The sequence below is a fragment of the Ensifer sp. MJa1 genome (assembly GCF_037026475.1).
GTDB lineage: Bacteria > Pseudomonadota > Alphaproteobacteria > Rhizobiales > Rhizobiaceae > Ensifer.
In genome coordinates this window covers 222136-276408 of record NZ_JAKUMO010000001.1, presented here as the reverse complement: position 1 = coordinate 276408, position 54273 = coordinate 222136, and the positions used below count along the sequence as shown (strand labels likewise).

The window sequence follows — 54273 nt, the reverse complement described above, 5'->3', positions numbered from 1 at the left end:
CACCTTCGATGCGGTCGAATATGTCAAGCGGCCCTCGGTGCTCGAGGGCGTCAAGGGCGCCTACGGCATCTATCTCACCGGCAGCTCGATGATCCCGGCCTATGAGCCCGGCGACATGGCACTCGTGCATCCGCACCTGCCGCCGGCGCGCGACAAGGATGTGGTGCTCTACCACGTGCCGCCCGCCAACGACGCCGAGGCGATCATCAAGCGCCTCGTCTCCTTCAACGACCGCGAATGGACGCTCAGGCAATACAACCCCTTCCTGGAGTTCACCGAAAGCCGGGTCGAGTGGTCCTTCTGCCACCGGGTCGTCGGCAAATACAGCGCGCGCTAGGGTGCTTGCTGGGGGAGCCGGAGCTCCGGTCGATTGGTCAGGATGTCACCGGCCCGGGGGCACCGGCGAGAGCGCGGGCAGCAAGAGAGCGCGGGCAGTAAAAAGACGCCGAAGCCAGCCCAACGGTAAACTGCTGTTTGCCGGCACTGGCAACGAATGGACATCGATGGCGCCTTGACGCACGCGCCAGGTTCGACAAGAGCTGTGGCGTGCAACCATGCCCCAGGAGGTGCGCCATGATAGAAGTGCGACCTGCCCGACCAGACGACCTTCAAGAACTCTCCAACATTGGCCTTGCGTCCTGGAGGAAGGGCATCTTGCCGCTCGTCAATGCTGACGTTGCCGCTCGCATCGAGGCGAGCAACCCCTTCATTCCTTTCCTGAGAGAGCAAGGCGCAAACATACTTGTCGCTGAAGCGAATGGCGCGTTGGCCGGGCTCGGTGCTTCTGAACATGGCGATAACCACATCAGCGACATCTGGGTTGCCCCAGAGCATGAGGGAAAGGGCGTCGGCTCGGCGCTCGTTGGCGCGCTGGAGCAGCAGTTTCGAGCACGCGGCTTTAGAGAAGCGACGATTCGCGTATCAGCCGACAACGCGCGAGCGCTCGGCCTGTATCTGCGCCTGGGCTATCACGAAAGATGGCGAGGCTTCGACCATGACCCGATCCTCGGCGTGACCCTTGAAAAGATCGAGCTCGCCAAGTCGCTGGAAATGAGCGTGAACGACGCCTGACTTCGAGGCGCCCGCGGCACCGCCGCAGGTCTGATCGGACGCGCAAAGGTCGCTGTAGCGCATTGAGTTACGCACTGGCGCACTTCGATCCAGCCGAGCATAGCATATGGAGTGATTTCAGCGGCTTGCTGCCGCAATCACTTGTGGCCGCTGCGCCGGCCCTTTAGTCGGAGCATCGCTCCACGAACGCCTGGAATGCGGCGTCGAGGGCCGCCCTCGGGCTGTTTGCGGCGACCCAAATCGGATCGGTCACAGCAAGCACCCTGCCGCCTGGCTCACCACTATCCGCCTCTGGAACCGCCTCGAAAACGACGCAAGCGCGCTTGCATTTTCGACTGAAAGCAATCTCGAACGCAGCCTCGGGCGGCCCGACACGATCGGCAAATACCTGCACGACATAGGCCCGAAAGCTGTGACTGTCCTCGCAATCGTTGATTTGTCGCCAGAGCGAAGGGCTCAACTCGGTCGGGTTGACCGCGATGGGCGGAGACCAGAATGGCCCGGCGGGAAGCTCGCTGGTTGGATCAATGTCGACAGGCACCACTGCACATCTCCCCTTCCAACCCTGGAGGACGACATTACCATGGCGAACCCGGCCAGTAACCCGTGAAGTTTGAGTGGCGCGGATGGGGCAGCCGCCGTATCCGAACGCATTGGCTTCATGTGCACATCACGCCGCCAACTCCTCCTGCATGTCCGTCGGCAGCTCGCCCGACAGGAACAGCACCGTTGCATCCTCGAACTCGCCGGTTGAAAGATCGCCCGTCCGGCTGAAGGCGATGACCCCCACCTTGCTCGTTGCCAGCCTTTCGGCCAGCCGCAGGGCATGCTCGGCCCCGGTCGCCTCCACCGGATCATCGGCGAGGAACGCACCACGGCTCCCCAGCGTGAAGCTTTGAACGACGAAATAGGTGATCATCCCATGCTCCTTTCCGCCACCTGGAATGGCGGCCCCAAGGTGGCGCAATCGCTAGAACAAAACAAGAACAAATAGCAGGTCATCGACAGTTTCACCCAAATTCCTGTCGGCAGTAATTTTCCTATTGATTGAAGATAGGAATTTTCCTATATTCAGCCGCCTATGAACAGCCCCGGAGACCACCGCTCGACCGACAGGGCCGTGCGAACGCAACCCCGGAAAGGATCGAGGTGATGGAATGCCCGATGCAAGGATCCGCGACGCGATGCGGACCGTGACGGCCGCGCCGTTTCTCCAGCCGCGTGAAGTCGTTCTCGTCGTGATGTCGCTCGGCGCCGGCCCTTTTTGCGAGGAGACCGACACCTTCGGCACCGTCTACAGGACCGCAGCCGACTGGCTGAAGGTGCACGACGGCGAACACGTCGTCCGGCTGATCCGCTTCGATCTCGACGCGCTTCACGGCGAAGACATCACCGAAACCGTTGCCGACGCCTGGCTCGACCGTTTCGACCAGACGCCGCAGCAGGCCCATGCCCTGCCCGCCTTCGTGCGCACCTCCGATGCCTGGGACCGCTGGTGCGCCGATTTCGACGCTGATCGGGGCGGCTTCAGCCAGGCGGACCACGGCACGCTCAACCATCGCCAACAGTTCGGGACACAGCCTTGATGACCGTCACGCTCGACAAATCCGCCCTCTTCTCGGCAATCGAAGCCTTCTTTGAGACCGAAGGCGGCAACGACCGCGGCATCGAGGCGGCGATCTCGGCCTATCTTGACCGGCTGGGACTGGCCACTTTCAACGACATGGCCACGCGCAAGCGCGCCGCCCTGGCCGCCGCCATCGCCCGGCCGCAAAGGCCGGCACCTTCAGCGGCATCGACGTCAGGGCCGGCGCCGCAGCAGATGCCCAATTTTGGCAATCACCAATAACTTTCGGAAATGCTAATAAAATGAGCGACAGGCATGAATAGGAGAGAATCAATGCCGCGCCTTGCTCATCTCTATTTCAAGACCGCAATCATTTTCCTGATCATCGGCCTCTGTATCGGCCTGCATATGGCGATCAGCCAGGACCACGCCGCAACGCCGGCCCATGCCCACGCCAACCTTCTCGGCTGGGTGACGATGGCGATCTTCGGTACCTACTACGCGCTCAATCCCGCCAAGGCCGAGCGCCGGCTCGCGCTGATCCAGTATTATGTCTACACCTCGAGCATCGCCGTTCTGGTGCCGTCGCTCTACCTGATGGTCACCGGCAGGCCTGAGATCGAGCCGATCGTCGCCGCCGCCTCGATCGTCGCCTTCATCGGCGTCATCCTGTTTGCCGTGTTGATCTTCACCAGCAGCGAGACGACCCGCGAACCGGCAGCGCTGCGATCAAGGTAGCGCGGGCCAAGGCGCCGCACAGAAGCCGCCCGTTCTTGCCTTCGCGCCGGCGCCCACGTGGCGTCCGGGCCTTGCACCCGCACGGCCACGGCTCGCTTCGCCGTCGACGTCAGGACGCGGTGCGTCGCATTGTCGAGCGCAAGCCCGGCCTCGGGTCCTTATGAATCCCGCGCGCCGTGTTGCCGCAGGCTGCAAGCGCAGGCGATGGCAGCCACAGGACGGTGAGCGTTGTTTTTGACATTCGCGCCTCCGCTCGCTTCCCTCATTCGGGAAGCGCGCTGCTGCAAAGGCCATCGGCATCGCCGCCCGTGGCAATGGCGGGAAACAGGCGCCCGGCAGGCGCCGCCTCCCCGCCCGCCCTTAGAATTATTTTAGCAACCGTACCGGAATCGCCGATTCTGGCCTTCCCCAGCCGGCCGGGCCCGCGTTAGCTTCCGTACCGCGCAGTACGTTCTTTTTTGGACTGCGCTTCCCCGCACCCCGAGCCATTTTTGGGTGCCTGCTTGCCCCGCCCTCGCGCGGGGCTCTTTCTTTTCTGGGCTGAATTCTCGCGGCCTATTCGACCTTGAACACCGCATCGCCGGCAAAGACGATGACATATTGCCCGCCGTCAGCCGCGTGCGCCCAGCGCTTGAATGTCTCGGCATAGGGCGCCTGCCTCCAGCTGTCGGGGAAGTCCGGATCGACGAGCACGGTCACCTGCGGCCCCTGCCGGTAGATCATCATATGCGAGCGCGCCGGATCGAAGGCATCATCGAGGGTCTCGTCGGTGCGCCACAGACAGAGAAAATCCCGGCAGAGCTGCGGCCGCTCGGCATAGATCTGGCAGCCGCGCCCCTCGGTGCAATGGCGACACCAGGCATTGGCCGGCTTGTCGAGCGCGTCGATGTCCGGCAGCCGGCAACAGAGCGTGCACGTGCCGCAGGCGCGCTTCTCAAGTGGCGTCGATGGCAGCGTGGCGGGCGCTGCGGAAATGGGAGGGGCCGGAATGGTCATGCGCCGATCCCTATCACCTTCGTCGGGCGCGCCATAGGGCATCCTGCCCTCGAGCAGGCCGCCACCTGAGCGTTCCGCCGCTGCTTTTCAGGTGAAGCCGAACAGATTGCCTTGCCAGCGCTTTTCATTTAGTGCGAAGGCAACCCTAGTCACGAGAAGTTCCGGAACAGGTATGACCGAAACCGCCTATCCTTTCAGGGATCGATCCGCCGCCGAGATGGTCGCTGACCGGACACTCTACGATCGCCTCGTCACCTGGTACACCTCGGCAAAGGTCCAACGTCGCGAGCGCCGCAAACACTTCGCGACCGAACTGCGCTGCATCAGCGCCAATGGCCAGACAGCGCTTCGTCCCGACGATCTTCCGCTGCTGTTTCTGACGCACAACGATGCCAAGCTGGTACCCAGCCTTCTGGCGCATTACCGGAAGCTCGGGGTGACGCGCTTCATCTGCGTCGACGATGTGTCCACCGATGGCACGCGCGAATATCTTCTGGCCGAACCCGACGTCGACCTTTGGGCCTCATCCATCCGCTTCAAGGATGCGCGCCGTGGCAGGGCCTGGCGCGAGGCGCTGTTCGGCCTTTATGGCTACGGCCGCTGGTATGTGAACATCGATTCCGACGAGTTCCTGGTCTATGACGACTACGAGAACCGGCCGCTGCGCTCGCTCATTGACGCGCTCGAGGAAAACAACATCCGGCGGCTGCCGGCGCCGATGCTGGATATGTATCCGGTCGATATCGATGCTGCCGACGTCGACCAGTTGAAGACCCGCGCGCCCCATGAGATCGCCGATCATTTCGACGCCAGCGGCTACACGCTTTCAACGACGAAACGGGCGATCAGCGTCAAGGGCGGGCCCCGGCAGCGCGAATTCAGCTACGACCTCGAAATGATCAAGTACCCGCTGATCTTCTGGGACAAGACCTGCCGCTTCGGCGCGAGCATTCATCAGCCGCTGCCCTACCAGCGGAATTTCCCGCCCGTGCTCGGCGTGCTCCTCCACTTCAAGTTCTTCGCCGACTACGAGAAGGTCTTCCAGGACGCCGTCGCCGACGGCCAGTATTTCGACGGTTCGGCCGCCTATGCCAAGATGAACGACGTCTTGGCCGAGACCGGCGCGCTCAAGCTCTTTTCCTCATCGTCGGTGAAGTTCGAAGGCTCCCGGCAATTGCTCGAGCTGGGCTTCATCACCCCCGTGCCGGCCGCCAGCCGCGGCTAGGCCGCCTGCGTCTACCGGGACGCAACGGGCAAGCCAATACGCCCGGACACCATCGGGCCTGCGACAACCCCGCTTGCAAACCCAGGGACCGGACCGATGGCAGCAAGCCCTCGTTCGGTCGCGGTCTCCGGTCCCGGAAGAAGCGACCCGCAAGCCTTCGTGCCCATACCCCGTCACGCCGACCATCCGTCACAGCCACGATCGCGATGGCATTCGCCCGTGCCGGCGGCAGCGCGGGTGGTGCCGCTCGATTTTCAACCGCGTGGCGAGCACGGCCGTTGATTATTCGAGCGACCGCTCCATTTACAGTCGAGAGGCACCTAACCTTAAGGAGAAGCCTGCATGAATCGAAACACAGTCATCGGTATCTTGGTTGTGATCGTGCTCATCATCCTGGGGGTCATGTATCTGAAACCGGCGGCCAACGAGCAGGCGACCGGTACCGCACCGGCAACGACCGAAACCGCGCCGGCCACCACCACGACGACGACGACGCAGCCAGCAACCACCGAACAACCCGCGACGACCCAGCAGCCGGCAACGACTGACCAGTCGACCACACCGTCGACCACTCAGCCGGCCACGACGCAGCCGTCGACCAGCCAGTAACGGCCAGAACGCGACCACCCCCTGCCGGCATCGCCGGGCAGAGGGTGGTCGCATTGCCAACGCGGGACATTCGCATGTTTCCTTCAAGCGCAAGCGGTTGAAGGACAAGGCCATGCGGCATTTCAGAGTGTTCCAGCGACCGTGGCGCGCCTTTAGGGACGCATGCCGCAGGCCGTTTCACGCGGAAAAGAGGCGTCGAATACGTAGCAAAAGGGGCTAACGCGCAGGCTCGAGCGATGCCGGGTCCGGAATGGTGATCACCGGTCCGCCACCGGACAGGGATGCGGCAATCCTGCGGTGCTTGTCGGCCAGCAGCATCTGGCCCATGGCCATGGACGCAAACATCATGCCGACATGGGCGTCGCGATGGTCCTTGTTGATTTCGAGCGCCTTGAGGAAATAGGTCACCGCGCGCTCGTTCTCTCCCCGCTGCTGCAGAACCCGGCCATGATCGGACAGCAGCGAGGGATCGTCTGGCTTCAGCCGCTCTGCCATTGCAAATAAGCGTTCGACTGTCGGAAGCGGCGCAGCCTTTTGCGCCATGGCGACGGCAAAGCCCCAATAGGCGTCGGGACATTTCGGGTCGATGAGCCACGCCTGGTTGAAGCGCTTCAGCGCCGTGTTGGGATCGTTCAAGGCGATGTAGTGCCAGCCCAGTTGAATGGCGCGCCTGACGCCAAGCTCCATGTTGCCGCCGGTGGCGCTGCGAACGTCATCGATGAACTTCTTGTCCGCATCGAGCTGGATGGCGGTCTTAATCACCCCTTCCCACATCGGGACATTGATATCGTCAGCCCGCCCATCGCCCGCCGGCAACGACAGCCCGAATGCCAGGGCAGCCGTTGCGGCCAGACCTCTCACCCCGGCCAAGCTGCGCGCGGATCCCCCTCTGCCTGCGGATGACTTGCCCTTTCCCATGACGTGCACTCCCTACTCGCTACCGCCACTGCATCCTTGACGTGCAGTATGATCCCGCTTGCGAGAACGACAATTAGTCCAATTGGAGGGTCGCACAGGCCCGCATGGGCGTCGGCATTTGGTAAGCTAGCCCTTTCGAATGACGCCGTGATTGACAAGGCAGAGGCGGACGGAGACCCAGCAACCCCTCATCCGTCTGCTTTTCATGGGCATCCAGCCGCGCGCAAGACCTTCGGAAAGGCGGGCACCCGCATTGCGGCGCCGCGTCTCCCGCCGCCCGACGCCGGCTGCTGCACCCCTCCGACAAGCATGGAGTCGAGCGTGGAGCGGTTGCGCGCTTCGTGAAGGGTCCCCGTGGACATCGGGTCATCCACATTCCCGCCCGCAGCGGAGACCTGGCGGAGTGGAATAGCTGCCCCGCCAGCAAGCCGTTGCATGTTTCCTTTAACGTCGCCGATCAAAGAAAACATGCAGCCATTCGAAGGACATCTGCCCATGCGCGTCCGATGAGACCAGCCGCTCCAGGCTATGTCAGCGGCCTGAGGCCCGCAGAGCGGGCCTCAGTTCTTTCGGCAGACCGGGTAGCCGACCGGCATCGCCCACAGCGAGATATCGGCCGTTGCCGGTCGCGTCACGCCTTCCTCCGCGCCGATATCGCGCAGCAGGTGGTCGGAGAGATGGGTGAGCTGGTTCAGCGTCCGGTGACGCCGCCAGGCGGCCGGGACGACGGCCTTGAGCGTACGCCAGAAGCCGAAGGTCCGAAACAGTTCGTCCATGATCGCCGGCAGGCTACCGGCGGCAGTCAGTTGCAATTCGCGCATGATTAATCCCCGCCGCTCCAGGCGGACGGGTCCTCTAGATTATGGACGTGCGCGGGCACGGAAACGCGTTCCGGCAAACCGGTCACATCAAGTCAAAATGGAAAATACGAAAAGGCGGAACTCGGACGACGCTTATGCGCCGAAGTAACCGATAGAATTGCAGCCTCGACGTCGAGACGAGCAAGCCACTCCACCAGAGGTGCACATCTGCACGAATGTATGATTCATCGTACGCCTCCTCTAGTTTGAGCTCCGATGCGGCGAAAGTTACACGAGTTTACTGTCACGGCAAGACGTAATCTTGCACCATCACGATCAAGCAGGCCGCTGTTGCAGACAAGCAACAGCTGGAGGTTGCGGCCGCTTGGTCGCCGTCAGTCGATCGGATCGAGGATGTCGGGACTGTCGTTCTTCGGCGAACCGACCCTGGTGCCGATCTTCCACATCGCCATCAATTCTGCCGGAAACGGCTTCATCAGGTCGGCCGCGTCCGGCTCCGGCGACAGCCAGCGCGCGTAGTCTTCGGGGTGAAGGATCACCGGCATCCGGTCGTGAATGTCGGCCACCATCTCGTTGGGCTCGCAGGTGACGATCGCAAAGGTGCGGATGTCCTCGTCGGTTGCCGGATCGCGCCAGGTCTCCCAGATACCCGCCAGGCAGAAGGGCTCGCCCGATGCCATGGCGATCGCATAGGGCTGCTTGTCCTTGCCGGTGCCGTGAATGTCCTTCCATTCGAAGAAGCCGTCGATCGGCACCAGGCATCGCCGGCGCTGATAGCTGGAGCGGAATTTTGTGGCGATGGTGTCGGAACGCACATTGACGAGCGGCCGCGGCTTCGGATCCCTCGCCCAGCTCGGGATCAGCCCCCAGCGCGCCGACACGAACACCGGCCCGAAGAGATCGGGGTCGCGGATCACGTCGCGGATGATGAGCGGATAGATCAGCGTCGGCGCGCCGTTGTAGCGCGGAAACTGGTTGGCGAGCCCCTCGACCTGGCCGCGCTCCGCAAAGCCGAAGGCGCGCAGCAGCCCCTCGAGATTGGTCTTCAGATAGACACGTCCGCACATGAGCGATCCTCTCCGGAAAGAGTAGGTATCGCGGCGAAGCGCGCCGTCAATCCGTGACGCACCAATGCGTCTTGCTGCGCCGGGTTGCGCCCTGCCCGCCTGTCGCCGCTGTTGCCACCGCGCACCGCAGCAACCGGCTGGAGCAACCCGAAAGAAAGGCGTAGCCCAAGAGAACCGCCCGTTAAGTTGATTTGCCGGCATTGCTCGCGCTTAATGCTCGGGCGTCGGCGTCGGCCGGTTCGATTCTGGCTGGAGCAACAGTTGAAGACCCTTATTCTCGCAGCAGCGCTTGTCTTCTCGTCCATGAACGGCGCTCGCGCCGTGCCGATGAATTCCATCTACGACGACTACCCGGTGCAATGCGGAGCCACCTATTTTCTGTACTGGAAAGGCTTCGAGCTGAAAAAAGCGACCGAGCAGGCCGAGGCCTACCGCAAGAAGTTCGAAAGTCTCTACGCGATCGCCGTGCCGCGCCTTGAAAAAAGAGGCCTCGATCAGAAGGCGGCCGACGCCTATATCCAGGACCACGTCAACATGATGGTGAGGCTTGCCGAGGATGACGACTATGTCAGGGCATTGGCCGGCTTCAGAACGCTCTGCGACCGGAAGTTCCCAGAACTCCAGTAGCGAGCGCAGGGCGACTACCGTGCAAGCTCCAATCAACTGGCGAAGGCACCACATGCAATTGAGTTCAGTCCCGCACACGTTCAGCACCGATGCCGCCGGATGCCGGTCCGGTTTTTCAACAGCCAGGTCCAGTGGAAGCCGCAGCAAGGCGGATAGACGATTAGCAATACTGATCGTCGCGAGCCTGATCACACCGGCAACCGCGCATGCGGGAGCTGAAACCTGCCCACCCGAGAAGGCCACCTATGCTTTTGACTGGACGGACTATGGCTGGGAGGACGAGCCGACAACCCGGACAATCTACCGAACCCTTTTCGACCCGCCAGTTGGACCCGGGGAACTTACTCCGCGCGGCACCCCTGTCCGCTTTGAAACCTGGCGGAACGGCGAGCTGGTCTGGTCGGTCAATGGCAGGGTTCATTGCCACCTCATTCCGGATTGCTTTCTGAAGCTCGACGAGGCTGAGCTTCAAGACAGTGCCGAAGAGCGTGAGCAATGCGCCTCAATTCCCGTCACAGCACAAGGCATCCTCGAGAAGGACCAAGTCCGCTACATGGCGTTCGGCATGTTGACGTCCTATTCCTGGGCCTGCTCCAAGCACGTCGCCATTCGCGTTGCGGATAAGAGCGCCCTCAGCGACAGGGAACGAACCGAAAAGACCTTCCCGCTTCCGCCCTATGTGCGGTTCGAATCCTGTTCTCGGTAAGGTGCAAGCGGTGACGGAAGCATGGATAGCGTCACTTATAGTTGCGTCGCTCCACTATCTTCCAATGCTGATTGCAACAGCCTGGTGGTCGACCCGAACAGTCCGGCTAAACTGGCTCAGCATTACAGCCGACGCCCTAACGCTCCCCTGCTTGATCATTGTTGTCATTACATCTCTTTCGCTGTTTTACTGGCCCGCCGATCGGGGGGCTTCCAATAACGGCCTATTGTTCCTGCTCGCCAGCGTCTTCTCGTTTGGCGTCATTCCACTTGTGACGATAACGTCGCATGTCCTGACCGGACGCTTTCTGGGGCGCGCCGGACGAAAAGGCTGGCACTGGTTGAAGCGAAAATCGTGAGCTGTTCGGCGCCGGCCAGGTCAAAGCCGGATTTGTTGTCGGAATGAGCATGCTCGGCGCGCGGACGCAATCCGCCGACACCTTGCAAGTACAACTTTATCAACGCTTTAGGAGAAGTTTTGGTGGGTGATCACGGGCTCGAACCGTGGACCCGCTGATTAAGAGTCAGCTGCTCTACCAACTGAGCTAATCACCCATCCGTGCGCTCGCTTTAGCGCACGGCCTTGTCGCACTCAAGAGGAAATCGTACCGGATTCTTCAAAAATCACAGCGCACTTCGATCTCGCGCACCGGGACGAGGTGCACTTTTCTCTCTCTCGGGTTGCAGGGCAGCAAAGCGTCTTCCGTCGTCGGCGGTTTCGACGTGGCGACGGCAGGAGATGTGCGGCTCAGGTGGTGAATGCATCGCTTTTGACGGCGAGCTCTTTGTCCACAGGGGCCAGGTTAGCCCCCGGGGACTTTTTCAAAAAAAATTCACAAAGCCGCTGGACAACCCAATCGAACGCCTTTATACGCCCCCTCACGACAGCAGCGGGACACACCGCAGCGGTCGCGGATGGGTGATTAGCTCAGTTGGTAGAGCAGCTGACTCTTAATCAGCGGGTCCACGGTTCGAGCCCGTGATCACCCACCAAATTTCTCCTAAAGCACTGATTGAATGGGTCTTTTGGGCGTTTGCCTTAAACCCTCACGCGCGCCCCTCACACAAACAACGTTCCCTCGGCGATCTTCACCGCATGGCCGCCGATGCGGGCATTGCTGATCTCCCCGCCTGAAATATCCAGATGCAGGTGGATGAAGGAGGGTCTTCCCATTTCCACCCCCTGCTCCACCAGGACGGGATGGTGGCCGTCGATGAACTGGTCGAAATGGTGGATGGCGCCCGAGAGCGCCGCGACGGCCGCGCCGGTTGCCGGATCCTCCAGATGCCCGGCGCCCGGGCCGAATTTGCGGGCGTGGAAGCGCGCCGTATGGTTCACGCCGCCACGGCAATAGACATAGGCCGAAGCGAGCCGCCCCTCGGCCATCGGCGTCAGCTGCTCCCAGCGCAGCACGTCGAACTCGATCGCCGACACCGCCGCGACGTCGTGCACCGGCACGAGCACGAAGGGTGCGCCGGCACTCCAGAACGAGGGTACATGGTTCTCGAAGCCGATCTGCGACAGTTTCAGGCTCATGGCATCGGCAATCGCCTGCCGGTCGAAGCGGGCGTCGAGCCGCACGGATTTGCGCGGCAGGTCGAACTCGGCGAAGCTCGCCGCCCCGGGCCTCAACCTCACGGCACAGCGCACCGGCCCCACCTTTTCCTCCAGCACCTGCACCAGGTCGAAGCCTTCCCTCGTCTCGCCATGGGCGGTCTCGGCGATCGCCACCGCGGCACCCACGGTCGGATGCCCGGCGAAAGGCAGCTCGTGGCTAGGCGTGAAGATCCTGAGCTTGGCGGTATGGGCAGCGCCGCCGGGCCTGCGGATGAACACCGTCTCCGACAGGTTGAACTCCAGCGCGATCGCCTGCATCGCCTCGTCGTCCAGCCAGTCCGCACCAAAGACCACGGCGAGCGGATTGCCCTGAAGCGGCCTGTCGGTGAAGACGTCATAGATCGCGTAGCGCAACGCCATTCATGTCCCCTTGCGAATATAACCCCCCGTGACCTTGCAATGTCGGGACGCAGGCGGCAAGGGCAAAAGCACCTCTGTCCAAGGTCGACTGCGGTCACGATTGCGTGGTCTTGGCGGCCGGGTCACATGGCGCGCAACGTCCAATAAACACCCTCCGGCGGCCCTCGCCCCTGCCCGCAAAGTGGACGGAACCTCGCCACGGCGATAGACTGGCCGCCACCCCTCGGTTGATCTGCCCGTCGCTGGTGTCGCCATGGAGCGTCGACTTGCCGCCGTCCTGATCGCAGACGTCGTCGGCTATGGCCAGAGAAGCCAGCTCGACGAAGAAGGCACCCGCGCGCTGTTCCAGACCGATATGACGCAGCTCTTCGAGCCGCGGGTCAAGGCGCATCGCGGACGCCTGATCAAGACCATGGGCGATGGCGTGCTGGTGGAGTTTCCAAGCGTGGTGGAAGCGCTGCAATGCGCGATCGAGATCCAGGACGACAAGGCCTCCTCAAACGCGGGCGGCACAGAGACCACCGGCAAGCCGCCGCTTCAGTTCCGCATCGGCGTCAATGTCGGCGACGTCATCGTCGAGGGCGACGACATTCATGGCGACGGGGTCAACATTGCCGACCGGGTGCAGGGGCTGGCGCTTCCAGGCGGCATCGCGCTCTCGGGTGCCGCCTATGACCAGGTCAAGGGCAAGCTGCCCGTAAACTTCGTCTCGCTCGGGGAGCAGCGGGTGAAAAGCCTGTCGGAACCGGTGCGCGTCTATCGCGTCTCCGCCGGAACGCCAGCCTCCGGCAAGGCCGGCGCAAGCATTGGAAAGCGGCTGGGATGGCGGATCCCGGCGATCGTGGCTGCCGTCCTTTTGCTGCTGTCCGCCCTCGTTCTTTCGGTATTCTGGCAGCCCCTGGCGACGATCGAGACGGCATCGCTGAAGGCGAAGCCCGCCGACGATCTCCGCCCCTCGCTGGTCGTCCTTCCCTTTGACAATCTGAGCGCCGACAAGGATCAGGAATACGTTGCCAACGGCCTGACCGAGGATCTGACGACGGCACTTGCGCGCGTGCCCGGCCTTTTCGTCATCTCCCGCAACACCGCCTTTGCCTACAAGGGCAAGAGTGCCACGCCGGCCGAGATCACCACCGAGCTCGGGGTGCGCTACCTGCTCGAAGGCTCGATCCGCCGCGTCGGCGGCGACATGCGCATCAATGCGCAGCTGATCGACGGCGCCACATCGGGACATGTCTGGGCGGAACGTTTCGATGGCCGCTGGGAGGACGTGTTTGCGCTGCAGGACAAGGTCGTCGGCAGCATCGCCGGCGCCCTGCAGTTGCGCCTGGTGGCCGATATCGTGCCGCGCGCCGGCGGCACCAGCAACCCCGCCGCCTATGACGCCTATCTCAAGGCGATGGACATTTATTCGCGCGAAAACACGCCGGAGGAATTTGCCGAGGCCGTGAAACTGCTGCAGCAGGCCGTCGCGCTCGATCCGAATTTCGGCGCGGCCCGTGCCCAGCTGGCCTGGGCCTATTGGGATGCCGATACCACCCGCGCCGTGTTCATGGGGCTTTCGATCGACGAGGCCTATGCCAAGGTCGGCGAGACGCTGGCGATCGCGGCGCGCAATCCGTCATCCGCCTATTACCAGCTCGTCGCCGAACTGAAGGTGCGCGAGCACGCTTCCGACGAGGCCGTCAACGTGCTGTTGAAAGCGGTGGCGCTCGACCCAAGCGACAGCTGGAACCAGCTGTCGCTGGCCCACGCGCTGAATTTCAACGGCAAGCCCCAGGAGGCTCTCGGCTATCTCGATGCGGCAGCGCGCGTCGACCCGAATTCCTGGGTGGATTTTCGCCGCTACCAGGCCGCGCTCGCGCAGTTCACCCAGGGCAACTTCGAAGCGGCGATCGACTTGATCGAGAAGATGAACTTCAACTCGCCCGATCCCTGGGCGAAGTTCTACGCCCTGCAGGTGCTCGTCTCGGCCTACGCCCACCTGGGGCGCACCGAAGGCGTCGCTTCCGCGCTTGCAAGGCTGAGGAAGGCGCTGGCTGACCGCTACATGGGCGAACAACCCAACCAGCTCATCACCCAGGATTACATGGTTTTCAAGAACGCCGAAGACATCGAGCGCCTGCTGGCTGGCCTCAGCAAGGCGGGCGTGCCCGAACTGCCGGCGCTCGGAAGCGGCGGGTTGGTTGCCCGTGACCGGCTGACCGGAAACGACATGAAGCGCCTCCTCTTCGGCAGCCGGATCCGCGGACGCACGGCGCTGCCGAAGATCTTGCCGATCGAACAGGCCATCACCGCCAACGGCGAACTGACCGAGACCGTCGACACACAAACCCGCAAGGGCACGGCCTGGGTCCAGGGCAACTTCTTGTGCAAGGCCTTTCCGGGAGAACTGTCGAGCTGCGGGGCAATCTATCGCAATGCCTTTCGAACACCAGGCCGCGAGGACGAGTACCGGGCCGTGCACCGCTGGCAGCAATACGAGTTCTCTGTCGTCAAATGACCCGCGTCCCGGCCGACGCCCCGCGGGATCAGCCGCCTGTCCGCAAGCGGTGTCATGCCATCGCCACGATGCGCGCCTAAGCGCGACCTTGTGAGATGCGTGGGAGCGTGGACAAGACAGGAAACTCGCCCGGACCTGGCTTGATTGCCTCATGATCAAAGAAACGAATTGATCAGCAGAAACAATCTCTTGTCGCGCGCTTCCGACTCAAGCTCTGAACGGCAGATGCTTACCGGAACAGCCATTTCAGGATCGGCGGGATGAAGGGCGGGTAGTTGTTCGCGGCCGGATCCGGCCCGAAAACGGCAATCGCCTCGTCGATCTCCGGCTCCGGGTCGTTGGCGATATGCGCCGCCACCCGCGCCACCAGCGCCTCGGCCGTTTCCGGATAGCGGTAGACGCGGATCACCGTGACCGCCCGCTCCATATGCAACAGGTGATAGCCGGGCTCGGCGGTGGCGAGCGCAAGGTCGATGCCGGTTTCTTCCAGCGCCTCACGGCGAATGTTACCGTCGATATCGCAGCGACCGTCGACGATGTCTTCCGGCTCGAGCGAGCCGGAGGGGCTGTAGACGCGGGCCGGATTGGCGGTGTGCCCGCCCATGCGCACCAGGATCAAAGCCCCGTCGGAAGAAAGGATCGCCGGCATGGCAAAGAGGTGGAAGGCGCCTTCCGCGCGGGTCTTGCGCCACCACAGAAAGGTCGAATAGGGCACCACATGCCCCTCGCCCCGCACCCGCCCGTCCTCGATCCTCAGCGCCCGCTGCAGCACCATGCGGCCGTCGAAGAGGTGCGGATTGGCGGCGATCTCCCAGGCCCAGTTCTCCTGCGCGCGACCGACTTCCTCCAGGTGAAACGGATGCACCGCGCCATTGACGCGGATATCGACGTCGGCAATCGGAATGATCACGCCTTCGGCCGGCCACTGGCGGGTATTGCTTTCGAGCGTGCTCATCATCAGACGTCCAGGGTCATGGCCACGGGGCAATGGTCGGACGCCTTCGGGCGGTCCCAACCGGTGCGCGGATAGCGCTCCACCTCCAGCCCCGGCGGAAAGATGGTGCGAAACGGCTGGCCGCCGCGAATGACCTCGGGCACCTGGTGGGCATTGCGCTTGGCCAGCGCCGGCGACAGCCAGATGTAATCGAGCTGGCACAGATGCCGCTCCTCGGGCCCGCGGCTGTGAAACAGCGTCCAGCGATCAAGCACCGGCCGGCGCTGCATCGGGTTTACGACGAAGTCGTCAAGGGTGAAGACGTCGAGCGCGCTTTCCGCTTCCTCATAGGGCACGAACTCATAGCCGTTACGCCGGTCGCCGAGGATGTTCACCTTCTCCTGGTAGTCGTTCATGTCGCCACAGATCGCAAACATCTTGTCGGCGGTCTTTCCGCGGCCGAAGCGGCTTTCGATGATGTGGCGCACCGCCTTTGCCTCCGCCTGCCTGATCGGCATCGTCGCCTGCCGTCCGTCGAGCCCCTCGCGCGCCGGCCCCATGGATTTGAAGTGCACCACGTAAAGCGTCAGCGGCCGCCCGCCGATCCGCAAGTCGAGCTCCAGGCAATCGCGCTTGAAGATCCGGTCGGCCGGCCGGCTGGTGAGCGCTATTTTGTCGTTGAAGAGATCGAGATCCTCATAGGTCAGCCCCGCATGGCTCTTCACGTCCAGGCACTCGATCGGCTGGCCGTCGCGCGTCTCCTCGCGCATCAGCACCGCGACATCGATGCCGCGCGAATCATTGCCCTCGATCAGGTACTTCTGCCGGTAGCCATTGCCGACCATGCGGAAGAGATAGTTGTATTCGAACGCCTGCAGCGAGGCCATGTTGTCGGCTTCCTGCAGGCAGAGGATATCCGCATCGCAATCGGCGATCGCCAGCGCCGACATCTGCCTTGTGTCGTCCGTATGCGCGATGGTGCGCGCCTCCTCCAGCCGCTGGTATTCGGCCTCGCTCTTCACGTCAAAGAGCCGGAGCACCCGGTCCTGCTTCAGCTGGTTGCGAAAGCCGGAAAAATCGAAGCGGCTCAAAAGGTTTTCGATATTGAAGGTGGCAAGGCGAAGCGACATTTATCAATTCCGTGGCATGAAATGTCGGGAGCTTAAGCAATTCCAGGAAAAGTGTGAAACGGTTTTCCGTCCTGAATTGCGACAATACAATGAGCAAATCCAGCAAAAGTGCGAAGCGGTTTTGCGTTCGGGTTTGCGACGAGAAAACAGCAATTCCAGGAAAGGTGTGAAACGGTTTTCCGCCCGGAATTGCGACAATACAAAGTGCAATTCTGCGAAAAGTGTAGCGCCTCCCGCAAGGTGCGACGTCCCTTGCTTCCCTCTGCCCCTTGTCGCACTCAAAAACCGCCACCTCAACTTTGATCCATGTCATCGAGAACACGAACCAATGTGCTCATATGGCGTTATCGCCTTGTCTGCGCTCATGGAGGATGGGTTGAATACGGAAATCGAAATCAAGCTGGAACTCTCCCCGGAAAACCTCGATCGCTTCCTGGCCTCCGGCCTGCTTGGCGAGCCGGCCAGGGTCGAGGAGCAGCAATCCGTCTATTTCGACACGCGCGGTCGCGATCTCTTTCAAGCGGGCTTCACGCTCAGGATCCGCACCGTCGGCGCTGCACGCAAGCAAACGATCAAGGCGACCGGCCCGGGCGCTTCGCTCTTTGCCCGCCCGGAATGGGAGATGCCGCTGTCGGAAGACCGGCCGGTCGTCGATCACAGCACGCCGCTTGCCGGCGAGTTCGGGCTGGAGGCGGATGATCTGGAGCCGCAATTTTCCGTCGACGTCGAGCGCACCATCTGGGACGTCGACCAGGACGGCACGAAGATCGAGGTCGCGCTCGATCGCGGCACGGTCAAATCCGGCAGCCGCCGGACCGCCGTCGGCGAAATCGAACTCGAGCTTAAGGATGGTGACCCGAAGGCGCTCTTTACCCTTGCCCGCCGGATCGAGGCGATTGTTCCCATCCGCTTCGGCGTCGTCTCCAAGGCCGAGCGGGGTTTCCGGCTGATCGACGCCGAGCGGCTCGTGCACAAGGCGGAGCCGGTCGATCTCGAGCGCGAGATGGGGCTTATGAAAAGCTTCCGCGCCATCGCCCTTTCCTGTCTTCGTCACTACCGCCTGAACGAGGACGTGCTGCGCGAGCGCGGCAATCCGGAGGCCCTGCACCAGGCGCGCGTGGCGCTGCGCCGCCTGCGCTCGGCCTTCTCGCTCTACAAGGATATTCTTGGCGATGACGAGAGCCAGCGCATCAGGCAGGAGCTGAAGTGGCTGGCCGGCGCCTTCGGCACCGCCCGCGACGTCGATGTTCTCTTGACACGGCAGCCAAGCCCGGAGCTGCGCGAGCGCCTGCGGACGGCGCGCGCCGCGCGTTATGCCGAAGTCTTCGAAACGCTCGACGGTCCTCGCGGCCGCGCCCTGATGCTCGACCTGCAGGATTGGCTGCACTGCGGCGACTACCAGTCAAGCGCACCCGCCGAGCTGCGCGAGCGTTCGGCGGTCGATTTCGCCGAAGCGGTGCTCGACCGTGAGCGCCGCAAGCTGAAGAAACATGGCCGCGCGCTCGCCAAGGTCAGCGACGAAGACCGGCACGAAGCCCGCAAGGATGCCAAGAAGCTGCGCTACGCCGCCGAGTTCTTCGTCTCGCTGTTTGACGACAAGCGCGGCGCGCGCCGCCACCGACACTTCATCGACGCGATGACCGGCCTGCAGGACCGGCTCGGCACCCTCAACGACCTCGTGTCCGGGCCGCATGTGCTGGAAGCAATCGGCCTTGAGGACCACCCCGACGCCGAGGCACTGACCGTGCATGCGGACAAGGAGAAGCTGATCGACAGCGCCCAGAACGCACTCGACGACGTGATCGATGTGAAGCGGTTCTGGCGCTGACGCTTCTGGCCCCGCCCTTCTGGCGCCAATTGGCGCCGGGGGGCCATCCCGTCACCCGTTTTCAGCCGGCCCGGGATCCGAGTGAGGCGGGAACCGCTTCCCCGGCACGCCGCACCTAACCTATTTCGGAAACAGGAAGACGATCGCGGCGCGCACGCCAAAACCCTCGGGGCCGTTGTCCGGTGCGGCCGCCCAGTAGCGCGCGCCGAGCTGCAGGCTTACCGGCTGCTCGCCGAACTTGGTGAGCTTGGCGACGGTAAAGTTGATCGGCACGCTCCAGTCGTCATGCTTCCAGTCATAGGTGCTTTCGGTGTTGAGCGTGAAGGTCCAGGCATCGGGCGTGGTGTAGGAGAGAAATGGCTGCAGGAAGGTCGAGCTCACATCGTCGCGATCGTCATTTCCGGCGACCGACCAGATGTGGTTGGCAAGCACGCCATAGGTCCAGTGCCCTTCCTGCTTGAGCAGGACAGCCGTCGGACCCACGCCCCATTTCTCGCCGCCCAGCAGGTCGTCCGTCGCCGTCGGCAACAGGAAGGCCGGGCCCGCACCCCAGATGAGGCCGCCTGCCGTCGGCTCCTTCGGCGAAAAGAAGAAGCTCTGCAGCGTATCGCCAAGACCGAACTGGTTGCCGCTGTCGCCGGCAATGTCGTTCTGGTTGACGACGGGCAGGATGGTGCGCGAAATCACGTTCCAGTCGTCGTTGAGCGAGATCGGGATGACCGGCTGAATGTTCAGCGTCATCTTGTTGCCGTCATCAGGCCCGTAGCCGCGATCATAGTTGAACTGGAACGGCACGCTGATCAGCGAGGCCACCGGGTTTGAAAGCTGCTTGGCAAGATCGGCATCCTCAGCCTTTGCCGACGAAGCAGCGGCAAGCACTGCCGCCACCCCCAACGAAGCTATGCGTGCATGCATCGGCAGGCTCCCGAATCACAACCTCTATGCGATTTAGCACATATGAAATCGCGGAACGGGTCCACCGGGTGGGCCGTGGCCACAGCCGGGGTGCACAGCGAGTTGATCGGCAGCGGAAAGTACGTAACAGTTACGGACAATCGTCAGGGTTGCGCTTCCACAGCATGCGAGCGTCTTCCTGAAGATCGGACGCCCTGGCAGCAACCTGTCCTTTCCGCTGCATTTAACGACGCGGCGCCACCCGGTGGCTATGCAGATTGTGCCAAATTGACGGACCGCAATTCGAAGCGGTCGACGGTCACGCGCGAAAGCAGAAACAGACACCGGTGCTGCGCCGGCATCGGCTAGTAGAACACAGGTCCGTGTCGCTGCGCCCGTTGCGCCAAAGCCAGCGTCTCGTGCGGATATTCGCCAAAGAGCGTGTGGTAGCGGCCGGACATGCGGCCGGGTTCATGGATACCCCAGCGCGCAGCCACCTTGGCGACCGTCTGTGGTGTCCCGGCCTCGCTCGCCAGGTCCCGGCGGATGCGATGCAGCCGCAGCCGGTTGACGTAGTCGACGGGCGTGTCGTCGAACACCTCGACAAAGGCACGATTGAGCGTGCGCTGAGAGGTCTCGGCGGCTCTGGCAACAGCACTCAGCGTCAATGGCGCAGCCAGGTTTTCAAGGATGAAGCGACGCGCCCGCGCGACGATCCGGGCGCGTCCGGCAGGTTCCATCCCGCCGTTGCCACCCGGTCCGGTGGCAAAATGCGCGATCACGGCCTCAAGCAGCCGCGGCCCGATCTCGCCGCCGGCTGCCTCCGTCACCGCGTCGCCGCGGTGGATGCCGGCAATCTGGTGCCTCAGCCAGGCAAGCACGGGCGGCGCCAGGGGCCTGTCATGCAGACCCGCCTTCGCGGTCATCTGCGGATCGTGGGCAAGCCCTGCCTGCCTGGCAATCTCTTCGAGGCGCTCGCGCGAAAGCGTCGCTGCCACATAGAGCGTTCCCTCAGTATAATAGGCGTCGTAGCGGTCGTCGGGCAGGAAGATGGCGACGTCGCCATCACGCGCCGCATTGAGCCAGAGGCGTGAGCCCGGACCGACATGCAGCGCGATGCCGAGTGTTACCGCATCGCTCGGCAGAAAACCCGACAGTGCCACCCTGCCCTCGATCAATCCGCTCGAAAGCACGATGCCGTTGCCGGCGGCGAAAGCAAGGCTGCCGCGGATCGGCGGCCCGGTCATCTGCAACACGTCGAGCCTGGCGCCGAAAATGGCGTTGCCGAGATCCTCGATCCGCCGGATCTCGAAACGCTGCCAGGTCGAAAGGCCGGAGAGCCCCTGCCTCAGCATGGCAGGTTGCAACGGCTTGGTACGACGCGGTCGGGCCTGGGAGCGAGCCTAGCGGATCGCGGCGTCCTTGGCCCGCGTGCGCATCCATCCCGCACCAACGGCACCTGGACCTTCGACCCCATGACGCCCCTCCATGTCCTGATATCGAGGATAGGAAGCAATGGCCGGCTCTGGCTATGCAGTCCGTGCCAAACTGGAAGACAGAAAGGCTGGCCTGTCGTTTCGCGCCCAATATCCTGCTCTCAACGCACGGCGCTTTAGTGTCTGGACGCGCTGGACTTCGCAGTCTGCAACTGGTGGGCAAGCGCCAATGTCTCGCTCGGGCGTTCGCCGAAGAGGTCGCTGTACCAGCCGGCCATGCGGCCAAGCTCGCTGATGCCCCACTGGTTGGCGATCAGCGCGATGGTGCAGGCCGTTTCCTCGTGGCTTGCCAGGTCGTGGCGGATGCGATGCAGCCGCAGCCGCCGCACATAGCCCTGCGGTGAATCGTCGAGAATATCGGCAAAGGCACGGAACAGGGTACGCCGGGAGGTATTGGCAGCCCTTGCAATCTCGTTCGGCGAAATCGGCTGGGCCAGATGCGCAACGATGTAGGCGCGCGCCCGCTCGACGATACGCGCATGCGCCTCGGCGTTGCTGCGCCGGTTGCGGGCAAACGGTTGGCGACCGATATGCTCGATCAGCACGTCGAGCAGTGCCTCCCCGATATCCGCCTCGCCGAAACGCGGCACGGTGCGGCCGGCGTGAACACGCTCGAAGGCCTGCTTCAGCCGTTTGTTGATCGCCGGGGACAGCGGCCGGTGATAAAGGCCGGTGCCGCCGAGCAGTGGTTTGTCGAGCACGATCCCCTGCCCGGCGGCAATCTCCTCCAGCCGGTCGACCGACAGCGTCGCGGTCGCATAGAGCGAGCCCGGTGTGTAAATGGCGTCGTGATCGTCGCCGCCGTGGAAGACGCCGACGGCGCCGGTTGGCGTCTCGGTCAGCCAATGGCGGGTGCCTGCCCCCAGGCGCAGGCCGACACCGACGGTCAAGAGGTCGTGGTGCAGCGGGCCACTCAGCGCGATCTGCCCGTTGATCAGCCCGCTGCTGTAGACAACGCCGTTCTGCTGGGAAAAGACGAGGCTGCCCGAGAGCGGCGAGGTCGACATCTGCATCACCTCGAGACCGGCGCCATAGACGCCGTCGCTCAAGTCCTCGATGCGAGTAACCGGAAGTCTGGCCCAGGCTGCGGAAAGCATGCTCATGAATTGCCCTCAAGGATGAACCCAGGACGCCATCGTCTCGAAAATCGCTGCAGGCAGGAAGTACGTAACAGTAAAAGACGGCGGCAATACAGGCAACGCGCGCCTGTCACCTGTCGGCGACTGCCGTTCGGGCGACCAAAAGCAACATGCCGGACCGCCCCGTCAGGCCAAACAGTTGCAGCATTGGCGCGGGCCCGCGCTCACTTCAGGATGGACTGCCGCTCGGTCCGGGACATGAACCGTTGCTCGGCCGGATATGAGCTGCGCTCAATCCGGATATGAGCTGCGCTCAATCCGGACATTCCGCGCCGGCTTCGACCCAGGCGGAGATCAGCGCGGCAAGCTCGGGCTGCGAGCCGGGCGGTGCGCTGCGGCCTTCGCCCGGATGCCACGCCCAGCCGACCAGGTGATCCTCGCCCATGTGCTTGACGAGATCGGCATGGGAGCGGTTGCCATTGCGCTCCGTGTCCTTCACCTGCTGGCAGATCTCGCCGACGGTCAGCCCCTGCCAGGCCATGCTTTCGGGCGCGAGTTGCCAGTGGGCGTCGCCGGGAATGGATTTCAGCCGGCTGCCGACGATCGTGCGGTTCTCCGGCCCGTGGCAGGCGCTGCAGGCAAGGCCCGCCGGTCCCATCGAGCTGTCGCTAGCGATCATCAGCGGCACATGCGGATGCATGTCCTCGCCTTGCGTCGGGCTGCGGGTTGCCGGATGGCAGTTGATGCAGCGCGGATGGGTGAGCACGCGGCTCGCTTCCGCAAAGATCGCCTTGGAGCGTGCGCTCGCATCGGCAATCGAGGCGAACTCGGCGACTGGCTTCAGCGCGCCGCCGGAGGTTTCGGCATGGCCGCGCATCGGCTCAAGGGCCGCGACGAGACCGGCTGCAGCAAGGACGGCGGCAAGTGGCAGGGCGAGTGTTCGCTTGATCACGGTCACACCCTCCTGATCTCGTTCTGGTTGATCGGCCAGGTGCGAAGCCGCGTGCCGGTCGCCGCAAAGATCGCATTGGTGAGCGCCGGCGCCACGCCCGGCGTTCCGACCTCGCCGATCCCGCCCGGCGCTTCCGTGCTCGGCACGATAAACACCTCGATCGGCGGCGTCTCGTTTATGCGTGCAACCGGCGCATCGTCGAAATTGCCCTCGACCACCGCTCCGTTGGCAACGGTGATGCGCCCGTAGAGTGCTGCACTCAGGCCATAGACGACGCCGCTCTGGATCTGCGCCTCGACCGTATCCGGGTTGATCACCAGGCCGCAATCGACGGCGCAGATGATCCGGTCCGTCTTGAACTTGCCGTCGTCGCCGACGGTGACTTCGGCAATCATCGCGGCAAAGCTGCCGAAATCCTCGGCCACCGCAATGCCCCTGCCCTTGCCTTTCGGCAGCGCCGTCGACCAGCCCGCCTTTTCGGCAGCCAGGTTAAGCGCGCCGAGAAGCCGCGGCTTGTTCGAAAGCAGCTTGCGTCGATACTCCAGCGGATCGACGCCGGCGATCCCGGCCAGCTCGTCGATGCCACACTCGACCGGGGGAATGTTGCGCGTCGCGCCCACGCCACGCCAGTTGCCGGTGAGCATGCCATCCGGCGCCTCCTGCCGGGCGAAATCGGCCTGTTTGTTGGGGATCCCGTAGGGCGATTCGGCGCCGGCCATCTGGTCGAGATCGACGCCGTCCTTGGTGAAGCCGGGGAACCAGCGCGCCATGACCGAAGGACCGATCACCCGGTGCCGCCAGGAGACGGGCAAACCGTCAGCCCCGAGCGTCGCCGTCACCCGGCTGTAGTTGAGGTAGCGATAACAGTCGTGGCGGATGTCTTCCTCGCGGCTCCAGGTCACCTTGACCGGGCCTTGCACCTGCTTGGCGATCTTGGTTGCGAGCGTGATGCCGTCGACATCGAGCCGCCGGCCAAAGCCGCCGCCGAGCAGATGGTTGTGCACCACCACCTTTTCGAGCGGCAGGCCGGTGACATCGGCGGCCGCCTGCCGTGCCCGGCTCATGATCTGGGTTCCGACCCACACCTCGCAGCTGTCCGGACGAACATGCACCGTACAGTTCATCGGCTCCATGGCCGAATGGGTGAGGATCGGCATACGGTAGATGAATTCGTGCACCGGCCCGTTGTCGGCCTCTGCCTTCATCACATCGCCTTCGTTGATATGCGGCAGCGCCTTGCCGTCGATCGCAGCGTCCATCAGCCGTTCGAGTTCGGCCTGGGCGATCGCAGCGCTCGGCCCCGGATCCCAGTCGATCGAAAGTGCCGCGAGCCCCTTGCGCGCAGCGCCGGTGTTGTTGGCAACGACCGCCACCGCCTCGTCGATGCGCACCACCTGGGAGACGCCCTTGACCGCCATCGCCGGCTTTTCGTCGACCGCGCGCAGCTTGCCGTTGAAGTGGGGACAGATGGCGATCGCCGCATAGGACACGCCGTCGGGCCGCGCGTCGATGCCGAATTTCGCCGTGCCGTTGACCTTTTCCGGGCTGTCGAGGCGGTGGGCGGGCTTGCCGATCACCTTGTAGCTGGAGGCGGGCTTCAGCGGCACGTCCTGCGGCACGGGTTCTGAGGCCGCAGCCGCGATCAGGCTGCCATAGGCGGCCTTGCGACTGCCACCGGTCTCGACCACATGGCCGGCCTCGGCCTTCAAGGCATCGGGCGAAACACCCCACTCACGCGCCGCAGCACCGATGAGCATGATGCGGGTGGCCGCACCCGACTTGCGCATCTGCTCGTAGGCGCCACGAACGGAGAACGAGCCGCCGGTGATCTGGTCGCCGAGCAGCGGATTGGCATATTGCTTGGGATCGGCCGGTGCATGTTCGAGCACCACCTGGTCAAGGTCGACCTCGAGTTCCTCGGCAAGCATCATGGCAACCGCGGTGTAGATCCCCTGCCCCATCTCCACCGCCGGCATCACAAGTGAGATCTTGCCCTCGGGCGGAATGCGGATGAAGGCATTTGGCGCGAAGGGTTGGGCTTGAGCGGCCACCGGCTGGGGCCTGAAGCCGATCACCAGGCCGGCCCCGGTCAGGGATGCGCCGATCAGAAAGCCACGGCGCGAAACGGATAGATTGGTCCTGTCGAAGATGGACATCTGATCACCCTCTTGCTGCCTGCTTGATGGCGGCGCGAATGCGCGGGTACGTTCCGCATCGACAGATATTTCCGGCCATCACCGCATCGATGTCGGCGTCTGTCGGCTGGGAATTGGCGGCAAGAAGCGCGGTGGCAGACATGATCTGCCCGGATTGACAGTAGCCGCATTGCACGACGTCGATGTCGAGCCAGGCCTGTTGTATCCGCTTGCCCTCGGGCGTATCGCCGATCGCCTCGATCGTGGTGATCGGCTTCCCCGCCGCCTCCGAAACCGGCGTGACGCAGGAGCGCACGGCCTGCCCGTCGACATGCACGGTGCAGGCGCCGCACATGGCGATGCCGCAGCCGAACTTGGTGCCGGTCAGCCCAATCGTGTCGCGCAGGACCCAAAGAAGCGGGATATCGCCGTCGACATCGACGGCATGTTTCGTTCCATTCACAGAGAGATCGTAAGGCATGACACCATCGGCCGAAGCCGTCCCCTGCATGTGCGAAGGCGCGAAAATACCAACGAGGGCGGCGGACGGCCAAATTACATTTCCGTGAGGTCGGCCCCGAAGGAAGCCCGCAACGGGCGCGCCACCATTTCTGATTTACTGCGTCAAGCGCGCAAGGCACAACCTCAAGGAGGGTCTCATTCCGGGCTTTCCAGGAGCCTTGTGCGACGCAGAAACTGCATCGCCGCCGCGTCGTCACCCCTCGCTTGCGCGAGCAGGGCCAGGTTGGCGTTGGTCTCTGGATCGTGCGGCCGCAACCGCAGCGCGATCAGGTAATGCTCCTCGGCGGCTGCCAGTTCGCCGTTCTCGTGCAGCATGACCGCCAGATTGTTATGTGCTTCTGCATAGTCCGGTTGCGCGTCGACGGCGGCGCGGTAATGCTCCTCCGCCCGCGCTCGATCGCCCTGTTCCAGCAGCATCGCATAGTTGTAGTGTGCTTCCGCGTAGCCGGGATGCAGCCTGAGCGCTTCGACATAATGCGCTTCTGCGCCAGTGGCATCCCCGCGCTCTTCCAGAAACACGCCATAATTGTTATGCGCTTCGGCAAAGCCCGGTCGCAGGCGTAGCACCTCGTTGTAGTGTCGTTCCGCCTCGATCCGATTGCCCATGGAGTTCAAGAGACCGGCATGGCGTAGCCAGGCATCCACGTCGTCGGGGCGCAACTTGATTGCCTCACGGTAGTGCCGCGCCGCGCTTGCGCGATCGCCGACGTCTTCGAGCAGGATGGCGAAATTGTAGTGCGCTTCAGGATAGAACGGCCAAAGGCGGAGCGCTTCCTGATAGTGCTCGGCAGCCGCCTGGATGTCACCCACGGCCTTGGAAAGTATGCCCAGGTTGTTGTGCGCTTCGGGATAGTTGGGCCGCAATTGAATGGCCCGCTCGTAGCAACGGCGCTCTTCCCGCACGTTTTCTTTATCATGCTGAGCAAGGCTGACGCCTCTGAGGAACCAATCCTCGGCGGTCATCTTCTCGTCCGGTCGCGCAGCAAGCGCTGTGTGATCGACGGACGTCAGCCGATAGAGTTGCCTCTGGGGCAGGAAGTCTCCCCGGAGGTCGAAAAGACCAGCCTCGCTGAAGTTGAATATCGGCAAATCGATCAACTCGAGGATCGTCTCGGTAACGAACAACGTATCGGGCTCCGCATGCGTCTCCACCCGCTTGGCGATGTTGATCGCCCGCCCGATCCAGGCGTCATCCTCCGCCATGCGACTGCATTCGCCGAAATGGCACCCGACGCGGACCGGCAGATCGTGCCCGCTGGCAGCCGACATCAGCGAACGACGCCGTTGCTTCCAATAGGCGATCAGTTTCAATCCGAAGTGGACCGCAACGTCGGCGGACTCGAAAAGATAGAGATGGCCGTCGCCGGTGAAGTTCTCGTGTCTGCGGCCATACTGGCTCGCAAGTGTCTGTGACAGATAGCGATGCTCAGCCATTATGTTGGTGACGGTATCTTTCGGCACCGTGTTCCAGACGGCCGAATGCCGGACGAGATCGGTGAATATGGCGGCGAAATAGATAGTCATTCCGCTCACTACCAGAACGTTATATCGTGAGCGACGAGCGTGTCGAAGTCGACCTGACCGCCGCATTCGCTGAGGCCAAAAGGAGACCCATCATGCCACAATACATGGTTGAAAGACACTTGCCCGGCATCACGCCGGAGCAACTGACCGCAGCCGCCACCCGCGCGAAAGCGGTCACCACCGAAATGACGCAACAAGGCAAGCCTGTCCGCTACCTTCGTTCGACCTTCGTCCCGTCCGAGGAAAAATCTTTCTGCCTCTTCGACGCCCCTTCCGCTGAGCGCGTGAAGGAGGCAAACGAACTCGCCCAGCTTCCGATGCAACGCATCATAGAAGTTGCGCACATCGCCGCAGACGATCTGGCGTGAAGGGATTTTGGATGCGCGCGGATGCGCACCGATAACGGCCGCCTCGACCTCACCGAAGGGTGTTCTTGTGGATCACCCCGTCCTTCATGATGACCTTGAAGTTGGTCTCCGGATCGGCAACGAGCTGGATGTTTTCGAGCGGATTGCCATCGACGAGCAGCAGGTCGGCATACGCCCCCTCCTCGACGACGCCGAGTTTGCCCGGATAGGGGTTGCGCGGGCCGGAGAGCGCCAGAAGCTCGGCATTGGTTCCGGTCGCCATCGCCAGCGCCTCGGCCGGCGTGTACCAGCGGGTGAGCGACGCTAAAATGGCGCCCTGCTGCTTGGCGAGCTCAGCGGAAAACAGCACGTCGGTGCCCCAGGCGGTCTTGAGCTTGTATTTCTTCGCAAGCTGGTAGGTCCGGTCGATGCCGGGCCAGACCTCCTCGGCCTTTTCGCGCTGCACGGAGCCCTCGGGCAGGCCCAGCCGCATCATTTCCGGAAGCGGTTGCAGGCTCAGCCACACGTCACGCTCGGCCAGGAGCCGGGCGGTGTCCTCGTCCATGAGGAAACCGTGCTCGATGCATTTCACGCCGGACAGGACCGCCAGTCTGATCGCTTCCGAGGTGAAGGCGTGCACGACCACATAGCTGTGCCAGTTGTTGGCGATTTCGACGGCGGCGCGAAGCTCGGCCTCGGTAAAGGTCGTCACATCGAGCGGGCTGTGCGGCGAGGAGACGCCGCCGCCGCCCGTGAGCTTGACCTGCGTCGCCCCTTGCATGAACTGCTCGCGCACCCGCATGCGCACTTCATCGGGACTGTCGACGATGAGGCTGCCGCCGATCACTTCCATGCGGGTGGGCGGGCCGCCGGTGCTGCGCGGCAACTCGGTGAACGGCCGGAAATCACCATGCCCGCTGGTCACGGTGATCATGGCGCCGGAAGGATAGATGCGTGGACCGGCAACGATGCCTTCATCGATGGCCCGTTTCAGGCTGAAGGCAGGACCACCGACGTCGCGCACCGTCGTGAAGCCACGCATCAAGGTGTCCGTCGCCTCGGCTCCTGCCAGGAGCGTGGTGTAGCCGATATCGCCAAGCGCCACGACGGGATTGACGCGAATGAGCATGGCGTGCCAATGGGCATCGATCAGCCCCGGCATCAGCGTTCGGCCGTTGCCGTCGATCCTGAGCGCGCCTTGTGGGTCGATCGGGTCGGTCGAAATCCGCGCGATCAGATTGTCCTTGACGAGCACGTTCGACGGAGCGGAAAGCTCGGCCCCCTTCCCGTCGAAGATCCTGACGCCCTCAAACAGGACATCATCGGCCGCGGCGATTTCACCGGAGGCGAGCAGGAAGACTGCGGCCAGCCATTTTCCGGCGGCGGGCCCAAGCCTGGCCGGGGCGCTGAAAGATCGCAGCAAAGTGAGTACCGAAGACTGGACACAACCGGACCCGACGCGTCCATGCCATTCCATAGATCCGCCAAACATTGCCGCATTCCTTTTCAGGGAGGGAAACCGGGCGAAGGAAGTGTCCGCCCACACGTTCTGGCTGTCAAGGTGGGTGCATTGGCAGAGGCGAAGCGGAACAACGCTGATGGCCAAGGACGCGCGTCGGCGTGAGCGCGCCCCAAAAACGGCTGGGGATGCGCGGCATCGGCCGGCATCCCCGAAAAAACTCTGTGACGCCTGATGGCGCTGACTGTCTGGTTGGCGGCCTTAGAGGAGATTGGTCTCGACGTCGACATTGCCGCGGGTCGCCTTGGAATACGGGCAGATCTCATGGGCGGCGTGGATGATTTCATGCGCCACGTCACGGTCGAGGCCGTCGAGGCGGACATTCATGCGGGCGCGCAGGAAGTAGGAACCGTCGTCGACGTTGAGATCGATCTCGGTGTCGACCTCGGGGCCTGCCGGCAGCTTCACCTTGCGCTGCAGTGCGGCAAGCTCGATGGCGCCGATGTAACAGGCCGACCAGGCGGCGCCGAAGAGATTTTCAGCCGCCGGATGGGGCTGCGACAGCTTCAGTTCCAGCGTGCCGTCCTGGCTGACGGTACCGCCGTTGCGGCCGCCGGTGTTGTGGGTCTTGCCGGTGAAAAGCAGCTTCTCGGTCATGTCATTTCCTCTCTGTTCGTTGTTTTTAGTCGTATCCGCTTCAATCGGATGCGATGTATATACGCAAAGGCGAACGAGGCGTCAACACCATTGCGATTTAATCGGATGCGATTTATATTAAGTGCAGATAGCAAAAAGGAAAAAAGAATCCCATGTCCACGTCCAAGACAACCAAAGCCCCCGGCGCCGCAGCCGAAAATGGCGGCAAGAAGCTTTCGAATTTCCTGTGCTTCGCGATCTACTCGGCCAACCTCGCCTTCGGCCGCGCCTATAAGCCCCTGCTCGACAAGCTCGGCCTCACCTATACGCAATATGTGACGCTGGTGGCGCTGTCGGAGGAAGACGACCAGACGGTCGGCATGCTCGGCGAAAAGCTGTTCCTGGAATCCAACACGCTGACGCCAATCCTCAAGAAGCTCGAAGTCGACGGCTACCTGCAGCGCCGGCGCGATCCGGCTGACGAGCGCCAGGTGCGCCTGACGCTGACGGCCGCCGGCCGCGCGCTGGTCGACGCCGATCCCGGCTCGGCGCTCGTCGAGGCGACCGGCCTTGGTGACGATTTCTCAACCGTCCAGCAATCGGTCGCCGGCCTTCGCGACAACCTGCTGCGCTCGATGCAGCCGGGATCTGGCAAGGAATAGCAGCGGCTTCGCTTCGGCCCGGCGTCACCGGCACCGAGCGACGGCGCAGACAGCATCGTCGGCGCCGTCACTCCGGCGAAGGCCGCACTTCAGCGGAAACCGGGCATCTCACGAAAAACGCGAGACGCCCGGTTGTGCTTCAGCACACAACTCTCTAAAGCTGCGGCATAGTCAAATTTCTGCTCCCGAAGGCTCCTTGAAACAGGATTGCGCCTATGAAGCTGGTGACCGGTAACGCCAACCGCACCCTTGCCGAAGCCGTCGCCAAGCACCTGGATCTTCCCCTCACCGATTGCACGGTCAAGCGCTTCGCCGACCAGGAAATCAATGTTCAGCTTCATGAGAATGTCCGCGGCGAGGACGTCTATATTCTTCAATCGACCAGCGCGCCTGCCGACGGCAACCTCATGGAGCTCTTGATCCTCACCGATACGCTCAGACGCTCGTCGGCGCGCCGCATCACCGCTGTCATCCCTTATTTCGGCTATGCCCGTCAGGATCGCCGCGCCACCGGTCGCACACCGATTTCGGCGAAGCTGGTCGCCAACATGATCGCGGCCGCCGGTGTTCACCGCGTCATAACGGTCGATCTCCACACCGATCAGATCCAGGGCTTTTTTGATATCCCGACCGACAATCTCTATTCAGCACCGGTGATGACCCGCGATATCGAGCAGCGCTACGACATCAGCAATCTGGTGGTCGTTTCGCCAGACGTGGGCGGCGTGGCGCGGGCACGCGCCATCGCCAAACGCATTGGTGCCGATCTCGCGATCGTCGACAAACGGCGGCCCCAAGCCGGCGTATCGGAAGTCATGAACATCATCGGCGACGTGTCGGGGAAAAACTGTCTTCTGATCGACGATATCGTGGACAGTGGCGGCACGTTGATCAACGCGGCGGAAGCGCTGTTGAAATCCGGCGCCAGGGACGTTGCGGCCTATATCACCCATGGCGTTCTTTCCGAAGGTGCCTGCAAACGCATTGGCGCCGGCCACCTCAAGGAGTTGGTCGTGACCGATTCCATCTGCGAAGCCGAAGCGCAACGGCAGGCAGCCAACATCAGGCGCATCAGCATCGCACCGTTGATCGGCGAAGCCGTAGCCCGCACGGCGCGCGAGCAAAGCGTTTCAAGCCTTTTCAGCTAGGTTGGCGCGTGGCGCGGATCCCAAATGCCCTGGGATCGCATCGCACCTTACGCGCCAGGCCGCCTGCGCGGCTCCATCATCTCGGCCGCCCGGGCATAGCCGCCATCCATGCCGTCGAGAAAGTGCAGGTGCTGATCCGGACGGGCCGAGGGCACCAGGCAGGTCATCAGCGCATGCGACTGCCGGTGGAGCCCGAACTGCACCTCGCCGCGCGCCCGCGCCTCGGCAAGGATCGCTTCGGCCCGGTCGATCTGCTCGACGGTGCAATCGACCGTCAGCCTGAGACCATCGTCATATTTGCGAAAATCCGAATTGGCAGCGACCCCCTGCCAGCGCTCCGTGGCGACATGCACACGCGGATCCTTCGGCACGCCCATTTCGCTCGGCAGCGGATGCGACTGCCGTGGCCCTTCGTCGAAAACCGCGATCACATCCCGCGTCAGCGCCGCAAAGCGCTCCGGCGCCACCTGCTCGGTGGGCTCGACCAGCAGCGACAGGATCTGCCCCTGCCGGCTTGGAAACGGCCGCCATTCACAGGCAAGGCCCTTGAGATCCGGCTCGCCGCCATCCTTTTCCGGCTCGAGCTGAAAACGCCCCTGCTTCAGCTGCCGCTCGGCCCATTTCAGCCCACCGCCGGCAAACATCGCATAGGTGGCGTCCTTTGACGCGGCATAGCGGGCGATCCGCACGTCCTGGCCGCCGGCGCGGATGTCGTCGACCGTCAAAAGGCCGACGCGCAGGTCGAGGCCGAAGCGGTCCCGGATGAAGCCTGCGATCCGGCTGAGCGCCAGGCGCGCAACCGCCTCTGCCTCGGGCGGCAGCGCAAAGGCCGCGCCATCACCGCGAAAGACGAAGGGAAAATCGAACCTGCCCCAGGCATTGCCGATGGCGGCAATCGCCGAGGCGCCCGCATAGTTGACGTCCTCATAGCGCCCGGAGCGGATCGCCAGCGTCGAGTCGACGATATCGGTGATACCGATCAGCCAGTCGCCGGGCAGCGGTTCGTAGACATCGGGATCGAGCAGCAGCGAAAACTCGCTGTAGGCCTTGGAGCGTTGAACGGGGCTGCTTGGCATGCGCATCTCCTGATCGACGGAAACGACCGTTCGTCATCCATCGCCATTAAATCGGATGCGAGATAAATCGCCGAAACGCGCGTCAATGTCAATAGAGAGCGATTTAATCGGATCCGATAGTATACGATGGCATGGGGTGACAAGGGCGCTTGATCCGCTGCGGGGCAGCCTATTCGGGCGAGGCGATGCGAATGGGACGTGTTCCGATCGGAGCGCCAGTCACGCGGTCGATGGTGACGGGATCGATCTCCGTCCCGGCCTCGGCATCGAAGAACTGGGTTACGTTGCCGCCGCCGCGATGCTTGCGTCCCCACGCGCCGATCGCAAAAAGCACTGGCAGAAAGTCGCGGCCGGCCTCCGTCAGCACATATTCGTCCCGTGGCGGACGATCGGAATAACGCCGTTTCTCCAGCATCCCCTCGTCGGTCAGACCTGAAAGTCTCCCCGTCAGCACCGTCGGTGCGATACCGAGGCTCCTGCGAAAATCATCGAAGCGCGTCAGTCCCGCATGAGCGTCACGCATGATCAGCAAGCTCCATGCATCCCCGACAAGCGCCAAGCTACGAGCGATCGGACAGGGTTGGTTGGAAAGATTCTTCATGTCCATATCTTTTTAGTAGTGACTCAATACCGTTTTGATAGTAACCGATGATGCATCGATGTTCCATGGCAAAATCAGAGCGGAGCCCGATCAGCAAAAGGGAATACGGGATTTGCCCGAACGAGCCGACATCGCCGGAAAAACGGCGGGACCGGTCCGCGACATCCGCTGCTTCTTGCCCGAGTCCTTCGGCAACCTTCGGAAACTTTCCAATTGAGCTTTCATCGCCGCGCAGAAACGAGAGTTAGCATGATGAAATCATTCCAGATCGATCGCTATGCCAAAGGCGGTGTTCTCCGGCTCGGCGAAGGTCCCGAGCCGGAACTGCGTGAGAACGACGTCTTGGTCGAGATTCATGCTGCCGGCGTGAACCCTTTGGACAGCAAGATCAGGGACGGAGAGTTCAAGCTCGTCCTGCCCTACCGCCTTCCACTGGTGTTGGGCAACGATGTCGCGGGCGTTGTCGTCCGGGTCGGCGCCAAAGTCCGGCAATTTAAGCCCGGAGACGAGGTATATGCCCGTCCGGCCCAGGATCGCATCGGGACATTTGCAGAATACATCGCCATGGACCAGGCCGATGTGGCAATGAAGCCGAAGAACCTGACCATGGACGAGGCCGCGTCCATTCCCCTTGTCGCCCTCACGGCGTGGCAGGTATTTGTCGAGCGAGCAAACGTGCAGAAGGGGCAGAAGGTCCTGATCCATGCCGGGTCGGGCGGTGTTGGCACGATCGCCATCCAGATTGCCAAGCATCTCGGGGCCCATGTGACCACGACCACGAGCGCGGCGAATATCGCTCTTGTGAAAGGTCTCGGGGCAGACGCCGTCATCGACTACAAGAACGATGACTTCGAGAAAGCGCTGCGGGGCTATGACGTCGTGCTGAACAGCCTCGGGAGGAATACGCTGGAGAAATCCCTTGCTGTGCTAAAGCCCGGCGGCAAGCTGATCTCGATTTCCGGTCCGCCCGATCCAGACTTCGCGAGACAGAACGGCTCCGGCTGGCTGCTTCAACAGGTTATGCGCCTGCTAAGCTTTGGCATTAGGAGAAAATCGAAACGCCGGGGGGTCAGCTACTCGTTTCACTTCATGACAGCCAACGGCGGTCAGCTCGGAAAGATTACCTCCCTGATCGAGGCCGGTCACATACGCCCAGTGATAGACCGGGTCTTCCCGTTCGAGAGGACCAACGAGGCACTGGACTATGTCGCAAAGGGTCGTGCGAAAGGGAAGGTCGTCATCGCCGTGAAGTGACGTCCGGGGCGAGCGATGCATTGCGGCAAACCGTCATCTTGCGGCTCTGGTCAGTCAATACTGAACCTTACGCGATGGCGATGATTTCCAGCTCCTGATCGCCGACCGTGACCAGATCACCAACGCCCTTGCCTGAGAGCACCCGCGCCACCGGCGAAACATAGGAAATCGAGCCGGCCTTCGGATCGGCCTCGTCCTCGCCGACAATGCGATAGGTCTGCACCCGCCCGTCGTCGCGACTGAAGGTGACCGTGCTGCCGAAGGCAACCACCTCGTTGGAGCCCGGCTGCGGCATCAGCTGCGCCGTGCGCAGCCGCTCGGAAAGATAGCGCGCTTCACGCAAAGGCCCCGCCTGCTGCCGGCGCTTCTCGTTGACGTCCTCGATCGATGCGGCGGCCTCATAAGCCGCACGCGCCTCTTCCATCTGCGCCTCCAGCGCCTTCAGCCCCGCTTCCGTCACCAGGTTCGGATGCGGCGAGATCGGCCGGTCGGGCAAAAGCGTCTCCGCCGCGGTTTCGGCACTTTCTTCCTTGGTGAAGGCAACGCTCAATCTAAAGAACTCCGTGTGGGCAGTAATTTTGCGTGGGTGAACCGGGCACCGGCTCCATAGGCCACCGATCCGCCGGCCCGCAAGACCGGCCGGCGACCGCGGGCCGTCGATCAACACCATACGCGCTTTCCGCCATCGCTGGCCACCGGCTTGTCGGCCCAAGGTCCGCGCGCGGGCAACGGCGCCATCGGCACGCGCCTGAAGCCGCGTGGCATCCGTTGCTATCCTCTGTCCGGCTTTGCCACGACCAGCTTCTGCTTGGCGCCACCGCCCGAACGCTCGATCCCGTCTACCAGTCCGGATTGGCAACGTCTCCGGACGCGGGTCGCGCTGGATTGCAGCCTTGCACACAAGCATCGTCGGCCCTCATCCGCGACGCGCTCAAGGGGGACATTGCGCCGGCCGGACAATCCTCTAAGTTGAAACAGACACAACCTTAAGGGGTCAGATGGTCTATTTTCTCAGCCACAAAAATGAAGAAATCTACAGCTACTCCATGACGGCGCTGGATGGAGACGTCGACAAGATCCGACCTGTCGATCTGACGCGGGATGTCGGTGTTCGGGTAAGGGCCGGTTACGCCTATGCGGGACGCCCCTATGAGAAGGAACATGTCCCGACCTGCATAGAGCTTGAGGGGCCGAAGCGCACGATAACCGACATCTACAGCGGTTACGGCTTGTTCGTTGACGAGAAGTTCAGGCTTGCGGTCGAGAAACTGGAGCCGAACGTGCACCAGTTCTTCCCGATCGACCTTGTTTGGAAGGACGGCAGCCATGCCGCCCATCGCTACTGGTTCGTGCCATGCAACAGACTCGATAGCGTCGACCGCGCGAAGACCACCTTCGAGTTCCGAGGCTTGTGGGACATTTTTGGTGGGCCAGACAAGCTACTTGTCTTCAGCCGATCCCAAATCGGCAGCCACCATGCATGGATCGACAAATATATTCATGCGCCTATGCCGCTCATCAGCGAGGCGCTCAAGGCCGAGTTGGAAGCAGCCGGTGTCACCGGTGCACACTACAATCATTTTCCAGAGACCGACTGACGCGGGTCGCGCCAAAAGCAGAGACATGCCGCGAAGGTTGCCGATGGCACGAGGCGGCACCGGCGTCGCAGCGCCGCAACGTCCTTTCGTTCGCGTCACCCCACGGCCTTGCGTTGCCGGGTTTGGAGTGACATCAACACAAGCGGGAGAGTGCACCGCAGCACCGCCAAAGACCGACCATGACCCACGATAGCGCCCCACCCCTCCTCACCGAAGACGACCTGCGCGCGATTGCCCGGTGGGCCGCGCTCTGCGCCGAACGGGCACTGCCGGTCTTCGAGGCGGTAGCACCAGGCGATGGGCGCCCGCGCGAGGCGATTGCGGGCGCCCGTGCCTTTGCCGATGGGGCGCCGCGCAACGCGCATCTGCGCAACTGCGCCTGGGATGCACAGGCCGCTGCCCGCGCGGTCACCGATCCCGCCGCCAAGGCTGCCGCCCGCGCGGCCATTGCCGCCGCCGGTGCCGCCTATACCCACCCGATCGAAACGCCGCACCAGATCAATCACATCCTCGGCCCCGCGGCCTATGCCATCCAGGCGCTCTCCCTCGGCAGGAACGACGAGGCCGAAGCCGTGGAAACGCAATTGCGGCGGGCGATCTCTTCCGCCTCGCCCGAAATCAGGCGGATCGTCGAAAAGCTGCCGGGGCGAAAGCCGAGCAAGGGCGCCTTCCACGCCCTGCTCTATCGGCTGGATGTGGCCCTGCGCCGCTGATCGTCCCGCCGGACAAGCGGCACCAGCGCCGTGCGTTCAAACGAACGTTGAAGGGACGCTCCAGCGCTTTGATTCCAGAGCATCTTTCTGCCTCGATTGATTCCACTTGAGAGCAGGATCTCTAGAGCGCCGTGCGTTCATACGAACGCACTAAGGACGCTCTAGCACTTTGATTCTAGAGCATCTTTCTGCCTCAAGTGATTCCACTTGAGAGCAGGATGCTCTAGGCCATGGCGCGCCCCCGCGCCTTTTCCGCCTCCGCGCCGATCCAGGCGATCACCGTCTGCAGGCCTTCCGATTTGCGGTAGCGCGGCCAGACCAGGTAGAAATCCGACGGCCCGGTGAGCGATCCCGCAAACAGGCGCACGAGCCGCCCTTCGGCGATATCCTGCGCCACGAAGTCGCGATTGGCGAGCACGATGCCCTGGCCCGCCGTCGCCGCCTCGATCGCGTGCGAGGTCTGGTTGAAGCTGATGCCCTTGAACGTCGCCTGCCGGCTTCCGCCGAAGTGGCGCTCGATGAATTCCGGCCAGAAATTGTGCGCGTCGTGCAAAAGCGTATAGCCGGCAAGCTCGTCGGCCGTTTCCGGCACCTTGCGGCCGGCCATCAGCATCGGGCTGCAGACGGCGACGATCTCCTGCTCGAACAAGAGCTCCACCGCCAGCCCCGGCCCGAACGGCGGACGGCCGTAGCGCACCGCCAGATCGACGCCGTCCACCTGGAAGTTCGACATGCGATCGGTCGCCAGAATATGCAGGTCGAGGTCGGGGTGGCGGGCGGTAAATTCCGGCAGCCGCGGGATCAGCCATTTCGAGGCGAAGGACGGCGTGGTGCTGATCGTCAGCCTGACCGGCTGCGGCTTCAGCCCGTCGGTCGCCCGGGCAATGATTTCCAGCGCCCGCCTGACATCGGCGATATAGGCGCGGCCCTCGCCGGTCAGCGCCAGCGCCCGCGGCAGCCGCTCGAAGAGCTTGACCCCGAGCTCGGCCTCGAGCCCCCGGACCTGCTGGGCGACGGCCCCTTGCGTGACGCCAAGCTCTTCGGCCGCAAGGCGAAAGTTCAGGTGCCGCGCCGCCACTTCGAACACCCTCACGCCGTTCAGCGATGGCAGTTTTCCAGGCGCGTCACTCATCCGATAGTTTTTCTACTGGCATAGGAAAGCGAAACTCGTTCGTCGTTACGTCGGCGAGATGGTATTTCAATCGCAATATCAGCACAATCGGCGCCAGAACGTGCGCATCAGAGGAGGACCCTACCATGGCAGTAGAAAAAGTGGCCGTTATCACCGCCGGTGGCTCAGGCATGGGCGCCGAGAGCGCCAGGCGTCTCGCCGCCGACGGCTACAAGGTGGCAATCCTGTCGTCCTCCGGCAAGGGCGAGGCGCTGGCGGCCGAACTCGGCGGCCTCGGCATCACCGGCTCCAACCAGTCGAATGACGACCTGAAGCGGCTGGTCGATGCAACGATGGAAAAATGGGGCCGCATCGACGTGCTGGTCAACAGCGCCGGCCATGGCCCGCGCGCCCAGATCCTCGAGATCACCGACGAGCAGTGGCACACCGGCCTCGACGTCTACCTGATGAACGTCATCCGCCCGGTCCGGCTCGTCACCCCGATCATGCAAAAACAAAAGTCGGGCGCGATCATCAACATCTCCACCGCCTGGGCCTTCGAACCCTCGCCGATGTTCCCGACCTCTGCCGTCTTCCGCGCCGGCCTTGCCTCCTACACCAAGATCTTTGCCGACACCTATGCGGGCGACAATGTGCGCATGAACAACGTGCTGCCCGGCTGGATCGACAGCCTGCCGGCCACCGAAGAGCGCCGCGACGCCGTGCCGATGAAGCGCTACGGCACCAGCGCCGAAATCGCCGCCACCGTCGCCTTCCTCGCCTCCGAGGGTGCCGGCTACATCACCGGCCAGAATCTGAAAGTGGATGGTGGCCTGACGCGCTCGGTGTGAGGGCCGCCGCCAACCCCGCACCACTTACACAGCGCTCTTCCGATGAAGCGCCTGCTGCCGGCGCTGCGTGCCGCCGGTCTCGACCTTGCCTCCAACGCCGTCACTGTGCGCTCGGGCCCTGGCGGCGCTGCGGAGGCCGAGGCGGCAGCGGTAAACCTGGCGCTGGCCAGGAAGCCGGCGGCGGCACCGGAAGCTGCCGACACGGAAGGGTGACGGTCACTCCGGCGCGACACGGCACCAGAGCGCTGCGGCCTGTCGGACGCGCAATGGTCGCTGCAGCACCTTGAAGTGCCGCGTGTTTCCCTTGATCGACGACGATGAAAGGAAACTCGCAAGCAGACTTCCTGTGTTCGCCGCGGCCGGTCTCGGCGAATAGCCTTGCCATCGGCCAACACCTGCGCTTACTTCTGATACTCGACAACCTTTTGAACTGGCATACGGACCCCTATGAACGACAAAGCCTTCGACACCTTGACCGGCATGTACTTCACGGTCGACGATCCCGATGGAACCTACGGCACCGGCCAGATCATCCGGCTTGCGGCCGAAGGCATCTATTTCATCCGCTTCGACGGCAATGAGGTGACGCTGCCCCTGGAACTCGTCTCCATCGGCGAAATGCTGCAGACCACCGAGGAAGACTACAAGCTCTGGCGGTTCTTCGACACGATCGAGGAACGCGACCAGTGGATCGAGTGGCTCGACGCGCCGTCCAAGCCGCGGGTCATCTCGCTCGTCAAGCCGACGAAATAGGCGCCGATCAGGCCAAGCAAGGCCGCGCAAGTAAAAAGCGCGGCCGGCGGCCAGCACCCGCTACAGTTTTGACATCATCCTTGGCTTACCTCAAGCGCAACAGTCACAGCACCCCGCCGGCGCTGCCCTGTTGCCGCTGCCACCGAGGATCTTGCCTGATGCGATCCATGCGCCTTGCCCCGTCTGCTCTCGCCTTCTCTGCCTTTGCCCTTTCGCTTCTGCCCTTCGCCACCGCCCACGCCGAACCGCCCACCTATGCGCTGCACTATGCGCTGATGCTGGACGGCGAGGATCCCGTGGCGGGCGAGGTCGCCTGTTTCGTCGGGAAGCCCTGTGAATTCACGCCGTCCCCGGTCAGCAAGATGACCTTCACATTCAGCAGGCGGCAAAACGAAATTGAGATCACCTGCCCCGAGCGTGAATGCTCGCTTGGCTATGGCGAAAGCCGAACACATTGCGGCACCTGCGAGGAAGTCGGCATCTTCGAGGGTCGCGACGATGGCGGCATCGAAACCTTGTTGGTGATGCGCAACTACCCGCGGATCGGCTCGCTGCTGTTGCGCTACCCGAGACAGTGACGACCGCCTGAGCGCCGGCTCCAGGCTGGCGCTGACACCGGCTGCAACCTTCCCGTAGCCCGCCCGAGAAACGCTCAAGGACATTGCGCAAAGCCCGTCAGGCACCGCGCTGTTGCCCCGCGTCCATCCCCTGTCTCCGCGGGAACAAGGGACGCCCGGCTCCATTTGGTAAAAAACGCCTAAAGGGCCCGAAAAGATCGGACCCGAGGTTCAACTCTCCGCCTGACGCAACGATGGATCACAGTCAGGCAAACACGTTCGGAGCGGCACATGCGTATCGTCCTGGTAGCACTTTTCGCATCGGTCATGAGCATACTGGCGTTCAAGTATGCCGACCACTCGCTCGGCAACCACCCGATCGCCGCAACGGCAGAACAACTCGCAGCCCTCTGAGCGCCCGCCTGACGACGGCGCAGGCAACGGCGCCGCTCGACCAGCAAGCGCGCCCTCGCCCTCCCCCAAGCACCACGACCCACCGGCCTTCCTCACCCTTCCCGACAAGTACCGCAATAGCGCAGACCCAAGCCCGAAGGCCCGGGAATGCTTCACCTATTTTTCAGATGAGAGCCGTAAGCTTCACGGCATGCGGCCCTTCGTTCGAGCCATTTTTGTCTTCCTGTTCCTGTCTGTACTCACCCTGCAGACCTGGTCCGGTGTTCTCGAAAAACTGCCAGGAGGCGAAGACGCGCGTGGTGTGCGCGGCATCAACGCAGTCCTGGACTTCCTGCTCATTTCACCGCTTGGGGTGGTGCCGGCCACGGGCGTGATGGCGGCGCTCACCGTGATCCTCACGGGCATGGCGCTCCTGCGTCCCGCTACGGGTGCCGCAGCAAGAGGAGGTCAGACCGCGGGCCGGCGTCAGCCGACTGCCCCACCTGTTTCAAAGAGCCGGATTGCATCCGCCCTGCGGGAAACGGCAACACCCGCAACGGAGCCGGCCCCACGTGTCGGGGATGCGTGGGACAGCAGGGCGGTGGTCCGCGAATTTATCGCCCGTTCGGGTCGACACGAGCGCCCCGCGCAAGCGCCGGCATGGGCGCTCATGTTCCGCTCCCCCGTCGTTTCGTTTGCAGACGTTACCTCCTGGCTCGGCGGCGTGCCGCATGCACCTGCCGGCTTCGACTGGCCTGAAGATGTCGATGGAACCCCGCTTCACTTTCTCGCGCAAATCGACCTCGCCGCACTGAAGCCAGAGCCGCAGACTGGGCTGAGACCGCCCGGCCTGCCAGCGGAAGGTGCCTTGCTCGTCTTCATCGGCTCATCCTACGCCTGCCGCGTTCTCAAGGCTGAAGAGATGCAGCGGGCCGTGCCGCAGCCTTTGCCGGACGGGCTGGAACCGGTGTCCAAGCATGGCTTCTTCAGCGAAGAACGGTGCTTCACCCGGCGACCGGTCGATCCTGTCGCCTATCTGAGCACGGAAGGGCGGCCTCCATTCATGCCGGAACGTTTCGTGCGGCCGCGTGACTGGATAACGACCTGGGCGATCGCGGTTCTCGACGCAGAGGCCGTGACGGATTGCCTCGAAAGCGCCTTGCGGCTCGCTCGAACCTCGGAAAGGCTGCGGCGGACCGCGGTCGAGGTGCCGGTTGTCGACAGCGCGAGCGGGCGAGCGAAAGCAGCGTACGACGCCATCATATTGCGGGAAGCGCCGCTGCTCCTGGGGGCCATGAAAGACTTCCTGCGGCTGGCGCGTGCACGAGCGAAGGAAGACCCCGTTGACCTTGCCATTCTTGATCAGATCTTCTCGCAGCGCCTGGCCTTGTCCGAACAGATCGTCGATACATACACGCCCAAGCTTGTCTTGCCAGGCAGCGCCGAAGCGGTCTGGCACAAGCTGCAGATGCTTTATCCGGGCCTGCGTGACGAGAGCCGCTGGGACAGGCTTCCGGCCTGTTACCGCCCGTTTGCCGAAGCCTGGATCACCGACTGGCGTGAACACCGGCTCTTCGGCCTGGAACCTGAATTTCCCAACAACTGGGAGGACTTTCGCGGCCAGGATTGCCTGATCAGCATTGCGGCCGACGAACTCATCTCCACGAAATCCGAACACGAGTACGGCATGTCCGTCTGGTGCCCCCGAACGCGGATGGCAGATGGCCGGTACGATCAAGGCATGTTCGTCCGGCATAGCGCAGGCTGATCGCGGGGGCCTACCCCTCTCTCTCCCGGAGCGATCGTCAGTCGGTCTCCGGAAAATGCTGGTAGTTCGCGCCGCTAATGCCGGCCGCATCCAGCGCCGCCTTCAATGCCTCGCTGATCGCCGGCGTCGGCATCACGATGAACTTGTCGATCCAGACATGATGGCCGCCGATCTGCGCGCGATTGAAGACCAGATCCTTCCTGCTGCCGTCCAGGTACCAGACATTGCGGAATTCGAACGTCGTCTTCGCGCGATCGACCGTATCCAGCCGATTGCAGGGCACGAACCAGAACCGATCAGCGGCCCTGGTGCCATCCGCCCACACAAGCTCCATGGGAAAGAACTGGTGGACGCTGGGCTCGAAACGTTCGACAACGTCCCGAAACGTCGCGCTCACCAGCAAACCGTATGCGCCATAGATATCCGCAATGGGCCGCCTGGGGCCAGAGAGTTCGATTTTCGTCGGGACGTGCCCGGGTTCAATCGGCCTGCCATAATAGGAGTAGCCGGGCCGAATACGCACCCCAGCATCCCGCGTGAGATCGGCAGCCTGTATCTTGCTGACGTCACCGTTCAAGGCGCGGAACGTATAGCTGTAGACGTCTTCGTTCTTGTGACTCAGGAAATAGACCATCAGCCCCTGCGCATCGCCCGAAGCGACGGTTTTGCATCAGACATCTGCGACACCACATAATAGGCATTCTTGACAGCACCACAACATCTGCGCGCACCTCGGCCACCCGCATGTCTTCTTTAATCGTAGCCGATTAAGGGGTAAGAACATGCAGCAATTCGGAAGGCCAAAGCGGCCTTTGCGCGTCTCAAAAGACGCGCGGCGTTGCAGAGCAGGACCAAAAACGGAGCACGGCAACATGGACAACGACAACCTCTGGTACTGTCTCGTCGGAACCGGTGACACCAACACCGGCCTCGCCCGCATCATGGGGGCCGTGGTGGCGTTCATCGCGGTGTTCGGCACGCTCTTCTGGCTGATCGGCCTTTAGACGAGGCGCCCGAACCGCAGCCTTGAGGTCGCCGTCAGGCGCCCCGCCCGTCGCTTCATAAAATTGGTCGCGCCCACTTGCGCAAAGGCTAATACGCGACGAACGATGAGAGAACGCTCCAAGCACGAAAGCGGTTTCTGTTTCGCCGCTTCCCCCGATTGGGTGAGGAACAATTCGTGAAGGTCGACGCGCCGCGCCGGCGGCGATCGCGCCCTTGCGGCCGCTGCGGAAGCCGACAGACAAAAAAAGGCCGGCGCGCGATGGCTCCGGCCTTTTTTCTTTCGCTCTCAAAACTCGTGCCAGTACATCCGTGGTCAAAGTCGAAAGCGGTTCGCAATTGTTGGCGTAACGCCTAACAACATGCTAAACTTAAATATATACTTCCCCACGGTTTTTCCGCAAGCTGTCCGTTCGGGTTACGCCGGATGCCGGGGATTAATCTTGAAGACACCAGACTGTCCAGGCAGCAACCGCCAAAGGTCAACAGTTGAACCGCTCGGCACCTCGGCTTGAAGCCACGCAATCCGGTAGGCAGAGCCATTCGCGTTTGGGGCCGCCGCCATCGTCAGGATGATCGCCTGGAGCTGGAACGCTGGCCGGCGCAGACGAAGGTTTCGGCGCCGCTGTGAGGCCCCTGCACGCTTGGCGCCCGCTTCGCAGTGACGTGCAGACAATCACCTATACCTAATATATAGTCCATCGGGTGGCGGGGACGATCGGTGGTCCCTGCCGCCAGAAGCGTGAAGTTGCCGCCGCATTTTCGATCGTTCGACACTGTGGGATGCGTATGTCGGAACTCGATCACAGGCCCATGAACAACGCGGTGCTTTTCACCATTCTGGTGCTTGCCGCTCTCTTTCGCCTGCATGATGTTCAGCAACCCCTGGTCGACGCCTTCAGCTGGCGCGAGGCCAGCACGGCGATGATGGCCGACAATTTCTACCTGCGCAGCTGGAACATCTTCTTTCCCGAGGTGAGCTGGACCGGGCCGGATCCTTCCTATCAGGGCCGCGAACTGCAGGTGATCTCCTACATCACCGCCCTTCTCTATGCCGTCTTCGGCTGGGACGAGACCTTGGGACGCCTCGTCGCCATTGCCTTCGGGGTCTGGGGCGTCTTTGCGCTGCACCGGCTGATCGCGCGGATCTGGGACACGGCCCACGCCCATGCCGGCGCCTTCCTGCTGGCGATCATGCCCGGCGCCGTGATGATCGACCGCTCCTTCCTGCCGGATCCGGCAATGCTGGCGCTGGTGACGACGGGGGCCTGGGCCTATGTCGTCTATCTTCAGAGCGATCGCCTGCCGGTCCTTGTCGCAGCCGGCCTCCTCACCACGATCGGCGTGCTTGCCAAGCTGCCGGGCATCGCCGTGGTCGTGCCGATGACCTATGCGACCTTTGCCATCCTGTCCGGCCGCGGCACGCTCAACCTCAAGCGCCTGCTGCCGATCCTGCCGGTGGCGCTCATCGCCGGAGCAATGATCCTCGGCTACTATCGCTGGGCCCACTATCTCGGCACCAACTATCCGCCCTATCACGTGGCCGGCAGCGGCTATCTCTGGAGCGATGGCTTTTCCAAGTTCCTCGACGAGTCCTTCTACATTCCCGCCACCTGGACGATTGCCAGCAACTGGCTGTTCACCCTTCCCGTGGTGGTGCTGACGGGCATTGCGCTTCTGACGGCGCCGCCGGAGCCGAAGGCCGCACGAACAGCTGAAACGATCCCCGGTCGCGCACCATGGTTCTTCCATCTCTGGTTTCTCGGTGCGGCGATCGTCTATGTCTTTGCCGCGCGCGAGATCAAGACCAACCCCTGGAACTTCCATATCTTCAACGTGGCGATGGCGGCCCTTGCCGGCCGCGGGCTGATCCTCTTGATCGGCATCGGTCGCGAACGGAGCTTGCGCGTGCGCGCGCTGCGGCTTGCGGCGATTGCCGCCGTCATTGTTGTCGGCGGCACCCTGCCCGGCCTGTCGCTGATGAAGAAGCCCTATGCCGATCATGGCGAAAGGCTCGGCACGAAGCTCAGCGAACTCAGCCGACCGGGTGATCTCGTCATCACCGCCACGCCGACGATCGGCGACCCGGTGGCGATCTACTACAGCCGGCGCCGCGGCTGGGTCTTCCCGCCCGGCGGCGGCGAGACCGAATGGTCGATGCTGATGGAGGATGACGACGCGATCGCGGCGCTCGAGGACCTGCGCGCCAGAAAGGCCACCTGGTTCGGCATCACCAAGAATGCCCGCGACATGCAACGGCGCAAGCTCATCGAATACAATAGCGGCCTGATCGCGCATCTCGACAAGACCGCCGAACGTGTCGTCGACGACGACACCATGCTGATCTACCGCCTCGCCCGGCCGGCCGAAAGCCGCCTTGCGCTCAAGCGCAGCCGGCCGCGCTTCGAAGAAGCGCAACCCTAAAAAGCATGTCGCGCAAAAGTGCGCAGCGGTTTTGCGGTAACGACATGCGAAGAATCAAATGCTTAAGGCGCAAAGAGCGATCTGAAAGATCGCGACGCGCTTTCGCACCACCTTCGGGTCGGCTGGCAGGCTGGGACCGCCCCCGGTGGCGGTCGTTGATCCTCATGCAAACCGCCAAACGCAAGGGCCCTCCCGATGGCGTTCACACCGGGAGGATCCTGAATGAAAGCGATGGTTGCGGCTTACTGCAGCGTGCGGGTCGGTGCGGGCGCGGCCTGGCCGGCGGCAGTACCGGCCGGGTTGGCGGCCGAGCGGGCGCCGTCGAGACCGGTCGCAACGACGGAGACACGGAAGGTGCCGTCGAGCGTGCGGTCGAAGATCGAGCCGACGACGATGTCGGCCTCGTCGTAGACTTCCTCGCGGATGCGGGTTGCCGCTTCGTCGACCTCGAACAGCGTCATGTCCATGCCGCCGGAGATCGAGATCAAGACACCCTTGGCGCCGCGCATCGACACTTCGTCGAGCAGCGGATTGGCGATCGCCGCTTCCGCGGCCTTCAGCGCCCGGCCCTCGCCGGTTGCCTCGCCGGTGCCCATCATCGCCCGACCCATGCCCTTCATGACCGATTTCACGTCGGCGAAGTCGAGATTGATCAGGCCTTCCTTGACGATCAGGTCGGTGATGCAGCCGACGCCGGAGTAAAGCACCCGGTCGGCGATCACGAAGGCATCGGCAAAGGTGGTCTTGGCGTCGGCGATGCGGAAGAGGTTCTGGTTGGGGATGACGATGACGGTGTCGGCCGCCTCGCGCAGCCGCTCGATACCGAGTTCGGCCGTTTCCATGCGGCGCTTGCCCTCGAAGCTGAACGGCTTGGTGACGACGCCGACGGTCAGGATGCCGGCCTTGCGGGCGGCCGCCGCAATCACCGGCGCCGCACCCGTGCCCGTGCCGCCGCCCATGCCGGCCGTGACGAAGCACATATGCGTGCCGCCGAGGTGGTCCATGATCTCGTCGATCGATTCTTCTGCCGCCGCCCGGCCGACATCCGGCAGCGAGCCGGCGCCGAGACCTTCGGTGACGGCCGCACCGAGCTGGATGATGCGCGACGACTTCGACATCGCAAGCGCCTGCGCGTCGGTGTTGGCCACCACGAAATCGACGCCCTGAAGCCCTTCGTTGATCATGTTGTTGATGGCGTTGCCGCCACCGCCGCCGACCCCGATGACGGTGATCTTCGGGCGCATTTCGGTGATCGTGGGCTTCTTGAAATCGTTCATGGCTTGTCTCCTAGAGCCGGCACCTTGCGGGGCGCCGGCAGCGGCGAATCGGGCAGCTGTTATTTTAGGAATTGAAAAAAGCCATGGAGAAGGCAAGGAAAAAGGACGAAACGGCTATCCACATATGAATTTTAGCGGCGCCTTTCGGTGGCAACCCGGCGCACGACAGATCCTCTCGTAAACGACAATACATCAATAAGAATCAAAGCACTGCCTGACATGAGGGATCAGGGCTGCCCCTCTCCTCGGGTTAAACCCGAGGATTAACCCTCTCCCCGCAGGCGGGGAGAGGGGACGAGGACGATGGCCAGCTCGTGTTCTGCCGTCTTTGTTGAAGGCGCCTCGTTTGCGAAAGGTTGATGTGGAACGAGCGGCCGCCGCGAGTCTCCTTCTCCCCGTCAAAACGGGGAGAAGTTGGCCGGCAGGCCGGATGAGGGGCAGCTCAGCACAAGCGTGAATGTCGAACGCCTCCCCGCCCCTGATCGCTCCCCTACGCCTCGAAACTCGGCCGCGAACGCACCCGCTCCAGCCAGCGCTGGACATTTTTGGCCGAAGTCGGGATCTCCATGCCAAAGACGTCGCAGAGCCAGGCGGTGACGCCGGCGGTGATGTCGGCGATCGAGAATTCCTCGCCGGCAAGGAACGGCCGGCCATCGGAAAGCTCGTCGTCGAGCCAGCCCCATTTCCTCGGCACCGCCACCCGCTCGGTCTCGGCAAAGGCCGGAAATTGCGTCAGCCGCTCGGCAAAGAAGGCGTCCGAATGCAGCGCCACATTGCCGACAGTGCCGAGGATGACGAGTTCGGCGCGCCGGTTCCACATCTCCACCTTGGCGCGGCTGACGGCGTCATGGCCGAAAAGCTGCGGCTCACGCTTGGTCTCTTCCAGATAGCGGCAGATCGCCACGCTCTCGGTGATGATCGTGCCGTCGTCGAGTTCCAGCACCGGGATCTGCCCGAGCGAATTGACCGCCAGGAACTCCGGCGCACGGTGCTCGCCCTTGGCGAAATCGACATCCACCATCGGCAGCGAAATCCCCTTCTCCGCCATGAAAATGCGCACGCGATAGGAATTCGGCCCCATGCCCTGATAGAGTTTCATCTCGTCCTCCTGTCGATGAGGCGCCTCGCCTCGTTCCTCCTCAACCGCTCGCAAGCGGAATACCGGTTGCTTATAACAACCGGTTTTATTTAACTCAACGGTTTATTTCGCGGAAACAACTTTTCTTTTGAAGACCGTCCTGCCGGTGCTTGCGCCTGCGAACGGGGTCACGGCAGGTTCGCAAGCAGCAACGCCCGATGCCGCTCGAAAGCGTCCAGTTCGCGGCCCCAGTGGTCGAGATGCCCGCAGCACTTCAGCCGTTCAGTCGCAGACGCGCCGATCATCGCAAGCATCGCCGCTTCATCCCCCATATGGCGAAGCACCTCGGCCACCATCGCAAGCAGCGCCGCGTCGCAGCCAAGGCCGTAGGTTTCGCAGAAGCGTTTGAGACGCGGGCTGCCCCTGTCGAGGTCCTCGATCGCCGCCGCCTTCAAGTCGTCGGAGTGAAACGACAGCGGCACCATCCAGTAGGCGAGATAGGCAACGTCTCTCAGCCTTGGGCCGGGACCGGCAAGATCGAAATCGATGATGCCCGCCGGCTTCTCCCCGCGGAAGATCAGATTATAGGGCGCGAAATCATTGTGGCAGATCACCTCCCAGCGAAGACGATCGGGAAAGCGAAAGGCCCATTGATCGGCGTCGGTGAAGACGAAGTCGGCCGTTGCGTCGTGATAGGCTCTCAGCAAGGCGGCCGCCGCCGAAAGCGCCTCATCGGCGAGCCATATTTGCGCGGAGCCGCCGGCCTCGCCCTCAATGAAGCTCAGGATCTCGCGCCCCTCGCCGTCCCGCCCCAGAAACCGCGGCGAGGCGGCAAAGTCCTTCGCTTCCAGGTGACGCAGCAGCCTGTGAATGGTGGCGCTCTGTGCGTTCATTGAGCGACGCACCGTGTCGCCGATACGCACGACGCCCGTGTTGACATTACCGCCGGAGAGCGGCGTTTCCTGTGGCGGGCGTTCCAATGTCATCAGACCGTTCATGAACTCAGACCGGGGTTGTCGTGAGCATCAACGCAAGGATCCGCCACTGTCAACGGAGCCGCGGCAGCGGCAAGCGCGCCACCGCCGCTTGAACAGCAAAGACCACCGTGCTTCGCTGCCTTGAACAGCTTTCCCGAACAGGACACCCGCCATGATGCGCCGCTTGATCCTCTGCTGCCTCGCCTTCCTTGTCATCGCCGGACAGGCAACCGCAGCCCTTGCACCGAATTACCAGCGCGCCCGCGAACTGAACGCCGTCGTCAACGCGGTGGCCGCCGCCGTGCCCAAATACCCGATCGACAAGATCATCAGCCAGGGTCACGACCGCTACGCTGTGGTGGCGGGCAAGTGCAGGCTGATCGCCAGGATCGTCAGCCTGCCGTCGAAACCGGGCCTCGGCGGCCCGCGCCAGTTCGAGGTGGTGCTCGACAAGCCGGATTGCGATTGAGGTGGAGCGACAGCCCTCCTACAACCGCCACCCATGGCTGATGACGAAGCGCGCCGTCTCGCCCGGCTTCATCGCCTGGTCACCATAGGCTTTCAACATCTGCCCGTCCGCCAGCGCCAGCGTCAGCGCGAAGCGTTCGCCTTCGAAGGTGCAGGTGCTGACGCGAAGGGCGATGCCCTCGCTGTCAGCGCTCACATGTTCCGGCCGCACCAGCACATCGCGCAAGGGCTGCTCGGCGGCCTCGGCCTTGCCCATGCCGGCAAGCACGCATTTGAGGGTCGGCCACTCCAGCGCCCGTGGCGCATCGCCCGGCAGCGCCAGCCGCAGCACCGCGCCGCGGCCGATCAGGCCGCCGACGATGGCGCCTTCGGGTCTTGCGTAGATCTCGGCCGGCGGCGCCATCTGCATCAGTCGCCCCTCGGACATGACGGCGACGTCGGTGGCAAGCGCCATTGCCTCGGCCTGGTCGTGCGTCACATAGACCATGGTGGCGCCCGAGCGTTCGTGGAAGATGCGGAAGGTCTCCTCCATCGACTTGCGCAGGTGCTGGTCGAGATTGGCGAGCGGCTCGTCGAGCAAGACCACATCGGGCGAGGTCACCAGGCAGCGCGCAAGGGCCACGCGCTGGCGCTGGCCGCCGGAAAGCGCTGCCGGACGGCGATCGGCGTAGTCGGTGAGCTTCACCAGCGAAAGCGCCTCGCCGACGCTTCTCTTCCAGGCTTCGCCGGAAATGCCCCGGACCTTGAGCGGATAGCCGACATTTTCGGCGACCGTCATATGCGGCCAGAGCGCATAGGACTGGAATACCATCGCCATGTTGCGCCTCTCCGGCGGTAGCGCCAGCGACGCGTCGGAGAGCCGCCTTTCGCCGAACTCGATCGAGCCGTCGCTTGGGCGCTCGAAGCCGGCAATCATGCGCAGCACCGTGGTCTTGCCGCAGCCTGACGGCCCGAGCAGCGCCAGGAAGCCGCCCTCGCGCACCTTAAGCGACACATCCGACACCGCCGGCCGGCCGCCGCCGAAATGCTTGGTGAGGTGATTGAGGATCAGTTGCGCCACGGTAGTACGCCTTCCGGAAGATATTTTGCCAGCGCCTCGAGCGCCGCCATCAGCAGCATGACCATCACCACGACAAGCACGGAAAGTGCCGCGGCAAGATCCGACGAACCGCTGTCGTCGAGATTGAAGATGGCAACGCCGAGCGTCTGGGTGCCGGCCGACCAGAGCAGCGCGGAGACGGTCAGCTCGTTGGCGGCAATCAGGAAGACGAGGATGATCGCCGCTCCGGCCGCTGGCGCCACCAGCGGCAGGATCACGTCGCGCATACGCCTTAAGAATCCCGCACCGGCAAGCCGCGCTGCCTCCTCCAGCGACGGGTCCATCTGCAAAAAGGCGCTCATGACCGGCTTCAGGCTGACGGCCAGGAACGAGGAGAAATAGGCGATCAGGATGATCCAGATGGTGCCGTAGAGCGAGACGTTGAGGACCGGCAACGGGGCTGCGAAGGTGAGGATGAAGGCGACGGCCAGCACGATGCCGGGCAGCGCATAGGGGATCTCGATGAGAATGCCGAGCAGATTGGCAAGCAGGCCCCTGCGCCGGGTCATGAGGTAGGCGGCCGGCACCGAAACCGCGAGCAGGCCGAGCGCGGCGGTGGTGGCGAGGAACATCGAATTGCCGAACGCCTTCAGCGTCATCGACTGGCGAAAGAGGATCTCTTCGTAAGCCCGAAGCGACACGGTTTGAAAGTTGAGCGGCACGCCATAGGCCGGCACCAGTGAGCTCGCGATCAGCGCGGCGAGCGGCGCCACCAGCACGAAGAACAGGATCGCGACCAGCAGCAACTCCACGGTGAGCCGCAAGTGCCCGAGCGAAAAGGCGGCATTGGCGCCGGAGAGGCCGATGATGCGGTAATCCCTCCCCGCCAGCGCCCGCTGCTGCAACATCAGCTCGGCTGCGGCGATCACGGCAATGAGGCTCGACAAGAGCGCGATCTCGCCGAAGGTGCCGGCGCCGAAGCTCGCAAGTCTTGTGTAGATCAGCGTCGGCAGCACCTCGATGCCTGCGGGAATGCCAAGGATCGCCGGAATGCCGAAATTGCCGACGCCGGAGACAAAGGCGATCGCGGCACCGGCGATCAACCCCGGAGCCGAGAGCGGCGCGACGATATCGCGGAAAACGCGGAACGGCGTGGCACCGGCAAGCCTTGCCGCCTCCACCCCGTCGCGCGGCGAGGCCGAAAGCCCTGATTTCAGCGCCAGGAAGACCAGCGGCGCATGCTGCACGCCAAGAAGCAGCGAAATGCCGGCGAGCGAATAGAGCGGCTGCGGGCTGCCGAGCGGCGGCGCGATCCCGAGCGTCTTTAATAGCGGGCTTGCGGGCCCGGTCATTTCCACCCAGGCAAGGGCCGTCACCTGCGGCGGGATCATCATCGGCAGCATGAAGGCGAAGCTGAAAGCGAGCTTCCCGCGCACATCCGTCAGGCCCACGGCAAAGGCAAAGAGCGCGCCGATGGCGACGGAGACGACCATGCCGCCGCTTGCCGTGAGCAGCGTGTTGCGGATCGCAGCGAAGGTGGCTGGCTCGGTCAGCACGCCGATCGATTGCCCGGAGACGAGCCCGGCAAAGCCGGCCCTCGCCAGGCTGAGGAGTGGCAGCAGGCTAAGGAGGAACAGGCAGCCGAGCACGAAGGGCACCAGCCAGCGCGGTTCGGCAGCAGGGCTGGCTCCTGCCCTCGCCTGCCCGCTCCTGGCCTGCCCGCGCTTGGCCCGCCCGCTCTTCATCGCCTGAAAGGGAAAGCGCAGCCAGCGGTGCCGGCTGCGCAGGTCATTGCGTTCGAGCATTCTTGAGCGATCAGTTCGTGCCGAAGATGCCGGAGAACGTCTTGAGGTCACCCTCGGAACTCTTCACCGCCGCAGCAGCGTTGACCGGCAGCACCTTGATCGTTTCGCGCGCCGGATAGCCCTCGGGTAGCGCCACGCCGTTGCGGGCCGGGATATAACCCATCTTCACCGCAACCTTCTGGCCTTCTTCGGACAGGAGGAAGTCGACGAACTTCTTGGCGGCGTCGACGTTCCTGGCGGTCTTCAGGATGCCGACCGGCTCGGTCACGGCCGAAACGCCCTCGGCCGGGAAGACGAACTCGACAGGCGCGCCCTTGGCCTTCTCGCGGATCGCCATGAAATCGACGAGCATGCCATAGGCCTTCTCGCCGGTTGCCACCGCCTTCAGCACGCCGCCATTGCCGCCGGCAGCCGTTGCGCCGTTTTCGGCGAGCGCCTTGTAGTAATCCCAGCCGAGAGCGTCGATGCCGGTCAGCGTCTGTGCGTGGATGAGGGCCGCACCCGAGGTCAGCGGGCTCGGCATGGTGACGAGACCCTTGGCTTCGGACTTCACGAGATCCTGCCAGCCCTCAGGCTTCATCGCGGCAGACGTGTTGTAGACGATGCCGGTGGTGATCATCTTGGTGGAATAATAGGCACCGTCGGCATCATAGAGCGAGGCGTCATAGCCCGCTGCTTCCGGCGACTTGTAGCCTTCGAGATGGCCGGCTTCCTTCAGCCGCTGCATCGTCACCGTGTCGGCGATGAGCAGCACGTCGGCGACCGGATTGCCGGCCTCGATCTCGGCCATCAGCTTGGCCATGATCTTGGTCGTACCCTCGCGCACCCATTCGACCTCGATGCCCGGATTGGCCGCCTGGAACGCGTCGACGGTCGCCTGCGCATCCTCGTTCGGCTGACTGGTGTAAAGCACCAGGTTCTCGGCATAGGCCGCGGTCGAAAGCAGGCCCGCGACCAGCGCGCCGGCAATGACGGAAACGAACGATTTCATGAATTTGCCCTCGTGTTGAAACTGGCGCCGAGGGATAGAGCCACCCTTTTACAGGGGTGTGACAGACCAGGTGTCAGGGTGCACGAAAGCGACCGACGGGGTCGCCACACATGCACTGGTTCGCAAAAAAAATTGCGGGCGATGTCACACCAGCCGTTCCTGTCTCGTCATGGTATCGGAACCAACGAAAGGAAACGGAACCATGACTGCCAAGGTTGATCTCTTTGCCGCCGCTCCCGCCCTGATGAAGAGCTGGACCAGCGTCTCGATGGCCGTTGCCGCGAGCCTTGATGCCACCATTATCGAACTCGTGAAGATCCGCGCCTCGCAGATCAACGGCTGCGCCAACTGCATCAACATGCACACCCAGGAAGCCCGTGCGAAAGGCGAGACCGAGCAGCGGATCTACCTGCTTTCGGCCTGGCGCGAGGCGCCCTGCTATTCCGATCGCGAGCGCGCCGCGCTAGGCTGGACCGAAGCGCTGACCCGGCTTTCGGAAGGCCACACCCATGGCGAGGCTTATGAGGCGCTGAAGGATCATTTCACCGAGGAGGAACAGGTGAAGCTCACGCTGATGATCAACGTCATCAATGGCTGGAACCGTCTCGCCGTCGGCTTCGGCCTCTGGGTCGAGCCGGCTGACGCCAAGGCCGCGCAGGCTGCTGCCTGATGGCGGAGAGCCAGACCCCGGACGCAGCGGCGATCTTCGACCCGCTGCGCCCGAAACTCATCCGCGTTGCCTACCGCATGCTCGGCTCGGTTGCCGATGCGGAGGACATGGTGCAGGAGGCCTTCATCCGCTGGATGGGGGCCGACCGCACGGCGGTGCGCGAACCCGAAGCATTTCTGCGCCGCACGGTCACCAGGCTCTGCCTCGACCAGTTGAAGTCCGCGCGGCTGAAGCGCGAGACCTATGTCGGCCCCTGGCTGCCTGATCCGGTGGTCGAGGAGGAGCCGGAAGACGAT

Annotated in this window: 57 protein-coding genes and 2 tRNA genes (2 of these 59 cut by a window edge); 29 read left to right on the top strand and 30 right to left on the bottom strand. The window is 63.2% G+C overall.

The features are described 5' to 3' along the window. Both MKZ91_RS01395 and MKZ91_RS01390 read left to right on the top strand, forming a co-directional pair. On the top strand, positions 1-337 hold the 3' portion of the coding sequence (locus MKZ91_RS01395; RefSeq protein ID WP_336167221.1) for a S24 family peptidase. Its footprint begins 314 nt before the window's first position; only the last 337 of its 651 coding nucleotides appear in the window; its start codon lies beyond the left edge, outside the window; its stop codon occupies positions 335-337. Positions 338-573: 236 nt separating this feature from the next. Further along, positions 574-1071: a GNAT family N-acetyltransferase gene (locus MKZ91_RS01390; RefSeq protein ID WP_336167219.1), complete on the top strand. Its 498-nt coding sequence runs from the start codon at positions 574-576 to the stop codon at positions 1069-1071. Between the two features lie 163 nt (positions 1072-1234). Here MKZ91_RS01390 and MKZ91_RS01385 read toward each other — a convergent pair whose 3' ends face one another. Beyond that, positions 1235-1615 carry a hypothetical protein gene (locus tag MKZ91_RS01385; protein ID WP_336167217.1) on the bottom strand — a complete coding sequence of 127 codons (381 nt, stop codon included), beginning with the start codon at positions 1613-1615 and terminating at the stop codon, positions 1235-1237. Between the two features lie 126 nt (positions 1616-1741). Further along, positions 1742-1990: a hypothetical protein gene (locus MKZ91_RS01380; RefSeq protein WP_336167215.1), complete on the bottom strand. Its 249-nt coding sequence runs from the start codon at positions 1988-1990 to the stop codon at positions 1742-1744. A gap of 238 nt (positions 1991-2228) precedes the next feature. On the opposite strand from MKZ91_RS01380, the gene MKZ91_RS01375 reads away from it, so the two are divergent. From MKZ91_RS01375 to MKZ91_RS01365, 3 genes are read left to right on the top strand one after another with little or no spacing between them, the layout of a single operon-like run. Next, positions 2229-2657, top strand: a complete 429-nt coding sequence (locus MKZ91_RS01375; RefSeq protein ID WP_336167213.1) for a hypothetical protein — start codon at positions 2229-2231, stop codon at positions 2655-2657. Beyond that, complete coding sequence (locus MKZ91_RS01370) at positions 2657-2920, top strand: hypothetical protein (protein ID WP_336167212.1); 264 nt, start codon at positions 2657-2659, stop codon at positions 2918-2920. Before MKZ91_RS01375 ends, MKZ91_RS01370 begins: the two co-directional genes overlap by 1 nt. Positions 2921-2971: 51 nt before the next feature. Further along, on the top strand, positions 2972-3376 hold the full coding sequence (locus MKZ91_RS01365) for a hypothetical protein (protein ID WP_336167210.1): 405 nt from the start codon (positions 2972-2974) through the stop codon (positions 3374-3376). A gap of 555 nt (positions 3377-3931) precedes the next feature. Here the strand turns inward: MKZ91_RS01365 and MKZ91_RS01360 are convergent. Next, a complete protein-coding gene (locus tag MKZ91_RS01360) occupies positions 3932-4372 on the bottom strand; it encodes a hypothetical protein (RefSeq protein WP_336167208.1) in 441 nt (146 codons plus the stop codon). A 217-nt stretch (positions 4373-4589) separates the two neighbouring features. Here MKZ91_RS01360 and MKZ91_RS01355 point away from each other — a divergent pair, with 217 nt between their 5' ends. Together MKZ91_RS01355 and MKZ91_RS01350 are read left to right on the top strand one after the other, a co-directional pair. Further along, positions 4590-5597, top strand: coding sequence for a glycosyltransferase family 2 protein (locus MKZ91_RS01355; RefSeq protein ID WP_336167753.1), 1008 nt, complete (start codon positions 4590-4592; stop codon positions 5595-5597). Between the two features lie 342 nt (positions 5598-5939). Then, complete coding sequence (locus tag MKZ91_RS01350; protein WP_336167206.1) at positions 5940-6206, top strand: hypothetical protein; 267 nt, start codon at positions 5940-5942, stop codon at positions 6204-6206. A 216-nt stretch (positions 6207-6422) separates the two neighbouring features. Here the strand turns inward: MKZ91_RS01350 and MKZ91_RS01345 are convergent, their stop codons facing one another. The 3 genes from MKZ91_RS01345 to MKZ91_RS01335 form a co-directional block, all read right to left on the bottom strand. After that, positions 6423-7076: a tetratricopeptide repeat protein gene (locus tag MKZ91_RS01345; RefSeq protein ID WP_336167204.1), complete on the bottom strand. Its 654-nt coding sequence runs from the start codon at positions 7074-7076 to the stop codon at positions 6423-6425. A 608-nt stretch (positions 7077-7684) separates the two neighbouring features. Beyond that, a complete protein-coding gene (locus MKZ91_RS01340) occupies positions 7685-7945 on the bottom strand; it encodes a DUF1127 domain-containing protein (RefSeq protein WP_336167202.1) in 261 nt (86 codons plus the stop codon). A gap of 374 nt (positions 7946-8319) precedes the next feature. Further along, positions 8320-9012 carry an SOS response-associated peptidase gene (locus MKZ91_RS01335; protein WP_336167200.1) on the bottom strand — a complete coding sequence of 231 codons (693 nt, stop codon included), beginning with the start codon at positions 9010-9012 and terminating at the stop codon, positions 8320-8322. Between the two features lie 261 nt (positions 9013-9273). Between MKZ91_RS01335 and MKZ91_RS01330 the strand changes: the two genes are divergently transcribed. Together MKZ91_RS01330 and MKZ91_RS01325 are read left to right on the top strand one after the other, a co-directional pair. Beyond that, positions 9274-9639 (top strand): hypothetical protein, encoded by a 366-nt coding sequence (locus MKZ91_RS01330; RefSeq protein WP_336167198.1) that lies wholly within the window; start codon positions 9274-9276, stop codon positions 9637-9639. A 52-nt stretch (positions 9640-9691) separates the two neighbouring features. Then, a complete protein-coding gene (locus tag MKZ91_RS01325; protein ID WP_336167196.1) occupies positions 9692-10345 on the top strand; it encodes a hypothetical protein in 654 nt (217 codons plus the stop codon). A 478-nt stretch (positions 10346-10823) separates the two neighbouring features. Here MKZ91_RS01325 and MKZ91_RS01320 read toward each other — a convergent pair. Beyond that, positions 10824-10899 (bottom strand) — tRNA-Lys (locus MKZ91_RS01320). 362 nt (positions 10900-11261) lie between these two features. Between MKZ91_RS01320 and MKZ91_RS01315 the strand changes: the two genes are divergently transcribed. After that, positions 11262-11337 (top strand) — tRNA-Lys (locus tag MKZ91_RS01315). A gap of 67 nt (positions 11338-11404) precedes the next feature. Here the strand turns inward: MKZ91_RS01315 and MKZ91_RS01310 are convergent. Then, a complete protein-coding gene (locus tag MKZ91_RS01310; protein WP_336167194.1) occupies positions 11405-12322 on the bottom strand; it encodes a PhzF family phenazine biosynthesis protein in 918 nt (305 codons plus the stop codon). A 253-nt stretch (positions 12323-12575) separates the two neighbouring features. Here MKZ91_RS01310 and MKZ91_RS01305 point away from each other — a divergent pair, with 253 nt between their 5' ends. Then, entirely contained in the window at positions 12576-14825 is a 2250-nt protein-coding gene (locus tag MKZ91_RS01305) for an adenylate/guanylate cyclase domain-containing protein (RefSeq protein ID WP_336167192.1), read from the top strand. 229 nt (positions 14826-15054) lie between these two features. Here the strand turns inward: MKZ91_RS01305 and MKZ91_RS01300 are convergent, their stop codons facing one another. Both MKZ91_RS01300 and MKZ91_RS01295 read right to left on the bottom strand, forming a co-directional pair. Further along, the gene (locus MKZ91_RS01300) at positions 15055-15780 is read right to left on the bottom strand and encodes an NUDIX hydrolase (RefSeq protein ID WP_336167190.1); all 726 of its coding nucleotides are present in this window, start codon (positions 15778-15780) and stop codon (positions 15055-15057) included. A gap of 2 nt (positions 15781-15782) precedes the next feature. After that, positions 15783-16889 carry an endonuclease/exonuclease/phosphatase family protein gene (locus tag MKZ91_RS01295; protein WP_336167188.1) on the bottom strand — a complete coding sequence of 369 codons (1107 nt, stop codon included), beginning with the start codon at positions 16887-16889 and terminating at the stop codon, positions 15783-15785. 376 nt (positions 16890-17265) lie between these two features. Here MKZ91_RS01295 and MKZ91_RS01290 point away from each other — a divergent pair, with 376 nt between their 5' ends. Beyond that, positions 17266-18717: a CYTH and CHAD domain-containing protein gene (locus MKZ91_RS01290; protein WP_336167186.1), complete on the top strand. Its 1452-nt coding sequence runs from the start codon at positions 17266-17268 to the stop codon at positions 18715-18717. A 120-nt stretch (positions 18718-18837) separates the two neighbouring features. Here MKZ91_RS01290 and MKZ91_RS01285 read toward each other — a convergent pair whose 3' ends face one another. From MKZ91_RS01285 to MKZ91_RS01255, 7 genes are all read right to left on the bottom strand, one after another. Beyond that, a complete protein-coding gene (locus MKZ91_RS01285) occupies positions 18838-19632 on the bottom strand; it encodes a transporter (protein WP_336167184.1) in 795 nt (264 codons plus the stop codon). Between the two features lie 344 nt (positions 19633-19976). After that, entirely contained in the window at positions 19977-20966 is a 990-nt protein-coding gene (locus MKZ91_RS01280) for a helix-turn-helix domain-containing protein (RefSeq protein WP_336167182.1), read from the bottom strand. 257 nt (positions 20967-21223) lie between these two features. Then, the gene (locus MKZ91_RS01275; RefSeq protein ID WP_336167180.1) at positions 21224-22210 is read right to left on the bottom strand and encodes a helix-turn-helix domain-containing protein; all 987 of its coding nucleotides are present in this window, start codon (positions 22208-22210) and stop codon (positions 21224-21226) included. Between the two features lie 289 nt (positions 22211-22499). After that, the gene (locus MKZ91_RS01270; protein ID WP_336167178.1) at positions 22500-23138 is read right to left on the bottom strand and encodes an Isoquinoline 1-oxidoreductase subunit; all 639 of its coding nucleotides are present in this window, start codon (positions 23136-23138) and stop codon (positions 22500-22502) included. Between the two features lie 2 nt (positions 23139-23140). Continuing rightward, on the bottom strand, positions 23141-25294 hold the full coding sequence (locus MKZ91_RS01265) for a xanthine dehydrogenase family protein molybdopterin-binding subunit (RefSeq protein ID WP_336167176.1): 2154 nt from the start codon (positions 25292-25294) through the stop codon (positions 23141-23143). 4 nt (positions 25295-25298) lie between these two features. Next, a complete protein-coding gene (locus MKZ91_RS01260) occupies positions 25299-25754 on the bottom strand; it encodes a (2Fe-2S)-binding protein (protein ID WP_336167174.1) in 456 nt (151 codons plus the stop codon). Positions 25755-25930: 176 nt separating this feature from the next. Further along, the gene (locus tag MKZ91_RS01255; RefSeq protein ID WP_336167172.1) at positions 25931-27319 is read right to left on the bottom strand and encodes a tetratricopeptide repeat protein; all 1389 of its coding nucleotides are present in this window, start codon (positions 27317-27319) and stop codon (positions 25931-25933) included. A gap of 92 nt (positions 27320-27411) precedes the next feature. On the opposite strand from MKZ91_RS01255, the gene MKZ91_RS01250 reads away from it, so the two are divergent. Continuing rightward, on the top strand, positions 27412-27687 hold the full coding sequence (locus MKZ91_RS01250) for a DUF4242 domain-containing protein (protein WP_336167751.1): 276 nt from the start codon (positions 27412-27414) through the stop codon (positions 27685-27687). 49 nt (positions 27688-27736) lie between these two features. Here MKZ91_RS01250 and MKZ91_RS01245 read toward each other — a convergent pair whose 3' ends face one another. Together MKZ91_RS01245 and MKZ91_RS01240 are read right to left on the bottom strand one after the other, a co-directional pair. After that, a complete protein-coding gene (locus tag MKZ91_RS01245; RefSeq protein WP_336167171.1) occupies positions 27737-29158 on the bottom strand; it encodes a metal-dependent hydrolase family protein in 1422 nt (473 codons plus the stop codon). 228 nt (positions 29159-29386) lie between these two features. Beyond that, complete coding sequence (locus MKZ91_RS01240; protein WP_336167164.1) at positions 29387-29782, bottom strand: Ohr family peroxiredoxin; 396 nt, start codon at positions 29780-29782, stop codon at positions 29387-29389. 152 nt (positions 29783-29934) lie between these two features. Here MKZ91_RS01240 and MKZ91_RS01235 point away from each other — a divergent pair, with 152 nt between their 5' ends. Beyond that, entirely contained in the window at positions 29935-30423 is a 489-nt protein-coding gene (locus MKZ91_RS01235) for a MarR family winged helix-turn-helix transcriptional regulator (protein ID WP_336167163.1), read from the top strand. Positions 30424-30638: 215 nt separating this feature from the next. After that, a complete protein-coding gene (locus MKZ91_RS01230) occupies positions 30639-31571 on the top strand; it encodes a ribose-phosphate pyrophosphokinase (RefSeq protein WP_336167161.1) in 933 nt (310 codons plus the stop codon). Between the two features lie 47 nt (positions 31572-31618). Here the strand turns inward: MKZ91_RS01230 and MKZ91_RS01225 are convergent, their stop codons facing one another. After that, the gene (locus tag MKZ91_RS01225) at positions 31619-32647 is read right to left on the bottom strand and encodes a DUF3095 family protein (protein ID WP_336167159.1); all 1029 of its coding nucleotides are present in this window, start codon (positions 32645-32647) and stop codon (positions 31619-31621) included. A gap of 169 nt (positions 32648-32816) precedes the next feature. Next, positions 32817-33248 carry a winged helix-turn-helix transcriptional regulator gene (locus MKZ91_RS01220; protein ID WP_336167157.1) on the bottom strand — a complete coding sequence of 144 codons (432 nt, stop codon included), beginning with the start codon at positions 33246-33248 and terminating at the stop codon, positions 32817-32819. Positions 33249-33500: 252 nt separating this feature from the next. Here MKZ91_RS01220 and MKZ91_RS01215 point away from each other — a divergent pair, with 252 nt between their 5' ends. Next, positions 33501-34502 carry an NADP-dependent oxidoreductase gene (locus tag MKZ91_RS01215; RefSeq protein WP_336167750.1) on the top strand — a complete coding sequence of 334 codons (1002 nt, stop codon included), beginning with the start codon at positions 33501-33503 and terminating at the stop codon, positions 34500-34502. A gap of 67 nt (positions 34503-34569) precedes the next feature. Here MKZ91_RS01215 and greA read toward each other — a convergent pair whose 3' ends face one another. Next, a complete protein-coding gene (gene greA, locus MKZ91_RS01210) occupies positions 34570-35052 on the bottom strand; it encodes a transcription elongation factor GreA (RefSeq protein WP_336167155.1) in 483 nt (160 codons plus the stop codon). A 448-nt stretch (positions 35053-35500) separates the two neighbouring features. Between greA and MKZ91_RS01205 the strand changes: the two genes are divergently transcribed. Next, positions 35501-36100 carry an imm11 family protein gene (locus MKZ91_RS01205; RefSeq protein ID WP_336167153.1) on the top strand — a complete coding sequence of 200 codons (600 nt, stop codon included), beginning with the start codon at positions 35501-35503 and terminating at the stop codon, positions 36098-36100. 179 nt (positions 36101-36279) lie between these two features. Then, entirely contained in the window at positions 36280-36813 is a 534-nt protein-coding gene (locus MKZ91_RS01200) for a putative immunity protein (protein WP_336167151.1), read from the top strand. Positions 36814-37036: 223 nt separating this feature from the next. On the opposite strand, the gene gcvA is transcribed toward MKZ91_RS01200, so the two are convergent. Then, the gene (gene gcvA / locus MKZ91_RS01195) at positions 37037-37945 is read right to left on the bottom strand and encodes a transcriptional regulator GcvA (protein ID WP_336167150.1); all 909 of its coding nucleotides are present in this window, start codon (positions 37943-37945) and stop codon (positions 37037-37039) included. Positions 37946-38070: 125 nt separating this feature from the next. On the opposite strand from gcvA, the gene MKZ91_RS01190 reads away from it, so the two are divergent. From MKZ91_RS01190 to MKZ91_RS01165, 6 genes are all read left to right on the top strand, one after another. Then, positions 38071-38775 carry an SDR family oxidoreductase gene (locus tag MKZ91_RS01190; RefSeq protein ID WP_336167148.1) on the top strand — a complete coding sequence of 235 codons (705 nt, stop codon included), beginning with the start codon at positions 38071-38073 and terminating at the stop codon, positions 38773-38775. 42 nt (positions 38776-38817) lie between these two features. Further along, on the top strand, positions 38818-38988 hold the full coding sequence (locus tag MKZ91_RS01185) for a hypothetical protein (RefSeq protein WP_336167146.1): 171 nt from the start codon (positions 38818-38820) through the stop codon (positions 38986-38988). Between the two features lie 234 nt (positions 38989-39222). Continuing rightward, entirely contained in the window at positions 39223-39528 is a 306-nt protein-coding gene (locus MKZ91_RS01180; protein ID WP_336167144.1) for a hypothetical protein, read from the top strand. A 158-nt stretch (positions 39529-39686) separates the two neighbouring features. Further along, positions 39687-40106: a hypothetical protein gene (locus MKZ91_RS01175; protein WP_336167142.1), complete on the top strand. Its 420-nt coding sequence runs from the start codon at positions 39687-39689 to the stop codon at positions 40104-40106. Positions 40107-40376: 270 nt separating this feature from the next. Beyond that, positions 40377-40499, top strand: a complete 123-nt coding sequence (locus MKZ91_RS01170) for a hypothetical protein (RefSeq protein WP_336167140.1) — start codon at positions 40377-40379, stop codon at positions 40497-40499. A gap of 190 nt (positions 40500-40689) precedes the next feature. Continuing rightward, positions 40690-42246 carry a DUF1963 domain-containing protein gene (locus MKZ91_RS01165; RefSeq protein WP_336167138.1) on the top strand — a complete coding sequence of 519 codons (1557 nt, stop codon included), beginning with the start codon at positions 40690-40692 and terminating at the stop codon, positions 42244-42246. A 37-nt stretch (positions 42247-42283) separates the two neighbouring features. Here the strand turns inward: MKZ91_RS01165 and MKZ91_RS01160 are convergent, their stop codons facing one another. Then, positions 42284-42880, bottom strand: coding sequence for an imm11 family protein (locus tag MKZ91_RS01160; RefSeq protein WP_336167136.1), 597 nt, complete (start codon positions 42878-42880; stop codon positions 42284-42286). Between the two features lie 238 nt (positions 42881-43118). Here MKZ91_RS01160 and MKZ91_RS01155 point away from each other — a divergent pair, with 238 nt between their 5' ends. Both MKZ91_RS01155 and MKZ91_RS01150 read left to right on the top strand, forming a co-directional pair. Then, positions 43119-43250: a hypothetical protein gene (locus tag MKZ91_RS01155; RefSeq protein ID WP_336167134.1), complete on the top strand. Its 132-nt coding sequence runs from the start codon at positions 43119-43121 to the stop codon at positions 43248-43250. Between the two features lie 787 nt (positions 43251-44037). Beyond that, positions 44038-45672 carry an ArnT family glycosyltransferase gene (locus MKZ91_RS01150; protein WP_336167132.1) on the top strand — a complete coding sequence of 545 codons (1635 nt, stop codon included), beginning with the start codon at positions 44038-44040 and terminating at the stop codon, positions 45670-45672. Positions 45673-45914: 242 nt separating this feature from the next. Here the strand turns inward: MKZ91_RS01150 and ftsZ are convergent, their stop codons facing one another. The 3 genes from ftsZ to MKZ91_RS01135 form a co-directional block, all read right to left on the bottom strand. Next, positions 45915-46949 carry a cell division protein FtsZ gene (gene ftsZ / locus MKZ91_RS01145; RefSeq protein ID WP_336167130.1) on the bottom strand — a complete coding sequence of 345 codons (1035 nt, stop codon included), beginning with the start codon at positions 46947-46949 and terminating at the stop codon, positions 45915-45917. Between the two features lie 490 nt (positions 46950-47439). Next, positions 47440-48048, bottom strand: coding sequence for a glutathione S-transferase family protein (locus MKZ91_RS01140; protein ID WP_336167128.1), 609 nt, complete (start codon positions 48046-48048; stop codon positions 47440-47442). A gap of 167 nt (positions 48049-48215) precedes the next feature. After that, positions 48216-49013, bottom strand: coding sequence for a phosphotransferase (locus tag MKZ91_RS01135; protein WP_336167126.1), 798 nt, complete (start codon positions 49011-49013; stop codon positions 48216-48218). 163 nt (positions 49014-49176) lie between these two features. On the opposite strand from MKZ91_RS01135, the gene MKZ91_RS01130 reads away from it, so the two are divergent. Beyond that, positions 49177-49473: a hypothetical protein gene (locus tag MKZ91_RS01130; RefSeq protein ID WP_336167125.1), complete on the top strand. Its 297-nt coding sequence runs from the start codon at positions 49177-49179 to the stop codon at positions 49471-49473. An 18-nt stretch (positions 49474-49491) separates the two neighbouring features. Here MKZ91_RS01130 and MKZ91_RS01125 read toward each other — a convergent pair whose 3' ends face one another. The 3 genes from MKZ91_RS01125 to MKZ91_RS01115 all read right to left on the bottom strand — a co-directional run bounded on the left by MKZ91_RS01125 (position 49492) and on the right by MKZ91_RS01115 (position 53307). Continuing rightward, positions 49492-50532: an ABC transporter ATP-binding protein gene (locus MKZ91_RS01125; RefSeq protein ID WP_336167123.1), complete on the bottom strand. Its 1041-nt coding sequence runs from the start codon at positions 50530-50532 to the stop codon at positions 49492-49494. Beyond that, a complete protein-coding gene (locus MKZ91_RS01120) occupies positions 50520-52256 on the bottom strand; it encodes an ABC transporter permease (protein ID WP_336167749.1) in 1737 nt (578 codons plus the stop codon). The genes MKZ91_RS01125 and MKZ91_RS01120 overlap by 13 nt, the downstream gene beginning before the upstream one ends. Before the next feature lie 70 nt (positions 52257-52326). After that, a complete protein-coding gene (locus tag MKZ91_RS01115) occupies positions 52327-53307 on the bottom strand; it encodes an ABC transporter substrate-binding protein (protein WP_336167122.1) in 981 nt (326 codons plus the stop codon). A gap of 202 nt (positions 53308-53509) precedes the next feature. Here MKZ91_RS01115 and MKZ91_RS01110 point away from each other — a divergent pair, with 202 nt between their 5' ends. After that, positions 53510-53977, top strand: coding sequence for a carboxymuconolactone decarboxylase family protein (locus MKZ91_RS01110; RefSeq protein ID WP_336167120.1), 468 nt, complete (start codon positions 53510-53512; stop codon positions 53975-53977). Then, on the top strand, positions 53977-54273 hold the 5' portion of the coding sequence (locus MKZ91_RS01105; protein ID WP_336167117.1) for a sigma-70 family RNA polymerase sigma factor. 561 nt of this gene lie beyond the right edge of the window; the window shows 297 of its 858 coding nt (coding positions 1-297); it begins with the start codon at positions 53977-53979; its stop codon lies off the right edge, out of view. The genes MKZ91_RS01110 and MKZ91_RS01105 overlap by 1 nt, the downstream gene beginning before the upstream one ends.

What these genes read in the sequence shown, in the direction of transcription:
- MKZ91_RS01150 (WP_336167132.1), top strand. Translation starts at nt 44,038, where the DNA reads ATGTCGGAACTCGATCACAGGCCCATGAACAACGCGGTGCTTTTCACC.
- ftsZ (WP_336167130.1), bottom strand. Translation starts at nt 46,949, where the DNA reads ATGAACGATTTCAAGAAGCCCACGATCACCGAAATGCGCCCGAAGATC.
- MKZ91_RS01170 (WP_336167140.1), top strand. Translation starts at nt 40,377, where the DNA reads ATGCGTATCGTCCTGGTAGCACTTTTCGCATCGGTCATGAGCATACTG.
- MKZ91_RS01365 (WP_336167210.1), top strand. Translation starts at nt 2,972, where the DNA reads ATGCCGCGCCTTGCTCATCTCTATTTCAAGACCGCAATCATTTTCCTG.
- MKZ91_RS01375 (WP_336167213.1), top strand. Translation starts at nt 2,229, where the DNA reads ATGCCCGATGCAAGGATCCGCGACGCGATGCGGACCGTGACGGCCGCG.
- MKZ91_RS01140 (WP_336167128.1), bottom strand. Translation starts at nt 48,048, where the DNA reads ATGAAACTCTATCAGGGCATGGGGCCGAATTCCTATCGCGTGCGCATT.
- MKZ91_RS01115 (WP_336167122.1), bottom strand. Translation starts at nt 53,307, where the DNA reads ATGAAATCGTTCGTTTCCGTCATTGCCGGCGCGCTGGTCGCGGGCCTG.
- MKZ91_RS01225 (WP_336167159.1), bottom strand. Translation starts at nt 32,647, where the DNA reads ATGCCAAGCAGCCCCGTTCAACGCTCCAAGGCCTACAGCGAGTTTTCG.
- MKZ91_RS01110 (WP_336167120.1), top strand. Translation starts at nt 53,510, where the DNA reads ATGACTGCCAAGGTTGATCTCTTTGCCGCCGCTCCCGCCCTGATGAAG.
- MKZ91_RS01360 (WP_336167208.1), bottom strand. Translation starts at nt 4,372, where the DNA reads ATGACCATTCCGGCCCCTCCCATTTCCGCAGCGCCCGCCACGCTGCCA.
- MKZ91_RS01240 (WP_336167164.1), bottom strand. Translation starts at nt 29,782, where the DNA reads ATGACCGAGAAGCTGCTTTTCACCGGCAAGACCCACAACACCGGCGGC.
- MKZ91_RS01285 (WP_336167184.1), bottom strand. Translation starts at nt 19,632, where the DNA reads ATGCATGCACGCATAGCTTCGTTGGGGGTGGCGGCAGTGCTTGCCGCT.
- MKZ91_RS01130 (WP_336167125.1), top strand. Translation starts at nt 49,177, where the DNA reads ATGATGCGCCGCTTGATCCTCTGCTGCCTCGCCTTCCTTGTCATCGCC.
- MKZ91_RS01180 (WP_336167144.1), top strand. Translation starts at nt 39,223, where the DNA reads ATGAACGACAAAGCCTTCGACACCTTGACCGGCATGTACTTCACGGTC.
- MKZ91_RS01300 (WP_336167190.1), bottom strand. Translation starts at nt 15,780, where the DNA reads ATGAGCACGCTCGAAAGCAATACCCGCCAGTGGCCGGCCGAAGGCGTG.
- MKZ91_RS01275 (WP_336167180.1), bottom strand. Translation starts at nt 22,210, where the DNA reads ATGAGCATGCTTTCCGCAGCCTGGGCCAGACTTCCGGTTACTCGCATC.
- MKZ91_RS01220 (WP_336167157.1), bottom strand. Translation starts at nt 33,248, where the DNA reads ATGAAGAATCTTTCCAACCAACCCTGTCCGATCGCTCGTAGCTTGGCG.
- MKZ91_RS01165 (WP_336167138.1), top strand. Translation starts at nt 40,690, where the DNA reads ATGCGGCCCTTCGTTCGAGCCATTTTTGTCTTCCTGTTCCTGTCTGTA.
- MKZ91_RS01295 (WP_336167188.1), bottom strand. Translation starts at nt 16,889, where the DNA reads ATGTCGCTTCGCCTTGCCACCTTCAATATCGAAAACCTTTTGAGCCGC.
- MKZ91_RS01255 (WP_336167172.1), bottom strand. Translation starts at nt 27,319, where the DNA reads ATGACTATCTATTTCGCCGCCATATTCACCGATCTCGTCCGGCATTCG.
- MKZ91_RS01250 (WP_336167751.1), top strand. Translation starts at nt 27,412, where the DNA reads ATGCCACAATACATGGTTGAAAGACACTTGCCCGGCATCACGCCGGAG.
- MKZ91_RS01265 (WP_336167176.1), bottom strand. Translation starts at nt 25,294, where the DNA reads ATGTCCATCTTCGACAGGACCAATCTATCCGTTTCGCGCCGTGGCTTT.
- gcvA (WP_336167150.1), bottom strand. Translation starts at nt 37,945, where the DNA reads ATGAGTGACGCGCCTGGAAAACTGCCATCGCTGAACGGCGTGAGGGTG.
- MKZ91_RS01160 (WP_336167136.1), bottom strand. Translation starts at nt 42,880, where the DNA reads ATGGTCTATTTCCTGAGTCACAAGAACGAAGACGTCTACAGCTATACG.
- MKZ91_RS01120 (WP_336167749.1), bottom strand. Translation starts at nt 52,256, where the DNA reads ATGAAGAGCGGGCGGGCCAAGCGCGGGCAGGCCAGGAGCGGGCAGGCG.
- MKZ91_RS01310 (WP_336167194.1), bottom strand. Translation starts at nt 12,322, where the DNA reads ATGGCGTTGCGCTACGCGATCTATGACGTCTTCACCGACAGGCCGCTT.
- MKZ91_RS01235 (WP_336167163.1), top strand. Translation starts at nt 29,935, where the DNA reads ATGTCCACGTCCAAGACAACCAAAGCCCCCGGCGCCGCAGCCGAAAAT.
- MKZ91_RS01185 (WP_336167146.1), top strand. Translation starts at nt 38,818, where the DNA reads ATGAAGCGCCTGCTGCCGGCGCTGCGTGCCGCCGGTCTCGACCTTGCC.
- MKZ91_RS01215 (WP_336167750.1), top strand. Translation starts at nt 33,501, where the DNA reads ATGAAATCATTCCAGATCGATCGCTATGCCAAAGGCGGTGTTCTCCGG.
- MKZ91_RS01280 (WP_336167182.1), bottom strand. Translation starts at nt 20,966, where the DNA reads ATGCTGAGGCAGGGGCTCTCCGGCCTTTCGACCTGGCAGCGTTTCGAG.
- MKZ91_RS01230 (WP_336167161.1), top strand. Translation starts at nt 30,639, where the DNA reads ATGAAGCTGGTGACCGGTAACGCCAACCGCACCCTTGCCGAAGCCGTC.
- MKZ91_RS01245 (WP_336167171.1), bottom strand. Translation starts at nt 29,158, where the DNA reads ATGTTTGGCGGATCTATGGAATGGCATGGACGCGTCGGGTCCGGTTGT.
- MKZ91_RS01355 (WP_336167753.1), top strand. Translation starts at nt 4,590, where the DNA reads ATGGTCGCTGACCGGACACTCTACGATCGCCTCGTCACCTGGTACACC.
- MKZ91_RS01200 (WP_336167151.1), top strand. Translation starts at nt 36,280, where the DNA reads ATGACCCACGATAGCGCCCCACCCCTCCTCACCGAAGACGACCTGCGC.
- MKZ91_RS01305 (WP_336167192.1), top strand. Translation starts at nt 12,576, where the DNA reads ATGGAGCGTCGACTTGCCGCCGTCCTGATCGCAGACGTCGTCGGCTAT.
- MKZ91_RS01190 (WP_336167148.1), top strand. Translation starts at nt 38,071, where the DNA reads ATGGCAGTAGAAAAAGTGGCCGTTATCACCGCCGGTGGCTCAGGCATG.
- MKZ91_RS01390 (WP_336167219.1), top strand. Translation starts at nt 574, where the DNA reads ATGATAGAAGTGCGACCTGCCCGACCAGACGACCTTCAAGAACTCTCC.
- MKZ91_RS01205 (WP_336167153.1), top strand. Translation starts at nt 35,501, where the DNA reads ATGGTCTATTTTCTCAGCCACAAAAATGAAGAAATCTACAGCTACTCC.
- MKZ91_RS01155 (WP_336167134.1), top strand. Translation starts at nt 43,119, where the DNA reads ATGGACAACGACAACCTCTGGTACTGTCTCGTCGGAACCGGTGACACC.
- MKZ91_RS01380 (WP_336167215.1), bottom strand. Translation starts at nt 1,990, where the DNA reads ATGATCACCTATTTCGTCGTTCAAAGCTTCACGCTGGGGAGCCGTGGT.
- MKZ91_RS01350 (WP_336167206.1), top strand. Translation starts at nt 5,940, where the DNA reads ATGAATCGAAACACAGTCATCGGTATCTTGGTTGTGATCGTGCTCATC.
- MKZ91_RS01325 (WP_336167196.1), top strand. Translation starts at nt 9,692, where the DNA reads ATGCAATTGAGTTCAGTCCCGCACACGTTCAGCACCGATGCCGCCGGA.
- MKZ91_RS01370 (WP_336167212.1), top strand. Translation starts at nt 2,657, where the DNA reads ATGACCGTCACGCTCGACAAATCCGCCCTCTTCTCGGCAATCGAAGCC.
- MKZ91_RS01135 (WP_336167126.1), bottom strand. Translation starts at nt 49,013, where the DNA reads ATGACATTGGAACGCCCGCCACAGGAAACGCCGCTCTCCGGCGGTAAT.
- MKZ91_RS01175 (WP_336167142.1), top strand. Translation starts at nt 39,687, where the DNA reads ATGCGATCCATGCGCCTTGCCCCGTCTGCTCTCGCCTTCTCTGCCTTT.
- MKZ91_RS01335 (WP_336167200.1), bottom strand. Translation starts at nt 9,012, where the DNA reads ATGTGCGGACGTGTCTATCTGAAGACCAATCTCGAGGGGCTGCTGCGC.
- MKZ91_RS01340 (WP_336167202.1), bottom strand. Translation starts at nt 7,945, where the DNA reads ATGCGCGAATTGCAACTGACTGCCGCCGGTAGCCTGCCGGCGATCATG.
- MKZ91_RS01260 (WP_336167174.1), bottom strand. Translation starts at nt 25,754, where the DNA reads ATGCCTTACGATCTCTCTGTGAATGGAACGAAACATGCCGTCGATGTC.